Below are 57,463 nucleotides of genomic sequence, written 5' to 3'. Positions count from 1 at the left end.
GCGTCCGGTCGACGGGCTGTCGATGGGCCTGTCCTACGCCTATACCTACACCCACGTGCCGCCGGCGCGGAACACGGTGCAGGAAGCGCTGAACGCCTCGCTCAATCCGCCGGTGACCACGCCGGTCTTCGAAACGGTCTATATCCTGTACACGCCGAAGAACGCGCTGTCGGGCTCGATGGATTATGAACTGCCGGTCGGCGGCGCCGGTACCGAACTGCGCTTCCACGTCGATGGCAACTACAGCGATCCTGTCCACTCGTTCGCCGGCGAAAAGCTGATGACCGACAAGAGCTTCATCGTGAACGCCCGCCTGTCGCTGGCGGACATCCCGATGAGCGATGGCGGCCAGAAGCTGACCGTTTCGGCCTGGGCGCGCAACCTGTTCAACGAAGAACACATCTATCGTCGTTCGGGCGCCAACACCTCGCTGGGCGACTACGCGAACTACAACGCGCCGCGCACCTTCGGTATCGATGCGACGGTTCAGTTCTGACGCATGACGAATAAGGCCGGGACGGGCTGCTGGCCTGCCCCGGCTTACTTCTGACCACCCTTTGCGGCGGCGGGCCTGTGCCTTGCCGCAGCTTTTTTGTACGCGTCGGCACTGGCCGGCGGCTTTCGCGTGAAATGGGGGGCAGCCTTCAGGCCGCGCGGCGGTGCGGAGTAACCAGGCGTTCGTAAGAGGCGAACAGCTCTGCGAAGTGATCGTCCATCGTGCGCGGCGGCGGGATGATCGCGTGCGGGCCGGTTTCGCCGCGTTCGCGCCGCGCGGCATAGTCGGCGATGGCATCCGCAGCGGCGGCGGCGCTGGCCGAGGCATAGGTCCAGCCGCCGGAGGCGCGGGCCTGATCCGCCGCGCCGCCTTCGTCGGGCGCGATCAGCGGCAGGCCGCTGGCGCGCGCTTCGGCGGCGACCATGCAGAACGTTTCCGCCTCGCACCCGTGGACCAGCGCGTCGGCGCTGGCCATCACGCGGGCAAGTTCGCCGCGATCGGTGATCGGCTTCAGGATGCGGATATGCGGATTGGCCGAAACGCGGCGCACGATCGCCTTGCGGTCCCGCCCCTGTCCCACCAGCACCAGCCCGACCGGATGGCGCGAGCCGGCGGCCTCGACCGCCTCGACCAGCATCGGCCAGCGCTTTTCGGGCGCGAAGCGGCCGACGCCGAGCAGCAGCGTGGCGCTTTCGGGCAGCTCGCACATGGCCAGCAGGCGGCGGCGCAGGTCTTCATCGCGCAGGCGCGGCGAAAACACGCCCGGATCGACGCCCATCGGGTTGGTCACCACGTGGCGCAAACCGCCTTCGACCAGCCGCGCGGACAGCCCGGGACTGGCGCTGACCACCATGTCGTATTTCCCGTCAAGCCGGCGCAGGTGCCGCCAGTAACGATCGAACGCGCGATCAATCGTGGGGCGCTTGGCCACGGGATCGAGCCAGCGATAGGCATAGGCCGACAGCGGATCGGCATGCATGATCAGCGCGCGCGGGGCATTGCCCGGCCAGTCGGCGATCGTGCTGGCGCTGCGCCAGGGGGAAGACACTTCGACGAAATCGGGCGCCTCGCGATCGAGCGCGGCATAGAGCGCTTCGGTATCGTTGAAATAGCGATAGTTGAAATCGAGCGGGAACAGCTGCGATTTCAGCCACACGATCCGGGCATTGGGGCCGCGCTGTTCGACATGATCGTGGGCGCCAGGGGCGATGACCACCACTTCATGCCCCAGCGCGGCGCCGGCCTTGAGCTTGCGGTCGATATAGGTCCGCACGCCGCCGCCCTTGGGAGCATAGAAGGCGCAGACGTCGACGATCTTCATCTACGCCGCCTTTTCCTTGCGCACCGCGTCCAGCACCGTCAGCGCCAGGAACAGGATGACGTGCGTGGCCAGGATCAGCATCGAGACCATCGCGATCATCACCCCGATCTTGAGGTGTTCGCCCACCAGCAGGGTGGCGACGCCGGCAAAGGCGATGTCCTTGTTGGGAATCAGCGGCAGGCGCGAGATCAGCAGGCGCATCGTGGCGAGCAGCAGCCACGATCCCAGGCTCACGCCCGGCAGGATCAGGTGCCAGGCGAGCGCGGCGAAGCCGGTGTTGGCGATCACGCGCAGGCAGTGGACGACGAAGGTGTAGATGAGTTCGTCGCGCGGCAGGCTGAGCAGCCCGTTGCGGAAGAACATGATGACCAGCGATGTCAGCAGGACGATGCCGATCGACATCGCCATGAGGTTGCCGTCCTTGCCGAAGCCCAGCAGCCCGATCAGCGGCCAGGCCAGCGCCAGCATGGCCAGCGTGAGGATGTTGCCCGCCAGCGCCGAGAGGATGGCCACGTCCTTCACCGCGCCGAAGGGTGATCCTTCCATCTTCACATGCTTGCGTGCCCAGTCGTAGAAGTAGACCTCGCCGACGTAACCGAGCAGTAGCTCGTTACCGATCATCTTCTTGACCAGCGGGATGAAGCCCGCCGCCGGGATGTTCCACAGGCGGCGGAAGATCAGCCAGTCGGCGGCCGGCGCGGCGAAATAGCTGGCCGCAAGCACCAGCCACACCAGCGGCGAGCGGGGGATGATCGACCAGATCATCGACCAGTTCAGCTCGCGCAGCTGCAGCAGGACCGCGCCGAGAATCGCCAGCGAAATGGCGGGGCCGAGCAGGGGGCTCCACTTGCGCAGCCCGGCGCCGGCGGCGATCGGATCGGGCAGGCTCATCCCGGGTGCGGAGACATCGGACGCGCTAGTCATCGCGAAAACCTTGAGAGAAACAGCATGGCCGCAACTCGGTGGCGGGCCGGTAGCAGGATCGAGCCGCGCCTAGGGCGGCAAACCTTGCGGCCGGATGAACGGTCCGCGGCGGAGGCGGCAGGCGGCGCGTCACGCGGCCAGTGCCTTTGGCGCGGTGGCGACCGAATCGTAGCGGCTGGCCCGGTGCGTGCGCAGGAAGCAGCGCAGCGTGCTGTCGATGCTGGCAAGCAGGGCCGGTACGCCGCAATCGCCGGGATGGACCGCGAGACGCAGCGTTGGCAGCACGTGCGGCAAGGCCGTGCGGGCCAGCGCAGCGAAGGCGATCGAACTGGCGATGCGGGGGCGGCTGCGGCTGGCCCAGGTGACCACGGGGCCACGGGCGAGGACCGCGCCGGTGGCCGGCTCCCAGACCTTCATGTGATCTTCCGCCAATGCGAAGCCGGCGTCGCGCGCGGCCTCCAGCGCGCCATCGCTGTAAAGCCAGGCCGGTGCGATGAAGCCGGCGACCGGACGGCCGATCGCCTCTTCCACCAGCGCCCGCCCTCGCGTCATGCGCGCCAGGGCCTCGGCGCGGGAAAGGCTCAGGAACTCGCCTTCACCAGCGGTCATGCGCTTCGCCTTGAAGCCGGCCACGCTACCCTGGGGTGGCGTTTCGTCGATGTGCGACCAGCCGTGCAGGAACATTTCCACGCCCGCATCGGCCCAGTCCCGCAAGCGGCGCTGGAATGCCTGCGCTTCGGCCAGCGGGGCGCCGTGCCAGTGATCGGGAATGACCAGCATGGCAAATCGCGGTCCGCCCAGATGCGCGGCAAGCCGTTCGGCCAGTGCATCGACCTGCCGCTCGAAACGCGGCGAGACATCGTGGATCGACACGAGCAGACGGCGGGAGGAAGAGGAGCTTGCGGTCATCAACGGCGGTTTGGCGCTTGGTGTGATCTGGCGTCAGAAAAAGGCCTGCGGAGCGCAAGCCCATGCCCGATAGACGTCGCCGATCGTGTATTCCAGCAAGCGAAACATCCTTCCGGCTCGTGGCACCGCGAGTGTGCCATTATTGTGACGCCGGTGCCGGCGCCTGGCTCCAAGGACAGGCGGCTGGCCCGAAAGCCGGCCGTCTGTCCCGGGATTGCTGCGCACTTTGGCCCCTATCCGCTGAAGTTGGAATTCAAGGCCGATACCGCATCTAGCCGCTCGCTTCTTCCCGCGATGTGTCAGGGCAATTACAGATCGTTAATTCTCCGCCGCGCGGATCGGATCAGGCACGCCAGATGCCAAGCCCGCGCTTGGGCCTGAAAAGAAATCATTCCACCGCTCGGAAATTGTCTACTTTATGAGTTGAGTTATCTTGAGGGCGTCGGGACGTATTCCGAGTCGACCGGCCGGCAATCCTTCAGGAGATGCAATCATGGCCACCCATACGCTGCTTTCGGGGCTGCCTTCCGGCACCAACACCGATCGCGAACCCCTTGTGCTCACTGTTCCCGGGCTGAACAACAGCGGCCCCGGCCACTGGCAGACCATCTGGGAACAGGAATTCGACAATTGCCACCGGGTCGACCTTGGCCTGTGGGACGATCCACATCGCAACACCTGGGTCAACAAGCTGAACCTGGCGATCCAGCGGGCCGACCGCCCCGTGGTGCTCGTCGCGCACAGCCTGGGCTGCCTTGCCGTGGCATGGTGGGCCGAATACGAACAGCCCGGCCGCGACGGGCCGGTGGTGGGTGCGCTGCTGGTGGCGCCGCCGGACGTGGAGGAGCGCCCGCTTGACCGGCGGCTGACCCGGTTTGCGCCGTTCCCGCCTGCCGAACTGCCGTTCCCCTCGATCCTCGTCGCCAGTCGCAACGATCCCTACCTGCGCTTCAGCGCAGCGCGTCGCCTGGCCACGGTATGGGGCAGCCGTTTCGCCGATGCGGGGCCGGCCGGTCATATCAACGCGGAATCCGATCTGGGCGAGTGGACCTTCGGCCAGCTTCTGCTCTCGCAATTGCTGCCGGACGGCTTGCGTTCGGCGGTCGCGGGCAAGCGGCCGTTGCCGCGTCTCGGCTCCATCGGCGATGGGCGGGGGCAGCATCTGGCGGAGCGCTGATCCGCGGACCATTGCCTGCACCACGGCCCGCGCGTTAAGCCCCGGCAATGGAAATGGCCGGCACAGCACGCGCGGGCGAGCGCAGGATCGATGGCGAACGCCGCGCCGAAATCGGCCGCGAGCGCAAGGCGCGCACCCGCACGCGGATTCTGGCGGCGACCTTCGATCTGTTTGGGCGGCAAAACGGCCTGTTTACCCGCGTCGAGGAAATCTGCGACGCGGCGGGGATCACCCGTCCCACGTTCTATAACCACTTCACCGGGATGGAGGACTTGCGCGAGGCGCTGTCCTGGGAAGTGACGCACGATTTTCTGGCGGCGGTGGTGCAGGCGATCGGCACGCTGCCCGATGCCGCGCAGCGCACCGCCACCGCGATCCGGTACTACCTGCGGCGCGGGCAGCAGGATGCGCGCTGGGCCTGGTCGATCGTCAACATCAGCGCCTGCGGCATCATCTTCGGCGCGGAGACGCACCAGCAGGCGCAGCGCACGGTGGAAGAGGGCATGGCGTCCGGCGCCTTCCGCATCACTGACGCGCGCATCGGCCGCGATGTCGTGCTCGGCGCGACGCTTTCGGCGCTGGTGACCCTGCTGCGCGAGGAGACGGGGGAGGATTACCCGGCGCAGATCGCCGAGTCCGTGCTTGTCGGGCTGGGCATGGCTCCCGCGAAGGCGGCGGTGCTGGCGCGCACGCCGCTTGCCGATCTTTGATGCCCGTTTTCGGGGCACCTGCCCGCATTTCGCAGCGTGACACGCGCGGCGTTCGCAGCGCTTGACTCCCTATCCCTTCCGCGTTCAAATTTTACATATAGTAAGATATGAAAAAGGGGGCGCACAGCCCCCGGACGGGAGTTGTGGGATGCTTCGCGTGTATGGAGGCATGATCGTGCTGGCGCTGGCTGGCCCGGTGGCCGCGCAGCAGCGGCTGGGAGAGGCGCAGGCGCCGCGCGCGCCCGAGCAGATCTATGCGAAAGTGTGCGGGTACTGCCACGGCCGCAACGTCGGCCCGATCCTGCTGGGCCGTCACTTGCCCGCCGAAACCGTGAAATACGTGGCGCGGCATGGCCAGAACGGGATGCCCGCGTTCCGCCCGACCGAAGTGACGCCAGCGGAGCTTGACGCGCTGGCGGCGTGGATCGCGGCGGCGCCCGCGCGCAAGGAGGAGCACGGACAATGAGCGGCTTTTCGATCGATCGTCGCAGCCTGCTCGGCACCGGGCTGGGGGCTTCGCTGGCGGCGGGGCTGGGTACTGGGGCGAGCGCGGCCAACCCCGCGCCGCTGGCGCCGGGGCGCACCAAGGCGGACTTTGCCGGCGCGATGAAGGCGTTCCGGGGCGTGGTCGGCGCGGAATGGGTGTTCGGCGACGAGGAGGCGGTGGTGCCCTGGTCGAAGACCTACATTCCCGATCCCGCTCACCAGTACAAGCCGGTGGGCGCGGTCTGCCCGCAGTCGGTGGAGGAGGTGCAGGAGATCGTCCGCATCGCCAATACCTACAAGCAGCCGCTGTGGACCGTCTCGACCGGCAAGAACATGGGTTATGGCATGACCGCGCCGGCCACGCCGGGACAGGTCGTGCTCGATCTCAAGCGGATGAACCGCATCCTGGAAGTGGACGCCGATCTCGGCACCTGCCTGCTCGAACCGGGCGTCACCTACCAGCAGCTCAAGGATTACCTGGAGGAGCACAAGATCCCGCTGTGGATCGACGTGCCTACCGTCGGCCCGATCGCCTCGCCGGTGGGCAACACGCTTGATCGCGGGGTGGGCTACACGCCCTATGGCGAACACTTCATGTTCCAGTGCGGCATGGAAGTGTGCCTGCCCGATGGACGGCTGATGCGCACCGGCATGGGCAGCATCAAGGGCAGCACGGCGTGGCAGGCGTTCAAGTGGGGCTACGGGCCTTATCTCGATGGCCTGTTCACGCAGTCGAACTTCGGCATCGTCACCAAAATGGGCCTGTGGCTGATGCCCAAGCCCCCGGTCTACAAGCCCTTCATGGTGCGCCATGCCAATATGGAGGACGTGCCGAAGATCATCGAGGCGATGCGGCCACTGCGCGTGTCCAACCTTGTCGCCAACTGCAACCTGATGATGAGCGCATCGTACCAGCTGGCCATGTTCAAGCGGCGCAACGAGATCGTGCCCGATGGCGCGCCGCTCGATGAAGCCTCGCTGAAGAAGGCGGCCAGCGCCAACGGCCTTGGCATGTGGAACACCTATTTCGCGCTCTATGGCACCGAACAGACGGTGGCGGGGGTGGAGCCGATTATCCGGGCGACGCTGACCGCGAGCGGCGGCGAGGTGCTGACGGCGGCGGAGATGGAAGGCAACCCGTGGTTCCACCACCACCAGACGCTGATGCAGGGCGGCCTCAACCTGGACGAAGTGGGCCTGTTGCGCTGGCGCGGGGCGGGCGGTGGCCTTGCCTGGTTCGCCCCCGTGGCGGCGGCGCGCGGCGTGGAAGCGGAGCGGCAGACCGCGCTGGCGAAGGAGATCGTGGAAAAGCACGGCTTCGACTACACCGCCGCCTATGCGATCGGCTGGCGCGATCTGCACCACATCATCGCGCTGCTGTTCGACAAGGCCGACCCGACGCAGGAACAGAAGGCCGACGCTTGCTACCGCGAACTGGTCACGCGCTTCGGCGCGCAGGGCTGGGCCAGCTATCGCACCGGGGTCAATTCGATGGACCTCGTGGCGCAGCAATACGGCGAGGTGAACCGCGACTTCAACCGCACGCTCAAGCGCGCGATCGATCCCAACGGTATTCTCTCACCGGGCAAATCGGGGATTCATCCCTGATTATCGGCGGGTGCGGCATCGGCAGGCAGGGCCAGCCGGGCGGCCCGGTCGATCGTCAGCGCGAAGGGGCGGGCCGGATCGTGCGAGGCATAGCGGAAGCCTTCGGTCCCGGGGGCTTCCCACAGCGCCGCATCCATCGGCCGGCCATCGAGCGATGACCACTCTCCGTCCTCCGGGAAGCGGGTGAACCAGTCCGCCCGGGCCGCGCGCCAGGCGGATAGGCTGGCGACCCAGTCTTCCAGTGCGCGGTCGCGGCCGGCCCAGTCGACCCAGCCGATCGCGTTGTCCTGCGCGTAAGCGTTGTTGTTGCCCTGCTGCGTGCGGCCGAACTCGTCGCCGGCGGTCAGCATGATCGTGCCGGTCGAGCCGAACAGCGTGCCCAGCAGCGCGCGCAGGTCCGCCGCGCGGCGCGCGAGCACGGCGGAATCGTCGGTCTGGCCTTCCACCCCGTTGTTCCACGAAAAGTTCTCGCCATGGCCGTCGCGGTTGTCCTCGCCATTGGCCCAGTTGTGGCGGTGTGCGTAGGCTACGCTGTCGGCCAGCGTGAACCCGTCGTGCGCGGCGAGGAAGTTCACGCTGCGGCAGCGTTCCTGGCCGAACACGTCGGACGATCCGGCGACGCGCGTCGCCAGCACGCCCACGCCGGCATCGCCGCGCCAGAAGCGCCGCACATCGTCGCGGTAGCGGTCGTTCCATTCCAGCCAGGTGTCGGGAAACCGGCCGAGCTGGTATCCGCCGGGGCCGATATCCCACGGCTCGGCGATCATCACCCGGTCGGCCAGCAGCGGATCGGCGGCGATCTCGGCGAAGATCGGGGCATCGGCGGCAAAGCCGGGGCTGCGCGCCAGGATCGGGGCAAGATCGAAGCGGAAGCCGTCCACGCCGGCATGGCGCACAAAATGGCGCAGCGTGTCGAGCGTCAGCCGCCGCACCGCGGGATTGCCGAAATCGAGCGTGTTGCCGCAGCCGGTATCGTTGATCAGGCTGCCGTCGGGCGCGTGGGCATAGGCGGCGTTGTCCAGCCCGCGCAGCGACAGGATGGGGCCGAACACGTCGCTTTCGCCGGTGTGGTTGAACACCAGATCGAGCAGCACGCCGATCCCCGCCGCATGAAGCGCGGCCACGGTATCGCGCAGTTCGGCCACGCCGCCGGGGCACAGGCCGGGATCGAGCGCCATCGGTGCCACCGGGTTGTAGCCCCAGGCGTTGCACAGCCCCAGCGGTGGCAGGTGGCGTTCGTCGATCCACGCCACGATCGGCATCAGCTCCACCGCGCTGACGTGCAGCTTCTGGAGGTGGGCGAGCACGGCAGGATGGGCCAGCGCCGCCACCGTCCCGCGCAGCGCCTCCGGCACATCGGGGTGCAGCATGGTGAAGGCGCGCACATTCACTTCGTAGATCAGCCCGCCGCGGGTGAAACGCGGGGCTTCATGGGGGCAGGCCGGGAGCGCGCCGGGAACGATCGCCTTGGGCACGAGCGGCGCGGTGTCCACCCCGAAATGCGACAGGCGCGGATCGTAGGCGAAGCGGTGGTCCAGCTCCACGGCTTGGGGATCGACCAGCAGCTTGGCCGGATCGAACCACAGCCCGCGTTCGGGCGCCCACGGGCCTGCGGCGCGATAGCCATAGCGCGCGCCGGCAAGATCGCCGGGCAGTTCCGCGATCCACGTCTCGCCGAAGCGCGCCATGGGTTCGCGCCGTTCGCCGCCCTCGTCGAACAGGCACAGCCATACCGCCTCGGCCAGCGGCGCGCGCACCGCGAAGCGCGTGGCGCCCGATCCGATGCTGACGCCGGCCGCCCCGCTCACGTCACCTCCCTCACGTCACCACGTCGGGCGCCATCCGGCCTGTGTGGCGCACGATGCCGGCCACGGCGTCGGCCGCCGCGATCAGGTCGGCCAGCATGGCGGGCGTTTCGCGGTCCAGATCACCGCCGGCGGGTTCGTAGCGTTCCAGATAGACGCGCAGCGTCGCGCCCTCGGTGCCGGTGCCGGACAGGCGGAACACGATACGCGAACCGCCTTCGAACAGCACGCGCAACCCCTGGTTGGCGCTGGTCGAGCCATCGACCGGATCGAGGTACGAGAAGCTGTCGGCCTGCGCGACGGTCAGCGGGCCGAAATGCTGGCCCGGCAGCGTTGCCAGCTTGCCCTGCAGTTCCGCGATCAGCGCGTCGGCGATATCGGTCGGCAAGGCTTCGTAATCGTGCCGCGCGTAATAGTTGCGGCCATAGTGCGCCCAGTGTTCGCGCGCGAGTTGGTCCACGCTGATACCGCGCACGGCCAGGATGTTGAGCCAGAGCAGCACCGCCCACAGCCCGTCCTTTTCGCGCACATGGTCCGATCCGGTGCCGGCGCTTTCCTCGCCACAGATCGTTGCCATGCCGGCATCGAGCAGGTTGCCGAAGAACTTCCAGCCGGTGGGCGTTTCGAAGCAGGGCACGCCCAGCGCCTCGGCCACGCGGTCCGCCGCCGCGCTGGTGGGCATGGAGCGGGCGATGCCTTTCAGGCCCCCGGCATAGCCCGGCGCGAGATGCGCGTTGGCGGCCAGCATCGCCAGCGAATCCGATGGCGTGATGAAGCGCCCGCGCCCCACGATCAGGTTGCGATCGCCATCGCCGTCCGACGCCGCGCCGAAATCGGGCGCATCGGGGGCGAACATCTGATCGAACAGCGCCTTGGCGTGGACCATGTTCGGATCGGGATGATGCCCGCCGAAATCGGGTAGCGGCGTGCCGTTGCGCACGGTGCCGGCCGGAAAGCCCAGCCGGTTTTCGAGGATTTCGATCGCATAGGGGCCGGTCACCGCGCTCATCGCGTCGAACGCCATGGTAAAGCCGCTGGCCACGGCCTGCCGGATCGCGCCGAAATCGAACAGCGTTTCCATGAGATCGGCATAATCCGCCACGGGATCGATGATCGACACGATCGTATCGGCCACCGCGCTGGAACCGCAGGTGTCGAGATCAACGTCTTCGGCATCCACCGTCAACCAGCGGTCGATCACTTGCGTGCGGGCATAGACCGCCTCGGTCACGCTTTCGGGCGCGGGGCCGCCGTTGGCGATGTTGTACTTGATCCCGAAATCCTCGTCGGGGCCGCCGGGGTTGTGGCTGGCCGACAGGATCAGGCCGCCCGATGCCTCGTACTTGCGGATGACGTGGCTGGCGGCGGGGGTCGAAAGGATGCCGCCCTTGCCCACCAGCACCCGGCCATAGCCGTTGGCGGCGGCGATGCGGATTGCCTGCTGGATCACGGTGCGGTTGTGGTAGCGCCCGTCCCCGCCGATCACCAGCGTGGCGCCGGGTGCCGGCTGCACCACGTCGAACACCGCCTGGATGAAGTTTTCCGCATAGTTGGGCTGCGCGAAGACCTTCACTTTCTTGCGCAGGCCGGACGTTCCCGGCTTCTGTCCGGCATAGGGCGAACTCGGAACGGTAACGGTCATCGGTCCTCCGCGATCAGTTCGGAATAGAGGTCGGCATAGGCCTTGCCGCTGCGGCTCCACGAAAAATCCGCCTTCATGCCGTTGCGCTGCAGGCTCTGCCACAGGTCTGGCTGGCGGTGCAGCGCGGCGGCGCGGCTGATCGCCTCGGTCAGCGCCTGCCAGTGGACGCCGGTGAACTGAATGCCCGTGGCGACGCCGGCATTGGTGGCGGCAAGGTTGGCGTCGATCACCGTATCGGCCAGCCCGCCGGTGCGCGCCACCACCGGCACGCAGCCATAGGCGAGGCCATAGAGCTGGGTCAGGCCGCACGGCTCGAAGCGGCTGGGCACGAGAATCGCGTCGCCCCCCGCCTGCATCCGGTGCGATAGCGCCTCGTCATAGCCGATGCGCACGGCGACGCGGCCGGGATGGCGCGCGGCGGCCTGGTGGAAGCCCGTTTCCAGCGCCGCATCGCCCGACCCCAGCAGGGCAAGACGCCCGCCGATCCCGACGAGATGGTCGATCGCTTCGAGCAGGACGTCCATGCCCTTCTGCCAGGTGAGCCGGCTGATCACCACGAACAGCGGACCATCGCCGGGTTCCAGCGCGAACTCCTGCTCCAGCGCCCGTTTGTTGGCGGCGCGTTTTGCCAGCGTGCGAGCGCTGAAATTCACCTTGAGTGCGGGATCGGCCTGCGGGTTCCATTGCTCCGTATCGATGCCGTTGACGATCCCGCGCACCCGATCGCCCCGGCTGACGATCAGCCCTTCCAGACCCATGCCGAATTCGGGCAGGCGGATTTCGCGGGCATAGGTGGGGCTGACGGTGGTGACGGTGCTGGCCGCTTCCATCCCGGCTTTCAGAAAGCCGACGCCGCCGTGATATTCAACGCCGTCCATGGACCAGGCCTGGGGCGGCAGGTCGAGCAGCGGGAACAGGTCGCCCCCGAAATAGCCCTGGAACGCCATGTTGTGAATGGTCATCACCGAAGGCAGGGCCTTGCCGCCGAACGGCGCGAACCGCAGGTAGGCGAGCGCCATGCCCGCTTGCCAGTCATGCGCGTGAACCAGGTCGAAGCCGTGCTTCTTCACCGCTCCGCCGGCGATGTCGGCCGCCGCGCGCCCGAACGCGGCATAGCGCCGCCAGTTGTCGCCCCAGTCGTAGCCGAAGGGATCGACATAGGGGCCGCCTTCGCGCTGGAAGAGGCGCGGCGCGTCCAGCACCAGCAGCGGATGATCGCCCAGCTTGCCGGCCAGCAGCCGCGCCGGCTCCCCCAGCAGGGAATCCCAGGTGTGGATGGCCTTCGCCTTGCCAAGCGCCTTCAACACCGCCGGATAGCCCGGCAGCAGCGTGGTCATCTCCACGCCATGCGGGGCCAATGCATCGGGTAGCGCGCCGGCCACATCGGCCAGACCGCCGGTCTTCACCAGCGGCACGGCTTCGGAGGTGACGGACAGGACGCGAATCGTCATGCGAGGCGCTCTATCATGTCCTTGGTGATCAGGCAGACGCCGTTGTCGGTGCGGCGGAAGCGGCGTGCGTCGAGTTCGGGATCCTCGCCGACGACCAGTCCTTCGGGAATGCGCACGCCCGAATCGAGGATCACGCGGCTGAGCCGCGCACCGCGCCCGATGTTGCAATAGGGCAGGATCACCGCTTCCTCGCACGACGAGAAGCTCCCCATCTTCACGCCCGTGAACAGCAGGCTGCGCCGCGCCAGCGCGCCCGAAACGATGCAGTCCTGCGAGATCAGCGAGGAGATCGCCATGCCGCGCCGCCCTTCCTCGTCGTGCACGAACTTGGCGGGCGCGGCGATGATCTGGTCGGTCCAGATCGGCCAGTCGCGATCGTACATGTTCAGCTTGGGCACGGTGTCGGTCAGGTCGAGATTGGCCTCGAAATAGGCGTCCAGCGTGCCCACGTCGCGCCAGTATTCCTCGATCTCCTCCGCCGCGCGGATGCAGCTGGCGGTGAAGCGGTGAGCCACGGCCTTCCCGTGCTTCACGATGTAGGGGATGATGTCGTTGCCGAAATCGCGCTGCGAATCCGGGGTTTCGGCATCGCGGCGCAACTGGTCGAACAGGAACTTCGTCTCGAACACGTAGATGCCCATGGAGGCGAGCGAGAAACCGGGGTTGCCGGGAATGCCGGGCGGGTCCTTCGGCTTTTCGACGAAGGCGGTGATCGCGTCGTTTTCGTCCACCGCCATCACGCCGAAACCGGTGGCGTCCTTGCGCGGCACGACAAGGCAGCCGATCGTGACGTCCGCGCCCGAGTTGACGTGCTGGCGCAGCATCATCTCGTAGTCCATCTTGTAGATGTGGTCGCCGGCCAGGATGACCATGTATTTCGGCGCGTGGGCCTGGATGATGTCGATGTTCTGGTAGACCGCGTCGGCGGTGCCTTCGTACCACAGCATTTCCGAGATGCGCTGCGAAGCGGGCAGGATGTCGAAGCTTTCGTTGCGTTCGGGGCGCATGAAGTTCCACGCGCGCTGCATGTGGCGGATCAGCGAATGCGCCTTGTACTGCGTGGCCACGCCGATGCGGCGGATGCCCGAATTGATCGCGTTGGACAGGGCGAAATCGATGATGCGGCTCATCCCGCCGAAATAGACCGCCGGCTTGGCGCGGTTGTCGGTCAGTTCGCGAAGGCGGCTGCCGCGCCCCCCGGCCAGCACATAGGCCATCGCATCGCGCGCCAGCGGCTGCCCGTATGTTTCCCGTGCCATGTCCTCTGCCCCTTTCTGTTCAGCCTTCGTATTCGAAATAGAGTGTCGCCAGCGGCGGCAGCACCACCAGCGCCGCGCCATCGTGCGCGGTGATGTGGCCCATGTTGCCCCGGCCGCTGCCGCCATAGACGGCGGCGTCGCTGTTCAGCACCTCGCGCCAGGCACCGTCGTGCGGCAGCGGCAGGCGGTAGTGATCGTGGACGGCGGGCGTCATGTTGCAGACCACGGCCACCGGCTTCTGCCCCGGCGCCTTGCGCAGCCAGGCGAAGACCGAGGCGAGCGCATCGTCGACCACCAGCCAGGAAAAGCCTTCCGCTTCGCAATCGCGCGCGTGCAGGGCCGGGGTGGACGTGTAGGCACGGTTGATGTCGCGCACCCAGCGGCGGACGCCCTCGTGCGCTGGCGCTTCCAGCAGTTCCCAGTCGAGCGACCGCGCCTCGCTCCATTCCCGCCGCTGGGCGAATTCCTGCCCCATGAACAGCAGCTTCTTGCCGGGATAGCCCCACATCATTCCGTAGTAGGCGCGCAGCGAGGCGAACTTCTGCCAGTCGTCCCCGCTCATCTTGGTCAGCAGCGATCCCTTGCCGTGGACCACCTCGTCATGGCTCAGCGGCAGCACGAAATTCTCGCTGAAGGCATAGACCAGGCCGAAGGTGATCTCGTCGTGATGGTAGCGGCGGTGGACCGGCTCGCGCGCCATGTACTGCAGCGTATCGTGCATGAAGCCCATGTTCCACTTGAACCCGAAGCCCAGGCTGGTGGCGCCGGGGCCACCATCGCCCACCGGCAGCGTCACCCCCGGCCAGGCAGTCGATTCCTCGGCCACGGTCACGAAGCCGGGATGGCTGCCATAGACCGCCTTGTTCATCTTCTGGAGGAAGGCCACCGCTTCCCAGTTCTCGCGCCCGCCCTGTTCGTTGGGAATCCATTCCCCGGCCTCGCGCGAATAATCGCGGTACAGCATCGAGGCGACCGCATCCACGCGCAGCCCGTCGACATGATACTGTTCGGCCCAGAACAGCGCGTTGTTGACCAGGAAGCTGGACACTTCGCGCCGCCCGAAGTTGTAGATCGCGGTGTTCCAGTCGGGATGGAAACCCAGCCGCGGGTCTTCGTGCTCGTACAGCGCGGTGCCGTCGAACCGGGCAAGGCCGTGTTCGTCGGTGGGGAAGTGCGCCGGCACCCAGTCGATCAGCACGGACACGCCCGCGCGGTGCGCGCCATCGACGAAGCGGGCGAACCCGTCCGGCCCGCCGAAGCGCGCGGATGGCGCGTAGAGGCCGGTCGTCTGGTAGCCCCAGCTCGGGTCATAGGGATGTTCGCTGACCGGCAGGAACTCGATATGGGTAAAACCCATGTCGACGACATAGGGAATCAGCAGGTCGGCCAGTTCGTCCCAGGTGTGGAACGCGTCCTCGCCGGGCTTGCGCCACGATCCGGGATGAACCTCGTAGATCGACATCGGTTCGCGCCGGGCATCGACCGAGGCCCAGTGCGCGCGGTGCGCGTCATCGCCCCAATCAGGCTTGGCCGGACGCGCGGTAAGCGAGGCCGTTTTCGGCCGCATTTCCGACGCGAAGGCGAAGGGGTCGGCCTTCAGCGGCTGGACCTTTCCGGTCGGGCCGACGATGCGGTACTTGTAGGCCTGGCCCGGCCCCACATCGGGCACGAAGATCTCCCACACGCCGATGTCCGCGCGCTTGCGCATGGGGTGGCGGCGGTGATCCCAGCCGTTGAAATCGCCGACTACGGCAACATGTCGGGCGTTGGGTGCCCAGACCGCGAAATGCACGCCGGGCACGCCTTCGTGCTCGATGCAGTGCGCGCCCATCTTGTCGAACAGGCGGAAATGGGTGCCTTCGTTGATCAGGAAATCGTCCAGCGGCCCCAGCACCGGGCCGAACGAGAACGCGTCGGTCACCCACCATTCGTGCGTGCCGGCCTTGCAGCGGTACTTGACCGGCTGCGCCTTGCCCGTCACCGCGCCTTCGAACAGGCCGCGCCCGTCCACGCGTTCCAGTGTGCCGAGCTTGCGGCCTTTCAGCGAACAGGCGGTCACCTCTTCCGCACCGGGCAGGAAGGCGCGGGCGAACGCGCCTTCCGGGCCCTGATGCACTCCCAGAAGCGAAAACGGATCGGCGTGCGTCCCGCTGAGCAGGGCTTCGATGGCGCGCGCCGATGGCTTCATGATGCTCCTCAGACTCCCCAGATCTCGCGGGCATATTCGGCGATCGTCCGGTCGGACGAGAACCAGCCTACGTTGGCAATGTTGCGGATTGCCGCCGCCCGCCAGCCGGCCGGGTCTTCCCAGCGGCGATCCACCGTGCGCTGCGCAGCGGCGTAGCTGTCGAAATCGGCCGCGACCATGAACCAGTCGCTGTCGTAGAGGCCGCCCATCAGGCCGGCGTAGCGCTCCGGATCGTCGGGGGAGAACACGCCGGTGGCGATGGCGGACACCGCCTGCTGCAATTCGCGCGAACCCTCGATCACCTCGCGCGGGTTGTAGCCCTGCGCGCGCTTGGCCAGCACTTCCTCCGCCGTCAGGCCGAAGATGACGATGTTGTCGTCGCCGACGCGATCCTTGATCTCGATGTTCGCACCATCGAGTGTGCCGATGGTCAGCGCGCCGTTCAGCGCGAACTTCATGTTGCCGGTGCCCGATGCTTCCATGCCGGCGGTGGAGATCTGTTCGGAAAGGTCCGCCGCCGGAATCAGCCGTTCCGCCAGCGAAACGTTGTAGTTGGGCACGAACACCACCTTGAGCAGCCCGCCCACGGCTGGATCGGAATTGACGCGCCGGGCGATGTCGTTGGCCAGTTTGATGATCAGCTTCGCATTGTGATAGCTCGACGCCGCCTTGCCACCGAAGATCTTTACGCGCGGAACCCAGTCGCGTTCCGGGTGGCTGCGGATTTCGTCGTAGAGCGCCACCGTCTCGATCAGGTTCAGCAACTGGCGCTTGTATTCGTGGATGCGCTTGATGTGGACGTCGAACAGTGCATCGGGATCGAGCCGGACGCCGGTGATCGCCTTGATGTGCGCGGCCAGCGCCACCTTGTTCGACCGTTTCACTTCCGCGATGCGCTCGCCCAGCAGCTTGTCGTCCGCCAGCGCGTTCAGTTCGACCAGCTTTTCCGCGTCATCGAGGAAGCCGTCGCCGATGGCGTCCTTCAGCACGGAGACCAGGCCGGGGTTGCATTGCTGCAGCCAGCGGCGCGGGGTGACGCCGTTGGTCTTGTTGTTGATGCGATCGGGATAGAGCTTGTGCAGGTCCGAAAAGACCGTGCTCTTCATCAGTTCGGTGTGCAGCGCGGCCACGCCGTTGACGCTGTGCGCGCCGCTGAAGGCAAGGTTCGCCATGCGCACGCGCCGTTCGCCGCCTTCGTCGATCAGGCTGATCGCCGAAATCGCGCCATCGTCCAGCCCGGCCTTGCGCGCTTCGCGCAGCACGCGCGAATTGATGGCGTAGATGATCTGCATGTGGCGCGGCAGCAACCGTTCGAACAGCGGCAGCGGCCAGGATTCGAGCGCTTCGGGCAGCAGCGTGTGGTTGGTGTAGCCGACCGTACGCTTGGTGACGTCCCACGCCTCGTTGAATTCAAGCCCGTGTTCGTCGAGCAACAGGCGCATGATTTCCGCGACCGCAACGGCGGGGTGCGTATCGTTGAGCTGGATCGCCGCCTTGTCGGGCAGGGTGCGCACGTCGCCGTTGTATTGCGCGTGGCGGCGCACGATGTCCTGGATCGAGGCGGAGGTGAAGAAGAACTCCTGCCGCAGACGCAGTTCCTGCCCGGCGGCGGTGGAATCGGCGGGGTACAGCACGCGCACCAGCGCATCGGCGCGGGCTTCTTCCACCAACGCGCCCACGTGGTCGCCGGCGTTGAACCGGTCCAGCCGGATCGGATCGAGCGCGGCGGCGGTCCACAGGCGCAGCGTGTTCACGCGCTTGCCCTTGTACCCCACCACCGGCGTATCGATGGCATAGGCTTCGATCTGTTCGGCCGGTTTCCACACCACGCCCTCGCCATCGTCGACGACCTCGCCGCCGAAGCCGATGCGGTACGAGCTTTCGCGCCGGTCGAACTCCCAGGGGTTGCCGTGGCTCAGCCAGGTTTCCGGCAGCTCGACCTGCCAGCCATCGTCGATGCGCTGGCGGAACATGCCGTTCTTGTAGCGGATGCCGTAGCCGTAGGCCGGGATGTCGAGGCTGGCGAGGCTTTCCATGAAGCACGCGGCCAGCCGGCCAAGGCCACCGTTGCCCAGCGCCGCGTCCGGCTCCAGATCTTCCAGCGCGGCCAGGTCCAGACCGTGTTCGCGCAGCGCCTTTTCCATGTCGCGCGTCATGCCCATGTTGGACAGCGCGTCACGCAGCAAGCGGCCGATCAGGAATTCGAGGCTGAGATAATAGACCCGCTTGCCGCTTTCGGCATAGGTCTTGCGGGTCGATTCCATCCAGCGGTCGATCACGTGGTCGCGCAGCGTGAGCACGGTGGCGGTGAACCAGTCGTGCGGCTTGGCGGCGCGTTCGTCCTTGCCCACGCGATGGCGCAGCACATCGATGATATGGGCGTCGATCTCGGCAGCCGTGGAAGTGATCTCGAGGCTCATGGAACAAGCTCCACCCTGAAGGCCCGGCCGACCGGCATGACGCAAACGTCCGTCCGACCGGGCATGTTATCCCGGCCTTTCTCTGACACCGGCCCCCCGACCGACTTGCGCCGGAGCACGCCCGTTCCGGATTGCCTCCGGTTTTCGCCGTGCCGCCCGGGGTGCCTCCCCCGCAGGAGGCTCTCCCGAATCGATGGGTATGACAGAGGAGCGCGGTTCGACAAGGCGCGATAATGCTGCGGTGCAAAAAATTGAGCCATTGTGGTGCGTGCAAGACCGGGTCTGGCCGTGGCGCAGCGCTTCGCTTTCATGCCCCCACTCCCGTTCGGGCCGGCGGCGATGCCGGCGCGGATCTTGTCGTCATGATCCCCCTACGCGGCCGCATGGGCTATGTCTGCCCATGCGGCGCGGGAAATACGTCTGCGCGCGTTCAGCGGATGTCGACGCGCAGCCCCGCCCAGACCGTGCGCGGCGTGCCAAGATCGATCGAACCGGCGGCGTTGCGGGTCACGATCTCGGCATCGGTCAGGTTCTCCCCGCGCAGGATCAGGCTGAATGGCCCCGCCAGTGGCACGCGGACGAAGGCGTCCAGTGTCGTCGCGGCTTTCAGCGTGTCGGTCTGGAGATCGTCCTCGTATTGCGCGCCGACATGGCGCAGCGTCATCGCCAGCGTCCAGCGCGGGGCGGGCTGCCATGAAAGCGTGCCGCTGGCGGCGATCTTCGGCGTCTGCGCTGGGCGCAGCCCATTGAGCGCGAATGCCGCGCCGCTGGCTTCGACCTTGGCGTCGGTGAGTGCCAGCGATCCGTCGAACGCGAACTGCCCCAGCTTGACCGACGTGCCCAGCTCCAGCCCGCGCGCGCGGATGGCATCGACGTTCTGGCGCTGGCGGGTGTTGGTGGCGACCGTTACATTGGCGATGGCGTGCTCCACCCGGTCCTGGAAGGCGGTAAACGTGAAGGTCACGGCCGGAATCGGGTTGAAATCGAAGCCGGCCTGATAGCCGACCAGCCGTTCGTTGCGCAGGCCGGGGTTGGCCTGTGTCACGATGGGAAACACGGTGAAGGTGCGATAGAGTTCGTTCAGCGTCGGCTGGCGCAGCCCGGTGTAGGCGGCGGCGCGCAGCGCAAGGCCATGGCCCGCATGGATCACCGCGCCGCCCCGGAAACTGCCGGTCCATCCCGCGCGGTCGGCATACGTCGCAGTGCCGGTGACCACGCCCGCCGCGTTGCTGGTGACGAGATGCCCGTCGGCAATGGTCCAGCGGTCCGCCCGTGCCCCGGCGGTGAGGATCACCGGGCCAAGCGTCCAGTCGTCTTCGGCGAACAGCCCGACATCGCTGTTGCGCCCGCCGGCGCGGCGACGCGCGGTGACCGCGCCGGTCGTCGCGTTATAAGCATCCTCGATCCCTTCGCCCGATGCCACGCGCCAGTCCGTGCCCAGCCGCAGCACGTGCGCGCCGCCCACCGGCGGGCGCAGTTCGGCCTTGCCGCCCCATCCGGTTGTGGGGGTGCGGCGCTGGTCCAGCGTCTTGCGATAGCTGGTGGAGCTGATGGCGATATTGTTGAAATCGCGCGCCTGAACGTAGGTGAGGACATCGAACTGCCAGCGCCCCCGCCCGACCAGGCGCAGGCTGGCGTCCTGCCCGCTCGATCCCGTGTCCGCGCCAGCGAAGCGGAGGGTGCGGTTGTCCTCGAAGGCCAGCAGACGGACTTGAAGCTCGGTATCGGGACCGACCGGCGCGACGCCGCGGATGCCGGCCGACCAGCTTTCGTACCGCGCCCGCACGCTGGCGGGCACGCGCTGCGTCACCGGGGTGGTCCAGAAGCCCTGCCCGCGATCCCAGCGACCGCTGACGACGACGAAGCCCTGACCCAGCTTCGGCGCGAAGGTGCCGGATGTTTCCGTCTCGCCCCGATCGTTGGCTAGCGCGCTGGCGCTGACGAGGCCGAGCTGATCGGCATCCGCGCTGCTCAGTTCGATCGTGCCCGCCACCGCGCCCGCACCGAACGCGCCCGCGCCGCCCCCGCGTGTGACACGCGCCGAGGCCAGCCGCTCGGGCGCGATGGCGCTTAACGGGATATAGCCGAAAAACGGGTCCGCCATCGGTACGCCATCGAGCAGGACGAGCGTGCGGCTGGTGGCGTTGCCGCCCAGCGCGCGCAGCGTGACCCCTTGCGATGACGGGTTGGACGAGCGGCTGTCGGAGCGGCGGAACTGCTGGAAGCCCGCAGCCGAGGACAGCGCGTCCTCGATCCGGCCCGATGCCGCGAGCAGCAGCTTTTCGCGGTCGATCTGCTGGACGTCGTAGGCCGCGGTGGCGGGCGCATCGATCAGTCCGCGACCGGTGACGACGATCGCCTGCGCCGGACCTTGCGACGCATCGGCGGGTGCCTCCTGCGCCGGGGCGATGGTTGGCAGGAGTGCGGCAAGCGGCAAGGCAAGGGCAGGGCGGGCAAACGGCCGCATGGGCGAACTCAACTCCTCTTGGTTCCGGGAACCGGCCGGACGAAGACCTCCCGGGGCACCGGGAAAGGCGCGTCGGCACGCCTAGCCGAATGCGGGCGTTTCGCCAGCCGGATTCGCGCTGCGGAGGGCATTTTGCGGGCGCCTGCGGCCCGCTCTGGCATGGTGCGGTGCGGAAACTTCCACTCCCTAGGGCGAGTCGCGGCGGTTGAGCATTCGGCAAATGACGTATGTTGAATGCTCTATCTCATAATACTCTTTTGCCAGATCGTAACACTGTGCGAGGAAATATGTCCGCTCAAAGGCTAACCCATGTCGAGCCCGATGTCGTTGCTCGGATGGCGTCGGTGATCCACTGCCAGAAGCCCGAAGTGATCCAGGCGAACTTCGGAATCGGCCTGAATACGTGGGTTAAGCTGCGGGAAGGAAAGGCGATTCGCCATTCCGTCGCGATCCGGCTGCTCCAGCGGCTGCAGCGTGATCATCTGATCTGAACCTCCGCGCGATCGGGCATTTTTGTGCCCGTTCCCGATTTCGTACAATCGTCCTGAATCTGTTCGGGAGGGGTTGAGTTCATCGCGTTTGCGATGCACAATCCAAAATGGCGCAACACACAATGCCCGGCGCCTGGGGTCGATAAAGTACAATGTCCGATGCGTTGGGGAGGGGGCCGGCGCATAATGCCGTGTCCCCTGACAGATCAGGAACTGCCATACCGCCGTTCAGGGTGAGGGACCTTTGAACGCGATGCCGCATCGTCTGCCGTCCGGAGCTGACGCTGCTTGGCGTGGCCCGCGGTCACGCGCGGGCGCTTGGCCATTCCTGCAGGGCGGACACTTCCCCGCCCCCCGCGCTGTGGCGCTGGCGGTTTGCGCGCTGGCCGCGGTCGCGCTCATCGTCGGGGCCGAGCTTTTCGAGAACGGTTCGACGCTGTTTCACGTCCTCGCGGCGCTGGCCGTGCTGTGCCTTGCCGGCGTTGCGGTTCTGGGCTGGCGCAGCGGCAGGGTTTCCGCGCCCGTCAACAGCCCGGTCGACACCGTTCCGGAACTGGTGGACCTGCTGCGCGACAAGGAAGCCGCCGAGGCCGCCAATGCGGCCAAGAGCCGCTATCTGGCCAATGTCAGCCATGAAATCCGCTCTCCACTGAACGCGATCTATGGCTACGCCCAACTCGTGGAGCATGAAGCGGGGGTCGACCCGCAGGAAGCGGCCCGCGTCATCCGGCGCAGCGCCGAACACCTCACCAATCTTGTCGAGGGGCTGCTGGACATCTCGCTGGTCGAAAACGGCGTGTTGCGGGTGAACAGCGAAGTGGTGCGGCTGCCGGCGCTGATCGACCAGATCGTCTCGATGTTCCGGCCGTCGGCGGCGGTGAAGGGCCTAGCCTTCCGCTGCGAACTGCCCGAACGGCTGCCGGAATTCGTGCGGACCGATCAGAAGCGCCTGCGGCAGGTGCTGATCAACCTGCTGTCGAACGCGATCAAGTTCACCGAGACCGGGACCGTGACCCTGCGCGTGGCATGGTCCGGGCAGACGGCGGTGTTCGAGGTGATCGACACCGGGCCGGGCATCGCCGAGGCGGACCGCGAGCGCATCTTCACCCGCTACGAGCGCGCTGGCGAGAGCGGCCGGCCGCAGGATGGCGCGGGTCTGGGCCTGGCGATCACCCGCGCGATTCTCCAGATCCTGGGCGGGACGCTGGAACTTGACAGCACCCCGGGGCAGGGATCGTGCTTCCGCGTGCGGCTGATGCTGGGGCATGTCGCCGGCTATCGCGAAACCTCCGCAGCGGCGCGGCGGGTGATCGGCTACGAGGGGCACCGCCGTTCGGTGCTGGTGACCGATGACGACCCGGAACAGCGCGCATTGATGCGCCGGGTTCTCGAAGGCATCGGGTTCGAGGTGACACTGGCCCCCGACGGGGCCACCGCGCTGGCGCTGAGCGATGCGCGCGCGTTCGATCTCGTTCTGCTCGATGTGTCCATGCCCGGCCTGTCCGGCTGGGAAGTGGCGGCGCGTCTGCGGCGCACGCGGGATCACGCGATGGGCGTCATCATGCTCTCGGCCAACGCCCATGAACGCCACGGGCCAGACACCGGCGCGCGCGATCACGACCTGTTTCTGGTGAAGCCGATCGAGTTCGGGGCGCTGGTCGATGCGATCGGCGCGCGCCTGAAGCTGGAGTGGATATACGAGGGGGATGCCCCGGCGGAGGTGGGCGGCTCTCCCGCGCTGCCGCTGTCGGAAGCGGCGCGCGAACATGTTGAAAAGTTGCGCGAACTGCTGCGGATCGGGCATGTAAGGGGCATGGAAGCCGAAATTAGGAAGCTTGAGGCGGCTCAGCCGGACGCGCGCGAACTGGTCGAGGCGCTGTACAACTGTCTGGATCGGTTCGACTTGTCGGGTCTCGCCAAGACCCTTGAGGGCCTCTGACATGGATCGGCGGCCGATTCGTCGTGACACCGTGCTCGTCGTCGATGACGAAGCGGATTCGCTGCGCCTGCTGACCGATACGCTGGAAGCGGGCGGGATCACCGTGCTGGTGGCGACATCGGGCGCGGCGGCGCTGGACCTGCTGGGCCACGTTGTGCCCGATCTGGTGCTGATGGACGCGGTGATGCCCGGCATGGATGGTTTCGAGACCACCGCGCGCATCAAGGCAAACCCCGAAACCGCGCACGTGCCCGTGATCTTCATGACCGGCCTGACCGAGAGCGAGCACGTGATCGAAGGGTTCGAGGTGGGCGGCGTGGACTATGTCCGCAAGCCGGTGAACGTGCACGAACTGCTGGCGCGCGTGCGCGTCCACATGGGCCACGCGCGCGCGGTCCAGGCCAGCACGACCGGACTGGATGCCACCGGCCGCCTGATGATGGCCACCGACACGCGTGGCTTCCTGCTGTGGTGTACGCCCATGGCGGAGCAGGCGATCAACCGTGTCGAACCCGGCTGGAGCAAGGAGGACGCGCAATTGCCCGTTGCCCTGCGCAGCACGGTGGAGCGGCTGCTGACGCGCAAGGATGCGCGCGGCGCCTCGGTACGCTTGGAGCAGGGTGACAGCGCGCTGGAACTGGTGCTGGTGGCCCAGTACCGCGAAAACGAGGTGCTGATCCGCCTGAACGAACTGAACCCGCAGGTCGATGTGGCCCGGTTGCAGGCGCGGCTGGGGCTGACCGATCGCGAGGCGGAAGTGCTGCTGTGGATCAGCTATGGCAAGTCCAACAACGTGATCAGCGACGTGCTGTCGATCAGCCCGCGCACGGTGCAGAAGCATCTGGAGCGCATCTACGAAAAGCTGGGCGTGGAAACCCGCGCGGCCGCGGCGGCGATCGCGATCAAGAGCATTGGCCAGTAGCCGGAGGCCGGCCCTTGCCCCGGCTCTGAAGACGATTACGTCGCTTGCAAATTCTTACTCTACGCGTTCGTCATTGCGAGCGTAGCGAAGCAACCCGGAGCGGCTTGAGCGTGACTCTGGATTGCTTCGTCGACTGCTTCTCCTCGCAATGACGATGGCGAGTTTGCAAAAAAGCATAAACGCCTTTTTGAAACAGCGCCGGATCGCAAGGGAAAACACGATCGCGATCCGGCCCTGCCTTGCCCGTCGGCCTGTCGGGACCCAGGGTAGTCCGGCGGCAGTCCAGCGGGTGATCCCCGCGTCCGGCAGGCTTGGCGTGGTGGTCGCGCCGGATCATGCGCCGGTCCGCGAGATCTGAAAGCGGCGATCCGCCCCTGGGGCAGCGGCGCTTTCCACAACACCAATTCCTGCGAACGCTTTTATGCTTTTCAATCGCGCCCGGTCTCGAACCGGCCGCGATGGCAACCCTGTGCGGGATAGAAAACCAAGCTATGCAGCGATGTCCGGATCGACAAGGGGAGCGTGCAAAAATCCGTCATAGCCGGTTTCCGCCAACCTTGCCCGCGCAACGTCGCTCGTCCATCAGGGGCGTGGGAGAAGCGCGCTATGATAACCATGCAGGCCCTTGAGGTATCCACGCTGACGCCTGATCTGACCGGCCTTGGCATCGTCGCCAGGCCCGTTCCCGAACCGGGCGACGGGCAGGTGCTGGTCCGGATCGAGGCGGCGGCGCTGGGTTTTCCCGACCTGCTGATGACGCGCGGCGGCTATCAGGCGAAGCCGCCGTTGCCGTTCGTGCCGGGCATGGAGGCGGCGGGGACGGTGGTGGCCGTGGGCGCCGGCGCGGACTGGCGGGAGGGCGCGCGGGTCATCGTCGGCGGTTTGACCGGGGGGTGCGCGCAATTCGGCGTCCACGCCACCGATGCGATCGTGCCGATGCCCGATGCGCTGTCGTTCCCCGAAGCGGCCGCGTTGCGGGCGGCTTATCTTACGGCCTGGGTCGCCCTGGTGCGGTGCGGAGCGGCGCAGCCGGGGCAATGGGTGCTGATCCACGGCGCGGCCGGCGGGGTGGGGCTGGCCGCGGTCGATCTGGCGCGCGCGCTAGGGCTGCGGGTGATCGCCGTCGCCTCCAGCGAGGAAAAGCGCCGGCGCATCGCCGACCTCTATGCGCCGGAGCATGTGCTCGCCGGCCCGGTCGGCTTTCGCGAGGCCGTGCTCGACATCACCGGCGGACGCGGCGCCGACCTTGTCTATGATCCGGTCGGGGGCGATGCGTTCGACGAATCGACGCGCTGCATCGCGTTCGGCGGCCGCCTGCTGGTGGTCGGGTTCGCCAGTGGCCGGATTCCCGACATCCGTGCCAACATTCCGCTGATCAAGGGCTTCTCGGTGGTGGGGGTGCGCGCCGGGGAGTTCGGACGCCGCTTTCCCGATCTCGGGCAGGAAAACGTGGCGGCCATCGTCAGGCTGGCCGGAGAAGGACGCATTCGCCCGCATGTTCACGCTGCGCTTGCGCTGTCGCGCTGGCGCGAAGCCTTCGAGGCGATGGAAACCCGCACGGTCATCGGACGCACGGTGCTGTTGCCGCACGCGGATTGATTCCGCGAGGCAGGAATGGGCGCAAAAAAAGGGCCGCTCCGTTGCCGGGCGGCCCTGAATAGTTTGGGAGAGGATGCCTGAAAGGCCCGCCCTATGTGCGTTTCAGACCGTTTCAGCGCAAGTGCGAAAGTTAACGGAACGATTGCGTTTTTTGCACTTATTGGCGCCGAAATGCAGGCATTTCCCGGAATGGCGCGGCGAAAAATGCGTTAAAACATGGCGTTCATTCGTATGCGCCAATTGCGGCCCACGCTGTCCGGTGCGGCCGATGCAATTCTGAAACGGAACACTTCGGGGCTTTTCGTGCGGGGTTTCGCACCTGCAGGCACGGCATGCGGCGAGGCATTGCCATGCCCCGACTCAATTGCTATGAAATATAACATATTGGGAGAGTCGCTCATGATCTTCGAACGTTTGAACCCCCTGACGGGCGCGGTCGCCTCCACTGCGGAAGCCATGAAAGCGGGCGATATTCCCGCCATAGCGGCGAAGGCCGGTGCGGCTTACCCGGCATGGGCGGCGATGGGGCCGAATGCCCGGCGCGCGGTGCTGATGAAAGCCGCCGCCGCGCTCGAGGCGCGTAAGGATGCGTTCGTCGAGGCGATGATGGGCGAGATCGGCGCCACCGCCGGCTGGGCGATGTTCAACCTTGGTCTTGCCGCCAGCATGGTGCGCGAGGCGGCAGCGCTCACCACGCAGATCGCCGGCGAGGTGATTCCGTCGGACAAGCCCGGCTGCCTGTCGATGGCGCTGCGCGAGCCGGTGGGCGTGATCCTGGGCATCGCGCCGTGGAACGCGCCGATCATCCTGGGCGTGCGCGCCATCGCCGTGCCGCTCGCCTGCGGCAACGCCGTGATCCTGAAGGCCAGCGAGACCTGCCCGCGCACGCACGCGCTGATTATCGAGGCTTTTGCCGAGGCTGGCTTCCCCGATGGCGTGGTCAACGTGGTGACCAACACGCCGGCGGATGCGGCCGAGGTGGTGGGCGCGCTGATCGATGCGCCGGAAGTGAAGCGCATCAACTTCACCGGTTCCACCGCGGTCGGCAAGATTATCGCCAAGCGCGCGGCCGAACATCTCAAGCCCTGCCTGCTCGAACTGGGTGGCAAGGCTCCCCTGCTGGTGCTGGAAGACGCCGATCTGGACGAGGCGGTGAAGGCGGCCGCGTTCGGCGCGTTCATGAACCAGGGCCAGATCTGCATGTCGACGGAGCGGATCATCGTGGTCGATGCCGTGGCGGACGAATTCGCGCGCCGCTTCCGCGACAAGGTCGCCGCCATGCCGGTGGGCGATCCGCGCCAGGGCACCACGCCGCTGGGCGCGGTGGTCGATGCCAGGACCGTCGCGCATTGTCGCGCGCTGATCGAGGACGCTCTGGCCCAGGGCGCCGAACTGCTCGTGGGCGGGGAAACCGAACAGGGCGTGCTGATGCCGGCGCATGTGGTCGACGGCGTGACGCAGGATATGAAGCTGTTCCGCGATGAAAGCTTCGGGCCGGTGGTTGGCGTCATCCACGCGCGCGATACCGAACATGCGATCGAACTGGCCAACGACAGCGAATATGGCCTGTCCGCCGCCGTCTTCACCAGGGACATCGCCAAGGGCCTGTCCGTCGCCCGCCGCATCCATTCGGGCATCTGCCACGTCAATGGCCCGACGGTCCACGACGAGGCGCAGATGCCCTTCGGCGGCGTCGGCGCATCGGGCTACGGCCGTTTCGGCGGCAAGGCCGGCATCGACAGCTTCACGGAGCTGCGCTGGATCACGGTCGAGACCCAGCCGGGGCACTTCCCGATCTGATTTCCCGAACATTCTTCCGAACATTCCCATCGAAAGGACAAGAACATGGCTGACCAGCCCGCCGTCGAGCGCGCCGAAGAAGATACCGTTGCCTTCACCGTCGAGAACGGCATCGCCTGGGTGAAGTTCAACCGCCCGGAAAAGCGCAATTGCATGAGCCCCAAGCTGAATCGCCAGATGGGCCGCGTGATCGCCGATCTGGAATTCCGCGATGACGTGAAGGTGCTGGTGCTGACCGGCGAGGGCGATGCCTGGTCTGCGGGCATGGACCTCAAGGAGTACTTCCGCGAGACCGAGGCGCAGGGCCTCGGAGCGATCCGCAAGTCGCAGCGCGAAGCCTATTCGTGGTGGGAACGCCTGCGCTGGTACGAAAAGCCGACGATCGCGATGATCAACGGCTGGTGCTTCGGCGGCGGCTATGGCCCGCTGTTCGCCTGCGACATCGCGATCGCCGCGGAAGACGCGCAGTTCGGCCTTTCGGAAATCAACTGGGGCATCCTGCCGGGCGGCGGCGCGTCGAAGGTCGCAGCCGATCTCATGCCGCTACGCAAGGCGATGTATCATGCGATGATGGGCGAGAACCTGACCGGCAAGCAGGCCGCCGAACAGGGACTGGTGACCGAGGCGGTGCCCGCCGACCAGCTCAAGGCGCGCGTGCTCGAAGTGGCCGAAGCGCTGTGCAAGAAGGACGGCCATGCCCTGCGCGCCACCAAGTGGGCGGTGCGCCGCATGACCGAGATGACCTACGACAACGCGCAGGATTACCTGATCCGCGCGCAGGAAGCGCTGCACAACTTCGGCGGCGTGGAAGCGCGCAAGGAAGCGACCCGTCAGTTCCTGGACGAAAAGAGCTTCAAGCCCGGCCTCGGCACGTTCGACGCGAGCAAGGTCAAGCGCTGATCCGCTTTCCCGCGGAAGCGATGGACGCCCCGGCCGTTTGCGCGGCCGGGGCGTCCTGCGTTTTGGGCGCAAGAAAAATTGTTGCTTCCGCAACCGGTTGAAGCCAGCGTGCGCGCCCGAAGGAGTCGCTTGTTCATGTCCATCATCCGTACCGCTCTCGTTTCCGCGTCCGCCGTGATGGCGCTGTCCGCGGCTTCGGTTTCCACCTCTGCCAAGGAGGCGATGCATCCGCAGGCCGAAGCGCAGGCGCTTGACCTGTCAATGAAGTCCATCGCGATCCGTTCGGTGCGCGGCGAGGGCAACAAGACCATAGAGGTTGCACGGCTTTACAAGGACACGCTGGTCAAGGCGGGCTGGGCGGACGGCGATATCGAGATCACGCCGGTCGACGACACCGCCTACCTGATCGCCACCTGGAAGGGCAGTGATCCCGCGCTCAAGCCGCTGGTCATTTCCGGGCACATGGACGTGGTCGAGGCCAAGCGCGCCGACTGGGTGCGCGATCCGTTCGGGCCGGTGGTGGAAGACGGCATCCTCTATGGCCGCGGCGCCAGCGACATGAAGTTCAGCGGCGCGCTGGCGCTGGCATCGCTGATCGAACTGCGGCGCGAAGGCTACAAGCCCAGGCGCACGATCATCATCGAATTCTCGGGCGACGAGGAAACGACGATGAAGACCAGCGGCATCATCGCCGAACGCCTCAAGGACGCCGAACTGGTGCTCAACATCGACGGCGGGGGCGGTCTGCTGGACGAAGCGACCGGCAAGCCATTGCTGTGGACTTGGGACGGCGCTGAAAAGACTTACGGCGATTTCAAGCTGGAAGTGACCAACCCCGGTGGGCATAGTTCCGCGCCGCGAGCCGAAAACGCAATCGTCCAGCTGGCGACCGCGCTGGAACGGATCGGCGCCTACCATTTCACGCCGGAACTCAACCCGCTGACCAAGGCCTTCTTCGAAAGCTCGGCGAAGTTCGATAGCGATCCGAAGATCGCCGCCGCGAAGCGCGCCTTCGCCGCCAACCCCAAGGACGAAGCCGCCATCGCCACGCTGCGCGCCAACCCGGCGACCGTGGGCATGATCGGCACGACCTGCGTGCCCACGATGGTCAACGGCGGTCACGCGCTGAACGCCCTGCCGCAACGCGCCACCGCCAATATCAACTGCCGCATCTTCCCCGGACATCCGCTGCCCGAGATCATGGCGGAACTGGAGAAGGTCGCCGCTTCGCCCGCCGTCAAGTTTTCCGACGTGACCGAGGGATCGGTGGCCACCCCGGCATCGCCGATGCGGCCCGATTTCACCGCGGCGGTGGAGAAGGCGATGGCGAAGGTCTATCCGGGCGTGGCGGTATTCCCCTCGCAATCGTCGGGCGCATCGGATTCGATGTGGTTCCGCCATGTCGGCGTGCCCAGCTATGGTGCCAGCCCGGTGTTCGGGAAGGTGTCGGAGGAGTTTTCGCACGGGCTCAACGAGCGCATCCGGCTCAGCAATATCCGCCCCGGCGTGGCGTATTACCTGAGCGTGCTGACCGACCTGAGCAAGTAGGCTCCCGCGTCCGGCATCAGGCGGGCCGGGGCGGCACGATCGTATCGAGGAAGCGGCGGGCGATCCCGCTCGCTTCCTCCACCGCAAAGCAGCCGGGTGACAGGCACAGTTCGAGCCACAGGCCGTCGACCAGCGCCGTGACCGCGATGGCGGCGCGGCGCAGTTCGCTGGCGGGAACGCCGCAGCCGGCCAGCAGGCCTTCCAGCCGCTCGCGAAAACCGGCGTACTGTTCGTCGTGCTGGCGGGCGATGTCGGGCCGCGCGGTGACGAGGCCCCAGAACGCGACCCAGGTCGCCAGCAATTGCCGGTCGGCGATGCTCGGCGCGAAGCTGGCGGTGACGAACGCGTCGAGCCGGTCGCGCGCATCCGGTCCGGCCTCGCCCACCGCAGCGTCGAGCGCGCCGGTCACCATGCCGTCGACATGGGCGTAAGTCGCCGCGACCAGCGCATCCACACCATCGAAGTAATGGTTGACGAGGCCCGGCGAAACGCCCGCTTCCTGCGCGATCGCGCGCACGCTGGCACCGGCGGTGCCGACGCGGCCCAGCACACGCGCGCAGGCTTCGATCAGGCTCTGCCGCCGGGCGTCGGGTTCGGCGCGTTTGAAGGCCGGCTCTTTCATCTTGCGCATTCTACCTTTTGTTGTACGTTCGTTCAACAAGCTGTCGGCGGGACGGATTCGGTGGCGGATTCGGAACACCGGCGTCTGCGATGTCGTGGGAAACGCGGAGATTGAACCATGGGTGACCTGTCGTCTGCCTTCGAAAGCATTTCGTCCGCGGATGTCGATCCCGACGCCGATTGGAGCCTGCCCGGCTGGCTCTACACCGATCCCGAATATTTCGCGCTGGAAATGGACAAGGTGCTCCGCCCGTCCTGGCAGATCGTGTGCCATGAAAGCGACATCGCCGTAGCGGGCGATTATCGCACGCTCGAATACCTGGGCGAAAGCGTGGTGGTCGTGCGCGGGGACGACGGGCATATCCGCGCCTTCACCAACGTCTGCCGCCACCGCGCGATGCGGCTGGTCGAAGGCCATGCCGGGTGCGTGAAGAAGTTCGTCTGCCCCTATCACGCCTGGGTGTTCGAAACCGACGGGCGCCTTTCGGGCGTGCCGATGAAATCGGACTATCCGGCGCTGAAGCTGGAAGAGAACGGCCTCGCGCCGGTTTCGGTGGAGGTATGGCGTGGCTTCGTGTTCGTGCGGCTGGAGGACCGGGGCTTCCCGTCCGTCGCGGAAATGATGGCGCCGTTCGAGAAAGAGGTCGCGCCCTATCGTTTCGAGGACATGCGGCGCATTTCCGACGTGCGCCTGCGCGAACGCGCGGTGAACTGGAAGAACGTGGGCGACAACTATTCCGACAACCTGCACATCCCGGTGGCGCACGACGGGCTGACGCGCATCTTCGGCCGCTCCTACGAGATTTCCGACCACGGCTGGGCCGATCGCATGAAGGGCGATCTGGTGGAAAAGCCGTCCGCCAACTTCTGGGAGCGGTTCTACCAGACGCACCTGCCCGACGTGCCGCACCTGCCGCCCGAAAGCCGGCAGCGCTGGCTCTATTACAAGCTCTGGCCGAACATCGCGTTCGATATCTATGCCGATCAGATCGATTTCATGCAGTGGCTGCCCGTATCACCGACCACGACCGTCCTGCGCGAAATGGCGTTCGCCCTGCCCGATGACCGGCGCGAGATGAAGCTGGTGCGCTATGCCAACTGGCGCGTGAACCGCGTGGTCAACCAGGAGGATACCTGGCTGATCGAGCGCATCCAGAAGGGCATGGCTTCGAAGACCTATGGCGCCGGTCCGATCGGCGCGAGCGAGGTCTGCCTGCGCAGCTTCGCGCGCAAGATCCGCGCGATCGTGCCCGAAGCGCGCCTGCACAAGGCACCGCCGGCAGGGTGGAGCCGGAAGTAAGCGAGGCCCACCCCCGGCCCCTCCCGCACGCGGGAGGGGAGAAAGAAGGGCAACAAGGTTCCCCTCCCGCTTGATGAGGGGTTAGGGGTGGGCATCACTGCCCTTCGACGGAGAGCAGCACATGACCAACCGCTACGACGCAATCATCATCGGCGGCGGCCACAACGGCCTCGTCTGCGCTTTCTATCTCGCCAAGGCCGGCATGAAGGTGCGCGTACTGGAACGGCGGCACGTGGTGGGCGGCGCGGCGGTGACCGAGGAATTCCATCCCGGCTTCCGCAATTCCACCGCAAGCTACACGGTCAGCCTGCTGCGCCCCAAGGTAATCGCGGACATGAGGCTGCACGATCGCGGCTTCCGCATCATCGAGCGGACGATCAGCAACTTCTTTCCCTTCCCGGATACCTACCTCAAGCTGGGCGGCGCGCCGGGGCGGACCGAGGCGGAGTTCGCCCGCTTCTCGCAGAAGGATGCCGAAGCCTATCCCAAGTACGATGCCGCGCTGGAAAAGGTGGCGCAGGTGCTGCGCGACATCGCACTGCAATCGCCGCCCAACGTCGGTGGTGGCGTGCGGGCGTTGCTGGCGGCAGCGCAACAGGGCTGGCCGCTGGCGAAGATGGACATCGCCACCCAGCGCGATCTGCTGGACATCTTCGTCAAGTCCGCGCGCGAATTCCTCGATGGCTGGTACGAGGACGATCACGTCAAGTCCGCCTTCGCGTTCGATGCGGTGGTCGGGAACTACGCGGGCGTTTCGACGCCCGGTTCGGCCTATGTGCTGCTCCACCACGTGTTCGGTGAAGTGAATGGCAAGTTCGGTGCCTGGGGCCACTCGGTCGGCGGCATGGGATCGATCACGCAGGCGATGGCGCGGGCCTGCGAGGACGCTGGCGTTGAGATCAGCCTCGAAAGTCCGGTGGCGAAAGTGCTGGTCAACAATGGCAAGGCCGCCGGGGTCAAGCTGGAGGACGGGGAGGAACTTTACGCTCCCATCGTCGCCGCCAACGTCGGTCCGGCGCTGCTGTACCGCCAGATGGTCGATGGTTCGGATCTCGACGAGGACTTCCGGCGCCGCATCGCCAACTTCAAGACCGGTTCGGGCACGTTCCGCATGAACGTGGCGCTGTCCGAACTGCCGGACTTCACCGTGCTGCCGGGCAAGGAGCGGGCCGAACACCACACCGCCGGGATCATCATCGCGCCGGGCATGGACTATATGGACGCCGCGTTCGACGATGCGAAGAAGTTCGGATGGTCGAAGAAGCCGATTGTCGAGATCAAGCTGCCGTCGACCGTCGATGACAGCCTCGCCCCCAAGGGCGCACACGTCGCCAGCCTGTTCTGCCAGCAGTTCGCCCCCGAATTGCCCGATGGGCAATCATGGGACGACGTGCGCGAACAGGTGGCCGATCACATCATCGATACCGTCACCGACCATGCCCCGAATTTCAAGGCGGCGGTGATCGCGCGGCAGATCCATTCGCCGCTCGATCTGGAACGCAAGTTCGGGCTGATCGGCGGCGACATCTTCCACGGCCACATGAGCCTCGATCAATTGTGGGCGGCGCGCCCCGTGCTGGGGCATGGCGATTACCGTTCGCCGATCAAGGGGCTCTACATGTGCGGTTCGGGCACGCACCCCGGCGGCGGCGTGACCGGCGCCCCCGGCCACAACGCCGCGCACGCGATCATCCGCGACCGTTCGGTGCTGTGGAAGATGCTCCACCGCGGCTGACCGCCCAGTACACTGGTACTCCCGCCACCACGAACAGCGCGCCGTAGCCCAGCGCTTCGGCGCCCAGGCCCCAGGCCGCCCAGACGATGAACGCGGCGCCGACGGCGGCGATCGCGATGATCAGCCGTTCGCCCGGCAGCAGGCGGATCGCTGCCGCCATCGACAGGAAGTAGGACAGCATCCCGGCGGCAAGGCTGACCGAGGCGATGAACTGGAACAGGTCGCCCATCCCCTTGCCGTAGTTGAGCAGGGCGACGACGGTGAGCAGCACGCTGGAAACCACGTGCGAGCGGACCGGCGTGCCCCGGCTGCTTTCCTTGGCGAACCAGCGCGGGAACACGCCGCCGCGCGCCATCGCCCAGGGCACTTCGCCTTGCAGCAGGATGAAGCCGTTGAGCGTGCCGAAGGCGCTGATCGCCGCGAACAGCGCCACCACTTCGGCCACCCCGCCGCCGAACGCCTTGCGCAGCAGGTCAGCCACCGGCGCGGGAGACGCGGCGGCTTCCGGCGCGGGCATATAGGCGGCGAAGGCCAGCGAAATGCCCATGTAGACGAGGCCGGTCAGAGCCACGCCGATCAGCGTCGCGCGGGGGACGACGCGGTCGGCGTTTTCCACCTTGTCGGCCGGCACGGTGGCGGATTCGAGGCCCAGGAAACCCCAGAAGGTGAGGCCGGCCGCGCTGGCGATCGCGCCGGGCGAGATCGGCACCGGTGGTTGCGCGGCGCGCGGGGCGCCCGTGGCGAACCACCATAGCGCCAGGCCGATCAGCGCGACGAGCGGCACCAGCTTCAGCGTGGTGGTCACGATCGAGAGATCGCCCACGGCGCGCGTGCTGCTGATGTTGACCAGCGTGAGCAGCCACACGCAGCCGACCGCGAGCAGCGCGGGCAGGCCCGGCGTCTGGCCGATCCACGGAAAGATCAGGCTGAGATTGCTGACCACGGCCACCGCGATCGCACCGTTTCCGGCCCAGATCATCGTCCAGTAGCTCCAGGCGGTGATGAAGCCCGTGGCAGGGCCGAAAGCGGCCTGGGCATAGGCATAGGGGCCGCCGGCCAGCGGCATCCGCGCGCCCAGCCGCGCGAAGGCCCCGGCCAGGCACAGTGCGCCGGCCAGCGTCACGCCCCAGCCCGCCAGCTGGTTCATGCCCAGCGGCGCCAGCGTTGCCGGCAGCAGATAGATACCCGATCCGATCATGTTGCCGACGACCAGCGCCAGCGTCATCCAGAACCCCAACCCCCGCGCGGGCTTGCCCATCCGTGATTCCCTCAAGATCGTTTCAATGCAGACTATCGCTTGATTGCGCGGCGTCAGCATGTTTGTGATGCGGCGATGACGAATGTTGGCATTTCTTCCCGCCGCGCGCCCGCCGCGTCCTACGATCCGCGGCTGATCGCGGCGGCGGCCGCGATGAACGAGAACCGGCTGCACGAAGCCGAACCGCTGTTGCGCGCGCTGCTGAAGGAAGATCCGTTCGACGTCCGCGCCATCCGCATGTTCGCGGAACTGGCGGGGCGGATCGGACGCTACACTGACGCGGAAAACCTCTTGCGCCGGGCGATTGAACTGGCGCCGGATTTCACACCCGCGCGCGCAAATCTGGCGCTGGTACTGTACCGGACCAACCGCGCGGCCGAGGCGCTGGACGAACTGCAGCGCGTGACAGCGGACGACCCCGACAATCCCGGGCACGCCAATCTGCAGGCCGCGGCGTTCGGTCGCATCGGCGAATTCGACGAGGCGCTGGCGCTTTACGAACTGGTGCGGAAGCAGGCGCCCGACCAGCCGCGCGTATGGATGAGCTATGGCCACATGCTCAAGACGGTAGGACGTCAGGCGGACGGTATCGCCGCCTACCGGCGTGCGCTCGACTTTTCACCCACGCTCGGCGAAGCGTGGTGGAGCCTCGCCAACCTCAAGACCGTGCGCTTCACCGATGAGGACATCGCCACGATGCGGGCGGCGCGTGAAGCGCCGGGCATCGCCGAGGAGGATGCGTGGCACCTCGAATTCGCGCTGGGCAAGGCTCTCGAAGACCGGGGTGAGGTGGAAGCGGCCTTCGCAAGCTATGCTGCAGGAAACGCGCGGCGGCGCGCGCGTATTCCCTATCGCGCCGACGAGACCGAGCGAAAGGTGGACGCCATGATCGCGACCGCCACGCCGGCCCTGTTCGCGGCATTTGACGGCGCGGGGGCGGAAGCGGCCGATCCCATCTTCGTCGTGGGCATGCCGCGTTCCGGCTCCACGCTGGTCGAACAGATTCTCGCCAGCCACAGCCAGGTGGAAGGGACCAGCGAGCTGCCCGATATTGCGCTGCTGGCGCGGGATGTCGCGGATTATCCGGAAGGGCTGTCCGCGCTGCCCGCCGCGCAACTGCGCGAGATGGGCGAACAGTATATCGAGCGGACGCGCGTCCAGCGGCATACGGCCCGGCCGATCTTCATCGACAAGATGCCCAACAACTGGGTGCATGTGCCGCTGATACGGCTGATATTGCCCCGTGCCCGCATCATCGATGCGCGGCGGCATCCACTCGGTTGCTGCTTCTCCAACTTCAAGCAGCATTTCGCGCGCGGTCAGGGCTTCAGCTACGATCTTGCCGACATGGGGCGCTATTATCGCGACTATGTGCGGCTGATGGCGCATATCGATCGGGTGCTGCCGGGGCATGTCCACCGCGTGATCTACGAACGCATGGTCGACGATACCGAAGCCGAGGTGCGTGCGCTTCTGGCGGCCTGCGGCCTGCCTTTCGAGGAAGCCTGCCTGGCCTTTCACGAAACCGCGCGCCCCGTGCGGACGGCCAGTTCGGAGCAGGTGCGCCAGCCCATCTATCGTGACGGCACCGAGGCATGGAAGCCGTTCGAGCCGTTTCTGGCGCCGTTGCGGGACGCGCTGGGGGATGTTCTCACGCGTTATCCGCAAGTGCCGGCATCGTTGCAATTTGGCCACGGTCGGTAACGAACGATAGTTGCGAATTGCAACGATCTTGACGTTATGTTGCTGCGCGTCACAAACCGCAGTCATAACGCATCAGATCAGGGCGGTTCCATCATGAGTGCAGGTTTTCGTAGCTTCTCCCGGCTCGCGCTTCTGGCCGGATCGGCTCTCGCATCCTCCTCTGTTTTTGCGCAGGAAACACCGCAGTCCGCGGCCGAAAACAGCGATCCCAACGTCATCATCGTGACCGCGCAGAAGCGCAGCGAAAATCTCCAGAACGTGCCGATCGCGATCCAGGCACTGGGCACGCAGAAGCTGGAGCAGCTCAACGTCACCAAGTTCACCGATTATGTGCAGCAATTGCCGTCGGTGACGTTCCAGGCGCTGGGCGGCACGCCGGGCACCAACGTGGTATACATGCGCGGCGTGGCTTCGGGCGGGGACGGCAACCATTCGGGATCGCTGCCCTCGGTCGGCGTCTATCTCGACGAACAGCCGGTGACGACGATCGGCGGCAACCTCGACGTTCACATCTATGACATCGCCCGTATTGAAAGCCTGTCTGGTCCCCAGGGCACGCTCTATGGTGCTTCGTCGGAAGCGGGCACGATCCGCATCATCACCAACAAGCCCGATACCAGCGGCTTCTATGGTAGCATCGATGGGGAGGTGAACACCGTTCACAAGGGCGGCCAGGGCGGCAAGATCGAAGGCATGCTGAACCTGCCGCTTTCGCAACGCGCTGCGCTGCGTGTGGTCGGCTTCTACGAGCGCGATGCCGGTTTCATCGATAACGTGGCAGGCTGCCGTTCTTTCCTGCCGGAAACCAATCCGTTTGGCTGCCCGCCCGCCAAGAATGGCGGCATTGCGGTGGACAACAAGCAGTTCGTCAAAAAGAACTACAACGATACCGAGGTCTATGGTGGGCGCGCGGCGTTGAAGGTTGATCTGGACGACAACTGGACGGTAACGCCGGCCGTCATGTACCAGGAAACCAAGAGCCACGGCTCGTATGGCTTCGATCCGCGCGTGGGCGATCTTCAGGTGCAGCATTTTCTGCCGGAGTATCGCAGCGACAAATTCATCCAGGCCGCGCTGACGATCGAAGGCAAGCTCGGCAACTGGGATGTGACCTATGCTGGCGCCTATCTGGACCGGAAGGATATCCAGTCGAGCGACTACACCGATTACGCCGAAGCGTATGATTCGCTTTACTCCTCGGTAGGGGGCAACGCGGGCTATTTCTTTTTCCAGGACAGCACCGGGAAAACCATCGACCCACGTCAGCGGATTGTGGGGACCGACCACTTCAAGAAGATGAGCCATGAATTACGCCTCGCCTCGCCCAGTAGCGAGCCGGTGCGCGTGGTGGCGGGGCTTTTCTATCAACGGCAGTCCAACCAGATTCACCAGGACTACCAGGTCAATGGTCTTGCCCCGGACCTGTCGGTCAACGGTATGCCGGGCACTCTGTGGCTGACCCAGCAGTACCGCGTGGATCGGGATCTCGCTGCGTTTGGCGAACTGAGCTATGATATCGCGCCCAACGTTACGCTGACCGCGGGCGGTCGTGCATTCATGTACGACAATTCGCTGATCGGCTTCTTCGGATTTGGTCGTAATCCGGCCTTCGATCAGGCATCCAGCAGCAATTCGGTGCCGCCGAACGCGGTATATTCGACACGGACCGGCGTCGCTGGTTGCTTCACACCAGGCGGGCTGCGCCTGCGTGACGCGCAACTTGCCGGCAATCCCACGCCATCGTTGCTGCCCGCCGCCGTCGATGGCAGCCCCTGCACCAACCTCGGGGTTTATAACTACAGCACGGGATCGGTGAATCCCGTCCATGCCAAGGGCAGTGGCGGCACCTACCGTTTCAATGCGACGTGGAAGCCGAGCAAGGACCTGATGTTTTACGCCACCTGGTCACGCGGGTTCCGTCCGGGCGGCATCAATCGCCGCGCTGATGTGGCGAATTATGAGCCTGATTACCTCACCAACTACGAACTCGGCTTCAAGACGACGCTGGCGGATGGTCTGATCCGTCTCAATGGCGCGATCTATCAGCAGGATTGGAAGCGGTTCCAGTTCGCCTATCTGGGGGCGAACAGCTTTACGGAGATTCACAACGGCCCCAATGCCCGTATCCGCGGCGTCGATATCGACGTCGGGGTTGGTCGCGGTCCGCTCACGTTGACGATGGCTGCGGCTTACGCCGACGCGAAGACGCGACAGAATCTTTGCCTGTTCGACGATCCCACGTTTACCTGTACGGCGTCGGGGCCCAATGGACAGGCGAACCTCGTGTCGGCACCGAAAGGCACGCGCCTGCCGGTGACCCCCCAGTTCAAGGGTAGCGGCACGCTGCGGTATACGGTGCCCATGGGGGCGGCAAAGGTCTATGGCCAGGTCAACGGAACCTACCAGAGTTCGGCGGCGTCGGACCTGCGGACGGCGACCTATGAGACCTTTTCCGGCAATGTCATCAACCCCTCAGCGCAGCTTGGCCGGTTGAAGGCTTATGGCCAGATGAACCTGGCGGCGGGCGCTGAATGGGATGCATTCTCGCTCGAAATCTATGTTTCCAACGTGTTCGATGAGCGGGGCGAGCTCTCGCGCTTCGAGGCCTGCGGAAGCTGCGGGCAGCGCCCCTATATCGTCCCCACCACGCCGCGCACCATCGGTCTGCGTGCCGGGGCCAAGTTCTGATGGCCTGACCGGGCCTGACGATCCGGAAAAAGGGCGGGCCGCTTCTTCGGGAGCGGCCCGTTTTTTTACGAGGAGACGAGCCTCACGGCCTGTCGAGGACGTAGCCCATCGAACGGACGGTCCGCAGCGGATAGCCCGCGCCCACTTCGCGCAGGGCGCGGCGCAGGCGGCTGACCCAGGCGTCCACGGTGCGTTCGTCGATAGGCTGGCCATGCTTGCCCAGCGCGGCGATCAGCTGCGTGCGGGAAAAGACGTGGCCAGGCTGTTCCATCAAGTAGCGCAGCAGGCGGAACTCGTTGGGCATGAGCTGGACGGGCTTGTCCTTCCAGCGCACCTGCAAGGCCGCCAGGTCCAGCGTCAGGTCGCCCAGCTTCAGCGTGCGGGCCGGGGCCTCGTGGTCCGGCAACTGGACCGACAGCACGCGATCGAGCACGGTGTTCCGGTCGATCGGGGCGACGATGTAATCGTCCGCGCCGGCGCGCAACGCGCGGCGCTTGGCCTCGGCATCGTCTTCCTCCAGGATCATCGTGACATGCGCGGCTTCGGTCTGCGGATCGGCGCGCAGCCGGCGGCACAGCTCCAGGCCCGACATCTCGGGCAGCACCCAGTCCACGAAGGCCCACGGGCGCCCATCGAGCAGCGGCGGCGGGGACGACCATTTCCACGCGTGGAAAACGACGCGCAGGTCGTCGTGCAGGAAGCTGTCGTGTCCGCCGGCGAGCGTGCCGGTGAGGAGGATGTCGATCTGACGCATTGGCCCCATCCGCTATGGATGGCGCCTATCTGATGCAGCTATGTGACGGCTGAGTGACGATATGACGAAAACCGGCGCCTTACTGGCGCAGCGCCACCGCCCGGGGCGCGCCGGTCACACCGGCAGGCCGACGTAGTTTTCCGCGATGCTGGTCTGCGCCGCCGTGCTGGAGGCAATGTAGTCCAGTTCCGCCACCTGCATCGCGCGCTCGAACGGACCGTCATCGGGAAAGCGGTGCATCAGCTTGGTCAGCGACCAGCTGAACCGTTCCGACTTCCACACCCGCGCCAGCGCCTTGGCCGAATAGCCGGCGATGGCATCGGCATCGGCGCGCCGGAAGAAGCCGGTCAGGGCTTCGGCCGCGTAATGCACGTCGCTGGCGGCAAGGTTCAGGCCCTTGGCACCGGTGGGCGGCACGATATGCGCGGCGTCGCCGCACAGCAGCAGGCTGCCATGGCGCATCGGCTCGAACACGTAGGAGCGCAGCGGCGCGATCGATTTCTCGATCGCCGGCCCGCGCGTGATGTTCGCCGCCGCATCGGGGCCGAGGCGGATCGCCAGTTCGTCCCACACGCGTTCGTCGCTCCAGTCCTCGATCTTCTCGGTCAGCGGCACGTCCACGTAATAGCGGCTGCGCGTGTGGCTGCGCATCGAGGCGAGCGCGAAGCCGCGTTCGTGGTTGGCGTAGATCAGTTCGTGGTTGCACGGCGGCACGTCGGCCAGGATGCCCAGCCAGCCGAACGGATAGACCCGCTCGAATTCGCGCGCGGCAGAGACCGGGATTGCCTTGCGCGAAGGGCCGTGGAAGCCATCGCAGCCGGCGATGAAGCGTGCATCGATGCGCTGGTCCGCGCCATCCTTGCGGAAGGTGACATAGGGCGCGTCGCTTTCGATCGCGTGCAGCGCCACGTCCTCGGCGCCGTAGATCACCGGCAGCCCGCGATCGGGTGCGGCATCCATCAGGTCGCGCGTGATTTCGGTCTGGCCATAGACCGTCACGGTCTTGCCGGTGAGGTTGGCCACGTCGATGCGGATCAGCCGTTCGCCATCGGCCAGGTTGAACCCTTCCTCGACCAGCCCTTCCGCCTTGAGCCGGGCATCGAGGCCCAGGCGTTCCATCAGCGAGACAGTGATCTGTTCGAGCACGCCGGCGCGGATGCGGCCCAGCACATAGTCGGGGGTCTGCCGTTCGAGAACGACGCAATCGATGCCTTCGGCCTTCAACAGATGTCCGAGCAACAGGCCGGCCGGGCCGGCGCCAATGATGGCGACCTGGGTACGCATCGACTTCTCCCACGCATGCAGCCCTGGACGGCTGCCGGCCCAAGGTTGACAAAACCCGGCCGGGAGGAAAGGGAGAGGGCGGACAAAGAAATGGTATTATCGAGACGATCGCGGCGCGCAGCGCGTTGCATGATTGGGAAATCGCGCCGCACCGGCATGACGATTTCGTCCAGGTGCTGCTGGTGCGCGATGGGCATGTGCTGCTGACGCTGGATGGCACGGAACGGTCGCTGGACGGGCCATGCCGGGTGATCGCGCCGCCGCGCATGGTCCACGGGTTCCGTTTCCGGCACGGCACGTCGGGCTATGTCCTGACGCTTTCGACCGATTTTGCCGCGCGCGCCACGGGGCCGGCGGATGGCCTGCTGGCGGCGCTGGCGCAGGGCGGCGCCGGCACGATGGACGCGCGGCCGGCCACGCGGGCCTTCTGGCTGGCGGAGGAGATGCTGGAACTCCAGCGCGAATGGCGCGAGCGCGATCCGCTTTTCCTGGCGCTGGCCGAGGCATTGGTGCGGACGCTGACCCATGCCGATCGCGATCAGGATGCGGGGGCGCTGGCGGACCGGCGGCTGCACCGTTTCCGGCACCTGGTGGAACTGCACTATCGCGAACACCGTCCGCTCGATTTCTATGCTGGCGCGCTGGGGATGACGCGGCGCACGCTCTCCCGGTTGACGGCCGCCGGCCTCGATTGTTCGCCCATGGAAGTCGTCCACCGGCGCCTCGCGCTCGAGGCCCGGCGCCTGCTGCGCTACACCAACGCCAGCGCGGTGCAGGTGGCGGCGGAACTGGGGTTCGACGATCCTTCGTATTTCTCGCGCTTCTATCGCAGGATGACGGGCGTTAGGCCCGGAGAAGACCGCGCGGCGAGTTAGTTCAATACCCCGCCGCCTTCACGTTTCGCGCCATTCGCGCCAGAGCGCGACCCGGCGATGCACCGCCGCGCTGATGCTGGCGGGAAGGGTGTCGAGCGCGAAGAAGCGCGCTTCCGCGATTTCCCGCCCGTCCGCCCTGGGCGCGTCGTCGGTCTGGCCAGCCACCATTTCGATGCGGTTGCGCCACCCGCCGGGCATGGCGATCCGGTCGGAACCGAACCAGACAGGCTGAACAAGGCGGCACCCGGTCTCCTCTGCCAGCTCGCGCATGGCTGCTGCAGCCGCGTCCTCGCCACGCGCAAGACCGCCGCCGGGCAGCATCCACAGGTCCGGCTGCTGGTAGCTGTGGCGCACCAGCAGGACCCGCCCGTCGCGATCGAACGCCAGCACGTTGCAGCCGCGCACTTCCAGGCGCAGCGCTCCCCACAGGCGCAGCCGCAACGCATGGGCGCAGCGCAGGGCCAGCCGGTGAAGCGAAGCGGGCAGGAAGGAGAGCATGGCCTCCGTCTTGCGCCCGATGGGGCCGTGGTGGCAAGGGTGGGGCGATCGATCGTGATCGCGGGGGCTTTGCATATGGGATCGTGGATCGCCGTCGGCGTCCGGACAAGGCGATGGCGGACGACCCGGATGATGCCGTGCTGGCCGTTGGCGCTCTTGCTGGTCGCAACGGGGCCGGGCGCTGCGCTGGCGCAGCCGGCGCGGTATGACGAGGCGATTGGTTGCGCGGCGGCGAACGCCGTGGCGGCCGGCATTCTCCAGTCCGGTTCGCCAACCGAGGAGGAGCAGGCGCAAGCCGACGATTTCCAGCAGATCGCCGAGGCATGGCTGGGCCAGGCGGTGAGCCTGTCCGCCACGGGCGAAGACGGCGCCTTTGCCGATTTCAACCGGGCATCGCGCGATATATCCGACCGCATTGCCGCCTCCCATGCGGACGATGCGCTGGAGGGCATTCTGGGCGGGCCGCTCGAGGCGTGCAACCGTCTCGACAGTCCGTTCGGCGATGACGCCCCGCTCGATCTTCCTCCTTCCGATCAACCCCCGGCCGATGCGGCGCCGGGCGCTATCCCGCTGCCGGGACAACCAGCGTAAGTCCCGATATCGGACGGAGAATTGCGCGGGAGGTGTGACGCGTATCATGGCATCGGCCGGCGTTGGTGGACAACGTGGGCGCGACCGGGCACATCCGTTCTGCGCGGGGTTAGGGTGGAGACGCACGGGGGTGCGATTCGTGGCGGCAAACGGCGGGATTTGGAGCATCGGGGCGGGGCTGCAGCGCACGGTGTGGTGGCTGCTCGCGACCGCCATCGCCGTGCTCCTGGCGGCGATCGGCTGGGCGATCGTCACGCCGGTATCTCCGCTGGGCGATTGGCGACCGGACAGCGCCAAGGTGCTGCCCACACCGTTGCGCAAGACGCTCTATGCGGCGGTCGATCCCTTCAATCGCGGCCCCGCCATGGCGACGCCGGGCTCACAGGCCGGCGGCACGGTGACGTCGCTGACACTGGTGCTGTTCGGAACGCGTGGCTTGCCCGGCGGCGGGGGCAGCGCGATCATCGCCGGCGAGGACGGCGTGCAGCAGGTCTATCGCGCGGGTGATGAAGTGGTGCCTGGCGTCACCCTGGCTGAAGTGGCCTTCGATCACGTCGCGCTGATGCGAAATGGCGCCAAGGAGCTGCTCTATATCGACCAGTCGGGCAAGGCGCCGAGCGCGCAGGGGCTGGTCGCGGCCAATCCCGTTCCCCCGCCTGGCGGAGCTGCCCTCAACGCGCCGGCCGGAGGGGTAGGCGCCCTTACCGTCGATGCGGCGCGGCGCGGGATCAGCTTTGGTCCCCGTGCCGAAAGCGGGCGCATCGTCGGGCTCGAAGTGCTGCCCACCGGCGATGGCTCCGCGTTCCGTGGTGCCGGGTTCCAGCCCGGCGATGTCGTGACCGCCGTGGATGGCAAGCCGATCACCGGCGCCGGCGATGGCGCGATGCTGGCCGGCGCGCTGCGCCCCGGCGCTTCCGTTTCGGTCACCGTGCGTCGCGGTGACCGCCAACTTCCGCTGGCGATAACATTGGCACCATGAAGCTCCGATCCTCCCGATTCCACCGATCCCGTTTCAGGTCTTTTCTCGCCGCCGCGGCCATGCTGGCGATTGCCGTGCCGCAGGTGGCGATGGCGCAGTACACGCTCAACGTGCGCGAGGCGGACATCCGCGCCTTCGTGGCCGATGCGGCGGAAGTGACCGGCCGCACGTTCATCGTCGATGCGCGCGTGCAGGGGAAGGTCAGCGTCGTGTCGGAACGGCCGCTGTCGCGCTCCGAATACTTCGAGGTATTCCTGTCCACCCTGCGTGCCAACGGGCTGGTGGCGGTGCCGACCGGCAACGGCGCGTTCCGCGTGCAGCCGGCCGAAGGCGCGGCGAGCCAGCCCACGCGCATCGGCAGCAAGGGCGCGGCGCGCAACCAGATGATCACCGAGATCGTGCGCCTGCGCGCGATCGACGCGGCGCAGGCGGTGGAAACGCTGCGCCCGCTGGTCAGCAAGGAAGGCGCGATCACCGCCAACAAGTCCGGCAATTCGCTGGTGATCGTCGACTATGCCGACAACATGGCGCGCATCCGCGCGCTGGTGGCGCAGATCGACCGCGACAACGCCTCTACCCAGACGATCCTGCTGGAACACGCCGGCGCGCGCGAGATCGCGACGGCGCTGACCCAGCTGATCCCGGCGGGCGGCGAGGGCGGCCGCGCGCTGGCCACGGTGGTCGCGGTGGACAGCGCCAATGCCGTGCTGATGCGCGGCGAGCGCGATACGCTGGCGCGGTTGGCGGCGATGGCGCGCCAGCTCGATGCCAAGGCGGCGACGGGCGGCGAGATCAAGGTGCTGTGGCTCGATTATGCCGATGCGGCGGTGCTGGTGCCGGTGCTGGAACGGCTGGTGGGCGGCCAGGGCGGTACGGAAGTGGCCTCGGGATCGCAGGCCCCGGTTTCGCTGGGGGGCGTGGGCAGCAGCCAGACCTCGAACGCGGGCACGCTGGGCGGCACCACGCCTGGGGCCGGCGCGGCGGCGGGCACCGGAGCGGGATCGGGCAGCAAGGCCAGCGTCAACCCCACCGGGGCGACCGCCGGTGGCCTCGGCAGCGGCGCGATCAAGCTCGCCAACGGGCGCGGCACCGCCACGATCACCCGCTATCCCGGCGCCAACGCGATCATCATCGCCGCGCCCGCCGACGACCAGCGCCGCCTGACCGAACTCGTCCGCCAGCTCGACATCCCGCAGGAACAGGTGCTGGTGGAAGCGATCATCGTCGAGATTTCCAACGACGTGGCGCGCGAGCTGGGCGTGCAGTTCCTGTTCGGCGGCAAGGACAAGCCGTTCGCCGTCACCAATTTCGGCAATTCCTCGCCCAACATCATCGATGTCGCCGGCGGGTTGCTGGCCAACAAGCTCGACCAGACGACCACCGTGGTCAACGGATCGACCGTCACCACCACGACCAACAGCACGGCGGGCGACCTGCTCAAGCAGAACGCGGCAAGCAAGATTCTGGCGGCGTCGGGCGGCTATTCGGGTTTTCTCACCCAGCTGGGCAACAACACCTATCTGGGCGCGCTGATCAACGCGGTGGCGACCGACAAGAATTCCAACATCCTCTCCACCCCGCACATCACCACCAACAACAACGTTCCCGCCTCGATCCTGTTCGGCAAGGAAATCCCGGTGGCGACGGGCGAGGCGCTGTCGTCCGCCAATTTCAACAACACCTTCCGCACCATCTCGCGCCAGAACGTGGGCATCGAGCTGGACGTGACGCCGCAGATCAACGCGGGCGACCAGGTGCGGCTGGACCTGCGGCAGGAAGTCAGCTCGATCGCGGGGACGGTTTCCAGCCGGTCGGACGACATCATCGTCAACAAGCGCGAGATCAAGACCACGGTGACCGTGGGCGATCGCGAGATCGTGGCGCTGGGTGGACTGCTCGACGACAACGAGCAGCGCACCTTGCAGAAGGTGCCGCTGCTGGGTGACGTGCCGGTGCTGGGCGAACTGTTCAAGTCGCGCGGGCGCAGCCATGTGAAGACCAACCTGATGGTCTTCATCCGCCCCACGATCATGCGCAACGCCAACGATCGGCAGGAATTGACCGCGCGGCGCTATGGCGTGGTGCGCAACGCGCAGCGCGCGTTCGAGCCGGGGCGCGAGCCGGGCATCGACGACCTGGTCGAGGACTATCTCGGCGCCACGCCGCCGGTCGCTCCGGGCAAGGCCGTCGCGGTGGCGCCGGGGGATACCGTGATCGCCCCGAAGGCGGCGGGCGAATTGCCGTCGACGGAAGCGTTGCCGGCCGACGCGGCGCAACCCGCCCGGCCCTGAGCCATGGACCAGCCGCCCGTCCTCGCCAGCCCGAACCCGCCGACGGCGCTGCCTTATGGCTTCGCGCGCGACGCCGGCTATCTGGTGGAGCGCGAGGACGCGGACAGCGTTGCCGTGGCGATGCGCGAGGGCGCGGACCCGTTCGTGCTGTTGGACCTGCGCCGCGCGCTTGGCCGGCCGGTATCGCTGCGCAAGGTCGCGCCGCCGGACTACGAGAGGCTGCTGGCCGAACGCTACGCCATGGACGGCGCGGCGGCGGTGGCGGGCGACATGGGCATCGGTGGCGAAGGGCTCGATCCGCTGGCGCTCGGCCTGCCCACGGCGGAAGACCTGCTCGACAGCGCGGACGATGCGCCGGCGATCCGGCTGATCAACGGCCTGATCGCCGAAGGGCTGCGCCAGGGCGTGTCCGACATCCATGTCGAACCTTACGAACAGGCGCTGGTCGTGCGGATGCGCGTGGACGGCGTGCTGGCGGAAAAGCTGCGGATGCCCCCGCACGTGGCGCCGGTGCTGGTGAGCCGCATCAAGGTTATGGCGCGGCTCGACATCGCCGAACGCCGCGTGCCGCAGGACGGGCGCATCAGCCTGAGCCTGGGCGGCAAGCTGGTCGACGTGCGCGTGTCCACGCTGCCCAGCCGCGTGGGCGAACGGGTGGTGCTGCGCCTGCTGGACAAGGAGAACGCCGGGCTGGATCTGGCCCATCTGGGGCTCGACGAGCGGGCGGAAGAAGTGCTGCGCCGCGCGCTGGCCGAACCCAACGGCATCGTGCTGGTCACCGGCCCCACCGGATCGGGCAAGACCACCACGCTCTATGCGGCGCTGCGCCAACTCAATGACGGCGCGCGCAACATCCTGACGGTGGAAGACCCGGTGGAATACGCTGTCGACGGCGTGGGGCAGACGCAAGTCAACGCGCGCGTGGGGCTGACGTTCGCCGCCGGCCTGCGCGCCATTCTGCGGCAGGACCCGGACGTGGTGATGGTCGGCGAAATCCGCGATCGCGAGACGGCGGACATCGCGGTGCAGGCCTCGCTGACCGGGCATCTCGTGCTGTCCACCGTCCACACCAACGACGCCGCCGGCGCGATCACGCGGATGCGCGACATGGGCGTGGAGCCGTTCCTGCTCGCGTCCACGCTGCGCGCGGTGATCGCGCAGCGGCTGGTGCGGCGGCTGTGCCCGCATTGCCGGGAAGCGCATGAAAGCGATGCCGCGCTGCACGCGCTGATCGGGGTGAAACCGGGCCGCACCGTTTATTTCGCGCGCGGCTGCGCCGAATGCGCGCAGACCGGCTACGTTGGTCGGATCGGCGTGTTCGAGGCGCTGCGGGTGGATGAGACGATCCGTCGGATGATCCACGACAACGCCGACGAGGCGGAGATTGCGAAGTACGCCTTCGCGGATTCGCCGCGTCTGGCCAAGGCGGTGCGCCGTCTGGTGCGCGATGGCGTGACCAGTCCGGAAGAAGCGGCACGGATCATGCGGCGCGAGGACGGGTGATGCCGCGTTTCACCTATCTTGCGATCGACCCAAAGGGCCACGAGCGGCGCGGCGCGATTGAGGCCGCGGGCGAACGGCAGGCGCTGGAGAAGCTGGCCGCGCGATCCTGGCACGTGGTGCGGATCGGGCCGGACGCCGCCGCCTCGGCCCGCCGCGCGGCGATTTCCACCAGCGGCATCGCCCTGTTCGCGCCGCGCCTTTCAGCCAAACAACTGGCGCTGTTTACTCGCCAGATCGCCTCGCTGATGACGGTCAGCCCGCTGGAGGAGGCGCTGCGCACTATCGCCCGGCAGACCGAGCAGCCGCGCGCCCGCGCGATCCTGTCCAGCGTCCATGCCGGCGTGGTGGAAGGGCTGCCGCTGGCCGAGGCGATGCGGCGCGAGGAGCCCAGCTTTCCCCCGGTCTATCGCGCGATGGTCGCGGCGGGGGAAAACTCCGGCACGCTGCCCGCCATCGCCAACCGGCTGGCCGACCTGCTGGAACGGCAGGCGCAAGTGCGGGGGAGAATCGTGGCGGCGCTGGCCTATCCGGTGGTGCTGTCGCTGGTCGCGCTGCTGGTGGTGACCGGGCTGATGATTTCGGTGGTGCCGCGCGTGGTCGAACAGTTCGACAACGCCAGCCGGCAACTGCCCCTGCTGACGCGCGTGGTCATCGCGGTTTCGCAGTTCCTGGCGCAGTGGTGGTGGGCCTTGCTGATCGTGGTGGCGCTGGCGGCGTTCGGCTTTGCCCGCGCGCTGCGGCGGCCGGCGTTCCGCTACCGCTGCGACAGCCTGCTGCTGCGCCTGCCGTTCGCCGGGCGGCTGCTGCGCGATGTGCACGCGGCGGGCCTCGCCCGCACGCTGGCGACGATGATCGAGGCCAAGCTGCCGCTGGTCGATGGCCTGAAGCTGGCCACGCGCACGGTGCGCAACACCGTCCACCGGCAGGCGCTGGAAGCGATCACCGAAAAGGTGCGCGCGGGCGGTTCGCTGTCCACCGCGCTGCGCGAGGCGGAGACGTTCCCGCCGCTGCTGGTCTATCTGGCGGCGAGCGGCGAGGCGGCCGGGCAACTTGGCCCCATGCTGGAACGCGCGGCGGAATATCTCGAGCGCGAGTTCGAAAGCTTCACCAGCGCGGCGATGGCCTTGCTGGAACCCGCCATCATCGTGGTCATGGGCGCGCTGGTCGCGCTCATCATTCTTGCGATCCTGCTGCCGATCCTGCAGCTTCAGAACCTGACCGGACTTTAGGAACGATGCGAAACCAACGCAGCTTGCCCGCGCCCAACGGCTTCTCGCTCGTGGAGCTGATGGTGGTGCTGTTCATCATCGGCCTGCTGGCGACGGTGGTGCTGATCAACGTTCTGCCCAGCACCGACAAGGCGCGCGTGGTGAAGGCGCAGAGCGACATCGCCACGCTGGATCAGGCGATGGAGATGTACCGGCTCGACATGGGCACTTATCCGGGACCGGGCGAGGGGCTGGCCGCGCTGAAGACCCCGCCCGCCAATCTTGCGCTGCCGCAGAACTATCGCAGCGGCGGCTATGTGAAGGATCTGCCGAACGATCCGTGGGGACATCCCTATCAGTTCCAGGTGCCGGGGAACGACGGCAAGCCCTTCGATATCTTCTCGCTGGGCGCGGACGGGCAGCCCGGCGGCAGCGACCTGAACGCCGATATCCACGCAGGGAAGAACTGATCCGCGATGGATGCGGAAAGCGCCTTTCCAGCGCCTGATGGCCTGCCCGGTGGCCTGATCGTGCTGTTGCCGGCCCGCTCTGGCGGCGGCTGGCGCTGGTGGCGCGTGGAACAGGGCGGTCTGGGCCGCGAACGGTCGTTCCTGGCCGATGCCGAAACAGCGCCATGGGGGCGGCTGGCGGAAGGCAGCGTGGTGACGGCGCTGGTGCCGGCCGCGCGGGCGCCGGTGCGCGATCACCCGATGCCCGACATGCCGCCCGCACAGGCGGTCGCCGCTGCCAGACTGGAGGCCGAAGCGCAGGGGATCGGTTCCGCGCGCCGCCATGCCGCCGCCGCCAGAGCGGAAGGCCGCCTGTTGTGCGTGACGGTCGATGCGGATGACATGGACCGCTGGTTGGGGGAACTGGCCGAAGCGGGGCTCGATGCGGCGGCGCTGGTTCCGGCCGCGCTGGTGCTGCCGCGCCCCGATGCCGGAATGGTGGTGGCGGAACTGGGCGACGAGCCGCTGGCGCGCACGCCCGCTGCGGCTTTCGCCGGCGAACCCGCCCTGATCGGCCTTCTTGCCGATGGCGCGGGAACGGTGGCGCTCGCTGCCGAAACGCTCGACGCGCGCTTGCTGGCTATCCATCGCGCGCCGCCGGTGAACTTGCGGCAGGGTGTTTACGCGCCACGCGGGCCGGGTTTCCTGAGCGGGATGCAAGGGGGGCAGTTGGCGCGGATGGCGGCGGTCGTGGCGCTGCTGGTGCTGGTGCTCATGCTGGTGTGGATCGCCAAGTGGGAGCTGGCGGCGTCGGCGCGCGAGCGCGACGCACTGGCGCTGGTGCAACGCCGGTTTCCGGCTGCGAGCGATCTCGATAGCGCCGAGCGGCTGGTGGCGGCGGACATGGCAAAGCGCGGGCAGGGCGCGGCGAACTTCACCGCGCCGATGGCGGCGGTGCTGGCGGCGATGCAGCCGGTGCCGTCGATCCGGCTGCGCGATCTGGGCTACAGCGCGGATGGCACGCTGCGGTTCACGGCGGCGGCGCCGCGCGCGGAGGATGTCAACGCCGTGCTGATTGCCTTGCAGAACGCGGGCTGGAAAGTGACCGTGCCGCCGTCGCTGGCCTCCGATCCGACCGGGGCGACGGTGGTTGCCATTACGGTGCGGGCGCCATGATCGCGCGGGTGCAAGCCTGGTACACGGGGCTGACCACGCGCGAACGGACGCTCGTGACGATTGCCGGCGCGCTCGCTGGCCTGATCGTGCTGATCTACGGCATCGTGCTGCCCGTGGGGCGCGCCTTCGACGCTGCCGATGCGCGCCATGTGGCGTCGGTGCAGCGCACGGAACGGCTGATGGCGGCGCTGCGGCTGCTCGATGCCCGGCCCGCCGGTCCGGCCTCGCGTACAGGGACGGGGCCGGTCGAACAGGCGGTCGCCGCCAGTGCCGAACAGGCCGGGTTTGTGCTGCAATCCAACCAGCCGCGCGGCAGCGACACGACCGCGATCGTCATCGCTTCGGCGCGGCCCGCCGCAGTGTTCGCCTGGCTTGATGCGTTGGCGGGCACGGGCGTGATTGTCGATACGCTGACCGTCACGCCCGCGCCCGACGGATCGGTAGCGGTGAATGCCACCTTGCGCCGGAGTGGCATATGACTGTGGTCAGCAAGACGTCTGCGATGCCGCGCCGCGCGGTGCCGGTGCTGATCGCGGTGTTCCTCGCCGCGCTGGTCGTGCTGATGCCTCTGCGGATCGTGCTGGGGTGGGCCGGCGGGGCCTTGTCGGCGCGCTATGTCGACGGGCCGGTCTGGTGGGGCCGGGCTTATGACCTGCGGATTGGCCCGGTGCCGGTGGGGACCGTCGATGCGGGTTTGCGCCCCTTGCCGCTGCTGATCGGCCGGGCGGAGACGTGGCTTGAACGGCCAGCGGGGACCGGGCAAGCGCCCTTGCGCGCGCGGATCGGAGGCGGCGCGGGCGGGCTGCGTTTGGCCGATGCCACCGGTTCCCTGCCCTTGCCCGAAGGCCTCGGCCAATTGCCAGCCAGCACGATCGGCTTTGATCAGTTCGCGGTCGATTTCGCCGACGGGCGGTGCCGGTCCGCATCCGGCACGCTGACGGTGACGCTGGCGCCGGTGAGCGCGCTGATGCCCAAGCCGCTACCGCTTACGGGTAAGGCACGCTGCCAGGATGGCGCGCTGGTCGTGCCGATGGCCGATAGTGGCGGCATGGCCCACTTGCTGCTCAAGGTGGCAGGCACCGGCGGGTGGACCGCCGATCTCTCGCTCGCGGGCTTGCCCGTGGAGATCAGCGGCCCTCTGGTGGATGAGGGCTTTTCCGCCCGGCCCGGCGGCATCGGCTTCCGGACCGGCGGAACGTTCTGACCGCCTGCTTCAGGCCAGTATTCTTCAGGCCGGTATTCTTCAGGCGAGCACTTCGGTCAGGAACCACACGCGGCGTTCGGCCTGGTCGGTCCAGTCATCGGCCATGCCTTCGGTTGCGTTGTCGCCGGCTTCGGTGGCCGCCGCCTTCACGCCACGGATCGCCTCGACCAGCTTGGCGTTGTCGTCGCGCAGCACCTTGACCATGTTCATGGCGTCGACCTTGGCGCGGTCGTCATCCTTGATCGAGGCTTTGCCGGCGATCGCGCCGATCGAGGTCAGCGTCGCCCCGCCGTTCTTGCGTACCCGTTCGGCGATGATGTCGGTCAGCGCGAAGATTTCGGCAGACTGTTCGTCGAACAGCAGGTGCAGATCGCGGAAGTGCGGGCCGGAGACGTGCCAGTGGAAGTTCTTGGTCTTGAGATAGAGCGTGAAGTAATCGGCAAGAAGGCCGTTCAGGCTGTCGATCAGCGCCTTCTTCGCATTGTCGCCCGGCATGGGAATCCCTTTCCTGCGGTTGGATGTTGATGGCATCCGTATACGCTTCCCAGCGCCGTTTGTTTCACGGGAAATGCGCGTAACGATGATCGATCGCGTCGATAAAAGCCTGAGGTTATTTTGGTTTTGGTAATTATTTCAGCGTGTTGAAAAAACCGTGCAAGCGCATTGCCACCTCTGAAAAGTCCAGCATTTCCGCCAAATCCGAGGCATCCATCCGGTTCGGATGCATTGTCAGCGGTGCCATGTGGACCTAGTCTGATCGCCACATAGCGATATTGTTCCGAATTTTTCGCATTGGCCCATGCAGCAGGCGGGGGATGGATGCCGATGGAAGCAACGCTGTACGCGCTCGGGCTTGTCGAGCGTGAATTGCTGCTGTTCGCGGCGGTTTGGTTCGTCATCGGCGCTGCCGACGATCTTGGCATAGACATGCTGTGGCTGTGGCTGCGTCTCTCGGGCCGCGCCCGCACGGGGAGGCTGGAAGGGCCGGCGGATCAGCCCTTGCGCGGAATTGCGGCGGTGCTGGTCCCGGCCTGGCGTGAGCAGGACGTCGTGGGAGCCATGATCCGGCACAGCCTGGATGCATGGCCCCATGCGGAAATGCGCTTCTACGTCGGATGCTATCGCAACGATCCGGCGACGCTGGCCGCCGCGATCGCTTCCACCCGCGACGATCGCCTTCGGATCGTCGTCCACGATCGCGATGGCCCCACCACCAAGGCAGACTGTCTCAACCGGCTTTACGAAGCGATGTGCGAAGACGAGCGGCGCGGCCGCTTCCGCGTGCGCAGCGTGATCCTGCACGATGCCGAGGACATGGTGCACCCGGCGGCGCTTTCGCTGCTGGATAGCGCGCTGGACGAGGCGGACTTCGTCCAGTTGCCCGTGAGGCCGGAGCCGCAGCGCACATCGCGCTGGATCGGAGGGCATTACTGCGATGAATTCGCCGAGGCGCATGGCAAGGTCATGGTCGTGCGCGACTGGCTGGGCGCGGGGCTGCCGGCGGCCGGCGTGGGATGCGCGTTTTCCCGCACGGCTCTGGAAACCGTGGCGGCCCGGCGCGGCGCGAGCCAGCCGTTCGCGCCCGAATGCCTGACCGAAGATTATGAATGCGGCTTGTTGATCGGGGAGGAAGGCGGACGCTCCCGCTTCCTGCGGGTCCGGGATGCGCGCGGGAACCTTGTCGCCACGCGCGAATTCTTCCCGGCGCGGCTGGACCAGGCCGTGCGCCAGAAGACGCGCTGGATGCATGGAATCGCGTTTCAGGGGTGGGACCGCCTGGGCTGGCGGTTGCGGTCGGCCGAACTATGGATGCGCTTGCGCGATCGGCGCGGGCCGCTGGATGCGCTGGTGCTTCTTGCCGCCTATGTTCTGCTCGTGTTGGCGCCGGTCCTGATGATCGGGCGGGCTCTGGGCTACTATGAACCCGTGCCGCTGGGGCATGTCTTGCGCTGGCTGATCGGCGTGAATGCGTTTCTTCTCGGCTGGCGTTTGCTGGTACGCGGCGTTTTCACGGCGCGCGAATACGATCTGGCGGAAGGCGTGAGGGCGGTGTTGAGAGCGCCGGTTTCCAACGTGATCGCGATCATGGCCGGGCGGCGGGCGTTGATGGCCTATCTGGCGTCGCTTCGGCACGGCCAGACGGCGTGGGATCACACCAGCCATCATGACCATCCCGCACTGGCAACCCGGATATGACGATGGCTCCGGCAGGTGCAGGCGTCCATACCGGGGGCGCCGAAACCGGATCGCGACGGAGAGGATCGCCGGTACTGTCGCTTGCCCTCGTGCTTGCTGGCTGGATTGCGCTGCGCACCATGGCGCTGGCCTTGCCCTCTCCCGAAACGCTGGCGCCACCGGGGAAGATGGCGCCGATGGTTCCCACGGAAGCGGGTGTCGCGTCGTCGGCGCCGATGTCGGTTCCGTTCGTCTCGATGTGGCTGCAGCCGTCAGGCGGGATGGCTCCCGTGCGGGAAGCGGAACGGCGGCCATGGCCGGTTGGCCAGGGGGCAGGCGCGGCCGATGTAGCCTTCGCAGGGTCCAGCAGGGCGAGCGGTTGGGGATGGTCCTTGCCACCGGGCGAGGCACCGCACGGACGCGACGACGTCCGGGGGTCCCCCGCCGTCGCGACGCAGACCGATCCCTTGCCGGCAGCCTATGCGGTGCCTGCCGGGGGGTCACCCGCGCCCCACGCGCGCTGGTCTGGCGATGCATGGTTCCTGCTGCGCCGTGGCAGCAGCGGGACAGCACTTGCCGCCGGCCTGCCCGCCTATGGCGGCAGCCAGGCCGGCGGCGTTCTGCGCTATCGCATCATGCCGCAGGAACGGCATCGGCTGACGGCCTATCTTCGCGCTACGGGGGCGGTGCGGTCCGACGTGGATGACCGGGAACTGGCGCTGGGGCTTTCGGCACGCCCCGTTCCGACCATACCGGTTTCCCTGCTGGTGGAGGGAAGATTGCAGCAGGGCAGCTTTGCCACCCGGCTGCGGCCATCGATCGCGGCGGTCACCGAACTGCCTCCGATCACCCTTCCGCTGGGTTTGAGGAGCGATGTCTACGCCCAGGCGGGATGGGTCGGTGGTGCCGGGGCAACACCCTTCTTCGACGCGCAGGCGGTGGTGGACCGCGCCCTGGTTCCGCTGGCGCGGGGGATCGATCTGCGCGCAGGCGGCGGAGTGTGGAGCGGGGGGCAGAAGGGCGCGGTCCGGCTTGACCTTGGCCCGCGCGCGGGCCTGGTGGTGCAACGTGGCCGGTTTCCCCTGCGTCTTTCCGCTGACTGGCGCTTCCGCGTGGCCGGCCAAGCGGCGCCGGGATCGGGACCGGCGCTGACCCTGGCCACGGGGTTCTGACAGAACAAGGCTGAAAACTGTTCGGAAAGAGGCGCGCCCGCCGTTCCCAAGCCGGTCGCGCTGCGCTACGCCGTGACAGTAATGGACGTCTATCTTCCGATCGCCAACCTGTCGGTCAACGGTCTGGTCATCGTCGCGCTGGGCGCGCTGACGGGCCTGCTGTCCGGCATGTTCGGGGTGGGCGGCGGTTTCCTGACCACACCCTTGCTGATCTTCTATGGGGTGCCGCCCACGGTCGCCGCCGCATCGGCCGCCAGCCAGGTGACGGGCGCCAGCGTTTCGGGGGCGTTCGCGCACGCGCGGCGCGGTGGCATCGATTATCAGATGGGCGCGGTGCTCGTGGCCGGGGGCGTGATCGGCACCGGGCTGGGTGCGTTGCTGTTCCGTCTGCTCCAGTCGCTGGGGCAGATCGATACCGTCATCAACATCCTTTACGTGCTGCTGCTGGGCGGCATCGGCGGACTGATGGCGCACGAAAGCATCACCGCGTTGCGCGCGCAGAAGGCTGGCATCGCGCTTCCCGCGCGCAAGCGACGGCACCATCCGCTGGTGGCCAGCCTGCCGTGGCGCTGGCGCTTTTACCGCTCGGGCCTGTACATCTCGCCGCTGGCGCCGCTGCTGCTCGGCATGGCCACGGGCATTCTCACCATGCTGATGGGGATCGGTGGCGGGTTCATCCTGGTGCCCGCGATGCTCTACATCCTGGGCATGAGCGTGGGCGTGGTGGTCGGCACATCGCTGTTCCAGATCCTATTCGTGACCATGGCGACGACGATGATGCACGCCCTGACGACGCGCGCCGTCGATATCGTGCTGGCGGTGCTGCTGCTGGTGGGATCGGTGTCGGGCGCGCAGATCGGCGCGCAGTTCGCGCAGAAGGCGAAGCCCGAACAGCTCCGCCTGATCCTGGCGGTGATCGTGTTGGGGGTGGCGCTGCGGATGGCGCTGGGGCTCGGCTACCGGCCGGACGAAATCTACACGGTGATCCCGTTGTGATCGCGTTGCGGTCCGCCCTGTTGGTACTGTGCCTGCTTCTGCTCGGCGGTGCGCGTGATCCGATTCTGGTGCCGGAAATCTCGCAGCACGAAGTGCAGGTGCGGCAGGGCTTTACCGGGGCCGACCTGCTGCTGTTCGGTGCGATCCTCAGCCCGGAAGGCACACGCGCGGCGCAGGATTACGATATCATCGTGGTGCTGGAAGGGCCGGTCCGTTCCATCGTGCTGCGTGAGAAGCAGAAGGTCGCCGGCATGTGGATCAACGCCGCCAGCACCGAGTTCCGCTCCGCCCCCAGCTATTACGCGATCGCCTCGTCGCGCCCGATCGCGCGCATCGTGGACGACAAGACGGCGGCTATCTACGAACTGGGGCTCAAGTGGTTGCAGCTTTCGCCGATCGGGGTGATCGATCCCGCCGAACAGAAGCGCTTTTCCGCGGGGCTGGTGGACCTGATGCAGCGGCAGGGGCTGTACCGGCAGGACGAAGGCGCGGTGAAGATCAGCGGGCAGGTGCTGTACCAGGCCCGCATCGCCCTGCCGTCGAGCGTTCTGACCGGAACCTACACCGCCGAAACCTTCGCGGTGCGTGACGGCAAGGTCGTCGCTTCGGCCATCACCCGGGTCGAGGTGACCAAGGAGGGGTTCGAGCGGTTCGTGGCGGTCAATGCCCAGCGCAACGGGCTGCTCTATGGCCTGTTCGCGGTGCTGGTGTCGGTGGCGATGGGCTGGATCGCCGGCCGCCTGTTCGCGCTGGTCTAGGGTCCTGACCCTAGGCGGGCGTTGGCGGTGTCAAGAACCGCGCCATCTCCTTCATTAGAGCGGTTTCCACACGAACTGACTCGTCAGGGATTCCCTTCGCGGCGCCGTTGTGATTCAGACTTCCTGCTGGTGTCAGGAGGCCAGCATGGATGGCACGAACGCTTTCACAGGATCTTCGGGAC

The 57,463-nt window shown here is 67.0% G+C and carries 47 protein-coding genes (1 of these 47 cut by a window edge); 29 read left to right on the top strand and 18 right to left on the bottom strand.

The window, feature by feature from the left end:
* A protein-coding gene (locus EH199_RS11295; protein ID WP_124809354.1) for a TonB-dependent receptor crosses the window boundary here: on the top strand, window positions 1-496 show its final stretch. Its footprint begins 1,844 nt before the window's first position; 496 of the gene's 2,340 nt are visible here — the last part of the coding sequence; its start codon lies beyond the left edge, outside the window; it ends in the stop codon at window positions 494-496.
* Between the two features lie 148 nt (window positions 497-644).
* Here EH199_RS11295 and EH199_RS11290 read toward each other — a convergent pair whose 3' ends face one another.
* The 3 genes from EH199_RS11290 to EH199_RS11280 form a co-directional block, all read right to left on the bottom strand.
* The gene (locus tag EH199_RS11290; RefSeq protein ID WP_124809353.1) at window positions 645-1,817 is read right to left on the bottom strand and encodes a glycosyltransferase; all 1,173 of its coding nucleotides are present in this window, start codon (window positions 1,815-1,817) and stop codon (window positions 645-647) included.
* Entirely contained in the window at window positions 1,818-2,741 is a 924-nt protein-coding gene (locus tag EH199_RS11285; RefSeq protein ID WP_223806625.1) for a hypothetical protein, read from the bottom strand.
* A 129-nt stretch (window positions 2,742-2,870) separates the two neighbouring features.
* Window positions 2,871-3,650: a DUF2334 domain-containing protein gene (locus EH199_RS11280; RefSeq protein WP_124809352.1), complete on the bottom strand. Its 780-nt coding sequence runs from the start codon at window positions 3,648-3,650 to the stop codon at window positions 2,871-2,873.
* A 493-nt stretch (window positions 3,651-4,143) separates the two neighbouring features.
* On the opposite strand from EH199_RS11280, the gene EH199_RS11275 reads away from it, so the two are divergent.
* The 4 genes from EH199_RS11275 (at window position 4,144) to EH199_RS11260 (ending at window position 7,631) form a co-directional block, all read left to right on the top strand.
* Window positions 4,144-4,827 carry an alpha/beta hydrolase gene (locus EH199_RS11275; protein WP_124809351.1) on the top strand — a complete coding sequence of 228 codons (684 nt, stop codon included), beginning with the start codon at window positions 4,144-4,146 and terminating at the stop codon, window positions 4,825-4,827.
* A 53-nt stretch (window positions 4,828-4,880) separates the two neighbouring features.
* Complete coding sequence (locus tag EH199_RS11270; RefSeq protein ID WP_190287233.1) at window positions 4,881-5,537, top strand: TetR/AcrR family transcriptional regulator; 657 nt, start codon at window positions 4,881-4,883, stop codon at window positions 5,535-5,537.
* A 148-nt stretch (window positions 5,538-5,685) separates the two neighbouring features.
* A complete protein-coding gene (locus tag EH199_RS11265) occupies window positions 5,686-6,003 on the top strand; it encodes a cytochrome c (protein ID WP_124809349.1) in 318 nt (105 codons plus the stop codon).
* Entirely contained in the window at window positions 6,000-7,631 is a 1,632-nt protein-coding gene (locus EH199_RS11260) for an FAD-binding oxidoreductase (RefSeq protein ID WP_124809348.1), read from the top strand. Before EH199_RS11265 ends, EH199_RS11260 begins: the two co-directional genes overlap by 4 nt.
* On the opposite strand, the gene glgX is transcribed toward EH199_RS11260, so the two are convergent.
* The 8 genes from glgX to EH199_RS24390 form a co-directional block, all read right to left on the bottom strand.
* Window positions 7,622-9,439 (bottom strand): glycogen debranching protein GlgX, encoded by a 1,818-nt coding sequence (gene glgX / locus EH199_RS11255; RefSeq protein WP_223806624.1) that lies wholly within the window; start codon window positions 9,437-9,439, stop codon window positions 7,622-7,624. The two genes, EH199_RS11260 and glgX, sit on opposite strands and share 10 nt — an antisense overlap.
* Before the next feature lie 10 nt (window positions 9,440-9,449).
* Window positions 9,450-11,078, bottom strand: coding sequence for an alpha-D-glucose phosphate-specific phosphoglucomutase (locus EH199_RS11250; protein ID WP_124809347.1), 1,629 nt, complete (start codon window positions 11,076-11,078; stop codon window positions 9,450-9,452).
* Complete coding sequence (gene glgA / locus EH199_RS11245; RefSeq protein ID WP_124809346.1) at window positions 11,075-12,529, bottom strand: glycogen synthase GlgA; 1,455 nt, start codon at window positions 12,527-12,529, stop codon at window positions 11,075-11,077. Before glgA ends, EH199_RS11250 begins: the two co-directional genes overlap by 4 nt.
* The gene (gene glgC, locus EH199_RS11240) at window positions 12,526-13,788 is read right to left on the bottom strand and encodes a glucose-1-phosphate adenylyltransferase (RefSeq protein ID WP_124809345.1); all 1,263 of its coding nucleotides are present in this window, start codon (window positions 13,786-13,788) and stop codon (window positions 12,526-12,528) included. Before glgC ends, glgA begins: the two co-directional genes overlap by 4 nt.
* Window positions 13,789-13,807: 19 nt before the next feature.
* On the bottom strand, window positions 13,808-15,976 hold the full coding sequence (gene glgB / locus EH199_RS11235) for a 1,4-alpha-glucan branching protein GlgB (RefSeq protein WP_124809344.1): 2,169 nt from the start codon (window positions 15,974-15,976) through the stop codon (window positions 13,808-13,810).
* An 8-nt stretch (window positions 15,977-15,984) separates the two neighbouring features.
* Window positions 15,985-18,396: a glycogen/starch/alpha-glucan phosphorylase gene (locus EH199_RS11230; RefSeq protein WP_124809343.1), complete on the bottom strand. Its 2,412-nt coding sequence runs from the start codon at window positions 18,394-18,396 to the stop codon at window positions 15,985-15,987.
* 430 nt (window positions 18,397-18,826) lie between these two features.
* Complete coding sequence (locus EH199_RS11225; RefSeq protein ID WP_124809342.1) at window positions 18,827-20,863, bottom strand: TonB-dependent siderophore receptor; 2,037 nt, start codon at window positions 20,861-20,863, stop codon at window positions 18,827-18,829.
* A gap of 302 nt (window positions 20,864-21,165) precedes the next feature.
* Window positions 21,166-21,345: a hypothetical protein gene (locus EH199_RS24390; RefSeq protein ID WP_190287232.1), complete on the bottom strand. Its 180-nt coding sequence runs from the start codon at window positions 21,343-21,345 to the stop codon at window positions 21,166-21,168.
* Between the two features lie 370 nt (window positions 21,346-21,715).
* Between EH199_RS24390 and EH199_RS11215 the strand changes: the two genes are divergently transcribed.
* Together EH199_RS11215 and EH199_RS11210 are read left to right on the top strand one after the other, a co-directional pair.
* Entirely contained in the window at window positions 21,716-23,293 is a 1,578-nt protein-coding gene (locus EH199_RS11215; RefSeq protein ID WP_223806623.1) for an ATP-binding protein, read from the top strand.
* A 1-nt stretch (window position 23,294) separates the two neighbouring features.
* Complete coding sequence (locus EH199_RS11210; protein WP_124809339.1) at window positions 23,295-24,215, top strand: response regulator; 921 nt, start codon at window positions 23,295-23,297, stop codon at window positions 24,213-24,215.
* A 70-nt stretch (window positions 24,216-24,285) separates the two neighbouring features.
* Here the strand turns inward: EH199_RS11210 and EH199_RS24385 are convergent, their stop codons facing one another.
* A complete protein-coding gene (locus EH199_RS24385; RefSeq protein WP_124809338.1) occupies window positions 24,286-24,552 on the bottom strand; it encodes a hypothetical protein in 267 nt (88 codons plus the stop codon).
* A 278-nt stretch (window positions 24,553-24,830) separates the two neighbouring features.
* Between EH199_RS24385 and EH199_RS11200 the strand changes: the two genes are divergently transcribed.
* The 4 genes from EH199_RS11200 (at window position 24,831) to EH199_RS11185 (ending at window position 30,062) form a co-directional block, all read left to right on the top strand.
* A complete protein-coding gene (locus EH199_RS11200; RefSeq protein WP_124809417.1) occupies window positions 24,831-25,814 on the top strand; it encodes an NADPH:quinone oxidoreductase family protein in 984 nt (327 codons plus the stop codon).
* A gap of 399 nt (window positions 25,815-26,213) precedes the next feature.
* Window positions 26,214-27,614 carry an aldehyde dehydrogenase gene (locus EH199_RS11195; protein ID WP_124809337.1) on the top strand — a complete coding sequence of 467 codons (1,401 nt, stop codon included), beginning with the start codon at window positions 26,214-26,216 and terminating at the stop codon, window positions 27,612-27,614.
* Window positions 27,615-27,659: 45 nt separating this feature from the next.
* Entirely contained in the window at window positions 27,660-28,514 is an 855-nt protein-coding gene (locus EH199_RS11190) for a p-hydroxycinnamoyl CoA hydratase/lyase (RefSeq protein ID WP_124809336.1), read from the top strand.
* Window positions 28,515-28,649: 135 nt separating this feature from the next.
* Entirely contained in the window at window positions 28,650-30,062 is a 1,413-nt protein-coding gene (locus EH199_RS11185; protein ID WP_124809335.1) for a M20/M25/M40 family metallo-hydrolase, read from the top strand.
* Window positions 30,063-30,078: 16 nt separating this feature from the next.
* On the opposite strand, the gene EH199_RS11180 is transcribed toward EH199_RS11185, so the two are convergent.
* Complete coding sequence (locus tag EH199_RS11180; protein WP_223806622.1) at window positions 30,079-30,693, bottom strand: TetR family transcriptional regulator C-terminal domain-containing protein; 615 nt, start codon at window positions 30,691-30,693, stop codon at window positions 30,079-30,081.
* 108 nt (window positions 30,694-30,801) lie between these two features.
* Here EH199_RS11180 and EH199_RS11175 point away from each other — a divergent pair, with 108 nt between their 5' ends.
* Complete coding sequence (locus EH199_RS11175; RefSeq protein ID WP_124809334.1) at window positions 30,802-31,983, top strand: aromatic ring-hydroxylating dioxygenase subunit alpha; 1,182 nt, start codon at window positions 30,802-30,804, stop codon at window positions 31,981-31,983.
* 121 nt (window positions 31,984-32,104) lie between these two features.
* Window positions 32,105-33,718, top strand: coding sequence for an NAD(P)/FAD-dependent oxidoreductase (locus tag EH199_RS11170; RefSeq protein WP_124809333.1), 1,614 nt, complete (start codon window positions 32,105-32,107; stop codon window positions 33,716-33,718).
* Here EH199_RS11170 and EH199_RS11165 read toward each other — a convergent pair.
* Entirely contained in the window at window positions 33,672-34,976 is a 1,305-nt protein-coding gene (locus tag EH199_RS11165) for an APC family permease (RefSeq protein ID WP_124809332.1), read from the bottom strand. The two genes, EH199_RS11170 and EH199_RS11165, sit on opposite strands and share 47 nt — an antisense overlap.
* Before the next feature lie 75 nt (window positions 34,977-35,051).
* Here EH199_RS11165 and EH199_RS11160 point away from each other — a divergent pair, with 75 nt between their 5' ends.
* The gene (locus EH199_RS11160) at window positions 35,052-36,680 is read left to right on the top strand and encodes a sulfotransferase (RefSeq protein WP_124809331.1); all 1,629 of its coding nucleotides are present in this window, start codon (window positions 35,052-35,054) and stop codon (window positions 36,678-36,680) included.
* Window positions 36,681-36,773: 93 nt separating this feature from the next.
* On the top strand, window positions 36,774-39,368 hold the full coding sequence (locus EH199_RS11155) for a TonB-dependent receptor (RefSeq protein WP_124809330.1): 2,595 nt from the start codon (window positions 36,774-36,776) through the stop codon (window positions 39,366-39,368).
* An 82-nt stretch (window positions 39,369-39,450) separates the two neighbouring features.
* On the opposite strand, the gene EH199_RS11150 is transcribed toward EH199_RS11155, so the two are convergent.
* Both EH199_RS11150 and pobA read right to left on the bottom strand, forming a co-directional pair.
* Window positions 39,451-40,122, bottom strand: a complete 672-nt coding sequence (locus tag EH199_RS11150; protein WP_124809329.1) for a response regulator transcription factor — start codon at window positions 40,120-40,122, stop codon at window positions 39,451-39,453.
* A gap of 114 nt (window positions 40,123-40,236) precedes the next feature.
* Window positions 40,237-41,406, bottom strand: a complete 1,170-nt coding sequence (pobA, locus tag EH199_RS11145; RefSeq protein WP_124809328.1) for a 4-hydroxybenzoate 3-monooxygenase — start codon at window positions 41,404-41,406, stop codon at window positions 40,237-40,239.
* A 125-nt stretch (window positions 41,407-41,531) separates the two neighbouring features.
* Here pobA and EH199_RS11140 point away from each other — a divergent pair, with 125 nt between their 5' ends.
* Entirely contained in the window at window positions 41,532-42,281 is a 750-nt protein-coding gene (locus EH199_RS11140; RefSeq protein WP_223806621.1) for an AraC family transcriptional regulator, read from the top strand.
* 18 nt (window positions 42,282-42,299) lie between these two features.
* Here the strand turns inward: EH199_RS11140 and EH199_RS11135 are convergent, their stop codons facing one another.
* Window positions 42,300-42,779 (bottom strand): NUDIX domain-containing protein, encoded by a 480-nt coding sequence (locus EH199_RS11135; protein ID WP_124809326.1) that lies wholly within the window; start codon window positions 42,777-42,779, stop codon window positions 42,300-42,302.
* Window positions 42,780-42,908: 129 nt separating this feature from the next.
* Here EH199_RS11135 and EH199_RS24380 point away from each other — a divergent pair, with 129 nt between their 5' ends.
* The 9 genes from EH199_RS24380 to gspN all read left to right on the top strand — a co-directional run bounded on the left by EH199_RS24380 (window position 42,909) and on the right by gspN (window position 52,180).
* Complete coding sequence (locus EH199_RS24380; RefSeq protein ID WP_190287231.1) at window positions 42,909-43,370, top strand: hypothetical protein; 462 nt, start codon at window positions 42,909-42,911, stop codon at window positions 43,368-43,370.
* Between the two features lie 139 nt (window positions 43,371-43,509).
* On the top strand, window positions 43,510-44,349 hold the full coding sequence (locus EH199_RS11130; protein ID WP_190287230.1) for a type II secretion system protein N: 840 nt from the start codon (window positions 43,510-43,512) through the stop codon (window positions 44,347-44,349).
* Window positions 44,350-44,408: 59 nt separating this feature from the next.
* Window positions 44,409-46,640 (top strand): type II secretion system secretin GspD, encoded by a 2,232-nt coding sequence (gspD, locus tag EH199_RS11125; protein ID WP_223806620.1) that lies wholly within the window; start codon window positions 44,409-44,411, stop codon window positions 46,638-46,640.
* Between the two features lie 3 nt (window positions 46,641-46,643).
* On the top strand, window positions 46,644-48,143 hold the full coding sequence (gene gspE / locus EH199_RS11120) for a type II secretion system ATPase GspE (protein WP_124809323.1): 1,500 nt from the start codon (window positions 46,644-46,646) through the stop codon (window positions 48,141-48,143).
* Window positions 48,143-49,372 (top strand): type II secretion system inner membrane protein GspF, encoded by a 1,230-nt coding sequence (gspF, locus tag EH199_RS11115; protein ID WP_124809322.1) that lies wholly within the window; start codon window positions 48,143-48,145, stop codon window positions 49,370-49,372. Before gspE ends, gspF begins: the two co-directional genes overlap by 1 nt.
* A gap of 5 nt (window positions 49,373-49,377) precedes the next feature.
* On the top strand, window positions 49,378-49,821 hold the full coding sequence (gspG, locus tag EH199_RS11110) for a type II secretion system major pseudopilin GspG (protein ID WP_124809321.1): 444 nt from the start codon (window positions 49,378-49,380) through the stop codon (window positions 49,819-49,821).
* A 6-nt stretch (window positions 49,822-49,827) separates the two neighbouring features.
* Complete coding sequence (gene gspL / locus EH199_RS11105; RefSeq protein WP_124809320.1) at window positions 49,828-50,976, top strand: type II secretion system protein GspL; 1,149 nt, start codon at window positions 49,828-49,830, stop codon at window positions 50,974-50,976.
* Complete coding sequence (gspM, locus tag EH199_RS11100; protein ID WP_124809319.1) at window positions 50,973-51,455, top strand: type II secretion system protein GspM; 483 nt, start codon at window positions 50,973-50,975, stop codon at window positions 51,453-51,455. Before gspL ends, gspM begins: the two co-directional genes overlap by 4 nt.
* Window positions 51,452-52,180: a type II secretion system protein N gene (gene gspN / locus EH199_RS11095; protein WP_124809318.1), complete on the top strand. Its 729-nt coding sequence runs from the start codon at window positions 51,452-51,454 to the stop codon at window positions 52,178-52,180. Before gspM ends, gspN begins: the two co-directional genes overlap by 4 nt.
* A 39-nt stretch (window positions 52,181-52,219) precedes the next feature.
* Here the strand turns inward: gspN and EH199_RS11090 are convergent, their stop codons facing one another.
* The gene (locus EH199_RS11090; protein WP_124809317.1) at window positions 52,220-52,675 is read right to left on the bottom strand and encodes a Dps family protein; all 456 of its coding nucleotides are present in this window, start codon (window positions 52,673-52,675) and stop codon (window positions 52,220-52,222) included.
* A gap of 330 nt (window positions 52,676-53,005) precedes the next feature.
* Here EH199_RS11090 and EH199_RS11085 point away from each other — a divergent pair, with 330 nt between their 5' ends.
* The 4 genes from EH199_RS11085 (at window position 53,006) to EH199_RS11070 (ending at window position 57,281) form a co-directional block, all read left to right on the top strand.
* On the top strand, window positions 53,006-54,376 hold the full coding sequence (locus EH199_RS11085) for a glycosyl transferase family protein (RefSeq protein ID WP_223806619.1): 1,371 nt from the start codon (window positions 53,006-53,008) through the stop codon (window positions 54,374-54,376).
* A gap of 2 nt (window positions 54,377-54,378) precedes the next feature.
* On the top strand, window positions 54,379-55,527 hold the full coding sequence (locus EH199_RS11080; protein WP_124809315.1) for a hypothetical protein: 1,149 nt from the start codon (window positions 54,379-54,381) through the stop codon (window positions 55,525-55,527).
* An 81-nt stretch (window positions 55,528-55,608) separates the two neighbouring features.
* A complete protein-coding gene (locus tag EH199_RS11075) occupies window positions 55,609-56,523 on the top strand; it encodes a sulfite exporter TauE/SafE family protein (RefSeq protein WP_124809314.1) in 915 nt (304 codons plus the stop codon).
* Window positions 56,520-57,281, top strand: a complete 762-nt coding sequence (locus EH199_RS11070) for a TIGR02186 family protein (protein WP_124809313.1) — start codon at window positions 56,520-56,522, stop codon at window positions 57,279-57,281. Before EH199_RS11075 ends, EH199_RS11070 begins: the two co-directional genes overlap by 4 nt.
* The last annotated feature ends 182 nt before the right edge of the window (window positions 57,282-57,463 follow it).

Origin of the sequence: Novosphingobium sp. LASN5T, assembly GCF_003856955.1 — a bacterium.
Lineage (GTDB): Bacteria > Pseudomonadota > Alphaproteobacteria > Sphingomonadales > Sphingomonadaceae > Novosphingobium.
The sequence above is the reverse complement of the archived record's forward strand: the minus strand, read 5'-3'. Positions and strand labels throughout refer to the sequence as shown.

What these genes read in the sequence shown, in the direction of transcription:
- EH199_RS11290 (WP_124809353.1), bottom strand. Translation starts at nt 1,817, where the DNA reads ATGAAGATCGTCGACGTCTGCGCCTTCTATGCTCCCAAGGGCGGCGGC.
- EH199_RS11285 (WP_223806625.1), bottom strand. Translation starts at nt 2,741, where the DNA reads ATGACTAGCGCGTCCGATGTCTCCGCACCCGGGATGAGCCTGCCCGAT.
- EH199_RS11280 (WP_124809352.1), bottom strand. Translation starts at nt 3,650, where the DNA reads ATGACCGCAAGCTCCTCTTCCTCCCGCCGTCTGCTCGTGTCGATCCAC.
- EH199_RS11275 (WP_124809351.1), top strand. Translation starts at nt 4,144, where the DNA reads ATGGCCACCCATACGCTGCTTTCGGGGCTGCCTTCCGGCACCAACACC.
- EH199_RS11270 (WP_190287233.1), top strand. Translation starts at nt 4,881, where the DNA reads ATGGCCGGCACAGCACGCGCGGGCGAGCGCAGGATCGATGGCGAACGC.
- EH199_RS11265 (WP_124809349.1), top strand. Translation starts at nt 5,686, where the DNA reads ATGCTTCGCGTGTATGGAGGCATGATCGTGCTGGCGCTGGCTGGCCCG.
- EH199_RS11260 (WP_124809348.1), top strand. Translation starts at nt 6,000, where the DNA reads ATGAGCGGCTTTTCGATCGATCGTCGCAGCCTGCTCGGCACCGGGCTG.
- EH199_RS11250 (WP_124809347.1), bottom strand. Translation starts at nt 11,078, where the DNA reads ATGACCGTTACCGTTCCGAGTTCGCCCTATGCCGGACAGAAGCCGGGA.
- glgA (WP_124809346.1), bottom strand. Translation starts at nt 12,529, where the DNA reads ATGACGATTCGCGTCCTGTCCGTCACCTCCGAAGCCGTGCCGCTGGTG.
- glgC (WP_124809345.1), bottom strand. Translation starts at nt 13,788, where the DNA reads ATGGCACGGGAAACATACGGGCAGCCGCTGGCGCGCGATGCGATGGCC.
- glgB (WP_124809344.1), bottom strand. Translation starts at nt 15,976, where the DNA reads ATGAAGCCATCGGCGCGCGCCATCGAAGCCCTGCTCAGCGGGACGCAC.
- EH199_RS11230 (WP_124809343.1), bottom strand. Translation starts at nt 18,396, where the DNA reads ATGAGCCTCGAGATCACTTCCACGGCTGCCGAGATCGACGCCCATATC.
- EH199_RS11225 (WP_124809342.1), bottom strand. Translation starts at nt 20,863, where the DNA reads ATGCGGCCGTTTGCCCGCCCTGCCCTTGCCTTGCCGCTTGCCGCACTC.
- EH199_RS24390 (WP_190287232.1), bottom strand. Translation starts at nt 21,345, where the DNA reads ATGATCACGCTGCAGCCGCTGGAGCAGCCGGATCGCGACGGAATGGCG.
- EH199_RS11210 (WP_124809339.1), top strand. Translation starts at nt 23,295, where the DNA reads ATGGATCGGCGGCCGATTCGTCGTGACACCGTGCTCGTCGTCGATGAC.
- EH199_RS24385 (WP_124809338.1), bottom strand. Translation starts at nt 24,552, where the DNA reads ATGATCCGGCGCGACCACCACGCCAAGCCTGCCGGACGCGGGGATCAC.
- EH199_RS11200 (WP_124809417.1), top strand. Translation starts at nt 24,831, where the DNA reads ATGCAGGCCCTTGAGGTATCCACGCTGACGCCTGATCTGACCGGCCTT.
- EH199_RS11195 (WP_124809337.1), top strand. Translation starts at nt 26,214, where the DNA reads ATGATCTTCGAACGTTTGAACCCCCTGACGGGCGCGGTCGCCTCCACT.
- EH199_RS11190 (WP_124809336.1), top strand. Translation starts at nt 27,660, where the DNA reads ATGGCTGACCAGCCCGCCGTCGAGCGCGCCGAAGAAGATACCGTTGCC.
- EH199_RS11185 (WP_124809335.1), top strand. Translation starts at nt 28,650, where the DNA reads ATGTCCATCATCCGTACCGCTCTCGTTTCCGCGTCCGCCGTGATGGCG.
- EH199_RS11180 (WP_223806622.1), bottom strand. Translation starts at nt 30,693, where the DNA reads ATGCGCAAGATGAAAGAGCCGGCCTTCAAACGCGCCGAACCCGACGCC.
- EH199_RS11175 (WP_124809334.1), top strand. Translation starts at nt 30,802, where the DNA reads ATGGGTGACCTGTCGTCTGCCTTCGAAAGCATTTCGTCCGCGGATGTC.
- EH199_RS11170 (WP_124809333.1), top strand. Translation starts at nt 32,105, where the DNA reads ATGACCAACCGCTACGACGCAATCATCATCGGCGGCGGCCACAACGGC.
- EH199_RS11165 (WP_124809332.1), bottom strand. Translation starts at nt 34,976, where the DNA reads ATGGGCAAGCCCGCGCGGGGGTTGGGGTTCTGGATGACGCTGGCGCTG.
- EH199_RS11160 (WP_124809331.1), top strand. Translation starts at nt 35,052, where the DNA reads ATGACGAATGTTGGCATTTCTTCCCGCCGCGCGCCCGCCGCGTCCTAC.
- EH199_RS11155 (WP_124809330.1), top strand. Translation starts at nt 36,774, where the DNA reads ATGAGTGCAGGTTTTCGTAGCTTCTCCCGGCTCGCGCTTCTGGCCGGA.
- EH199_RS11150 (WP_124809329.1), bottom strand. Translation starts at nt 40,122, where the DNA reads ATGCGTCAGATCGACATCCTCCTCACCGGCACGCTCGCCGGCGGACAC.
- pobA (WP_124809328.1), bottom strand. Translation starts at nt 41,406, where the DNA reads ATGCGTACCCAGGTCGCCATCATTGGCGCCGGCCCGGCCGGCCTGTTG.
- EH199_RS11135 (WP_124809326.1), bottom strand. Translation starts at nt 42,779, where the DNA reads ATGCTCTCCTTCCTGCCCGCTTCGCTTCACCGGCTGGCCCTGCGCTGC.
- EH199_RS24380 (WP_190287231.1), top strand. Translation starts at nt 42,909, where the DNA reads ATGATGCCGTGCTGGCCGTTGGCGCTCTTGCTGGTCGCAACGGGGCCG.
- gspD (WP_223806620.1), top strand. Translation starts at nt 44,409, where the DNA reads ATGCTGGCGATTGCCGTGCCGCAGGTGGCGATGGCGCAGTACACGCTC.
- gspE (WP_124809323.1), top strand. Translation starts at nt 46,644, where the DNA reads ATGGACCAGCCGCCCGTCCTCGCCAGCCCGAACCCGCCGACGGCGCTG.
- gspF (WP_124809322.1), top strand. Translation starts at nt 48,143, where the DNA reads ATGCCGCGTTTCACCTATCTTGCGATCGACCCAAAGGGCCACGAGCGG.
- gspG (WP_124809321.1), top strand. Translation starts at nt 49,378, where the DNA reads ATGCGAAACCAACGCAGCTTGCCCGCGCCCAACGGCTTCTCGCTCGTG.
- gspL (WP_124809320.1), top strand. Translation starts at nt 49,828, where the DNA reads ATGGATGCGGAAAGCGCCTTTCCAGCGCCTGATGGCCTGCCCGGTGGC.
- gspM (WP_124809319.1), top strand. Translation starts at nt 50,973, where the DNA reads ATGATCGCGCGGGTGCAAGCCTGGTACACGGGGCTGACCACGCGCGAA.
- gspN (WP_124809318.1), top strand. Translation starts at nt 51,452, where the DNA reads ATGACTGTGGTCAGCAAGACGTCTGCGATGCCGCGCCGCGCGGTGCCG.
- EH199_RS11090 (WP_124809317.1), bottom strand. Translation starts at nt 52,675, where the DNA reads ATGCCGGGCGACAATGCGAAGAAGGCGCTGATCGACAGCCTGAACGGC.
- EH199_RS11085 (WP_223806619.1), top strand. Translation starts at nt 53,006, where the DNA reads ATGGAAGCAACGCTGTACGCGCTCGGGCTTGTCGAGCGTGAATTGCTG.
- EH199_RS11080 (WP_124809315.1), top strand. Translation starts at nt 54,379, where the DNA reads ATGGCTCCGGCAGGTGCAGGCGTCCATACCGGGGGCGCCGAAACCGGA.
- EH199_RS11075 (WP_124809314.1), top strand. Translation starts at nt 55,609, where the DNA reads ATGGACGTCTATCTTCCGATCGCCAACCTGTCGGTCAACGGTCTGGTC.